This is a genomic window from Amycolatopsis sp. NPDC031561 (assembly GCF_055580625.1).
On sequence record NZ_JBVILA010000040.1, the window covers coordinates 4,231 to 61,901 of the forward strand.

The 57,671-nt window shown below is 68.8% G+C and carries 45 protein-coding genes, 1 pseudogene and 1 riboswitch (1 of these 47 running past the window's edge); of the genes and pseudogenes, 18 read left to right on the plus strand and 28 right to left on the minus strand.

Annotated elements, in window-relative coordinates; all coding sequences use genetic code 11:
• Positions 1-294: 294 nt before the first annotated feature.
• The 13 genes from ACZ5IK_RS42420 to ACZ5IK_RS42480 form a co-directional block, all read right to left on the minus strand.
• Positions 295-1,830, minus strand: a complete 1,536-nt coding sequence (locus ACZ5IK_RS42420; RefSeq protein ID WP_465492891.1) for a type 1 periplasmic-binding domain-containing protein — start codon at positions 1,828-1,830, stop codon at positions 295-297.
• Between the two features lie 50 nt (positions 1,831-1,880).
• A complete protein-coding gene (locus tag ACZ5IK_RS42425) occupies positions 1,881-3,899 on the minus strand; it encodes a hypothetical protein (protein WP_465492892.1) in 2,019 nt (672 codons plus the stop codon).
• Between the two features lie 178 nt (positions 3,900-4,077).
• Positions 4,078-4,608: a hypothetical protein gene (locus ACZ5IK_RS42430; RefSeq protein ID WP_465492893.1), complete on the minus strand. Its 531-nt coding sequence runs from the start codon at positions 4,606-4,608 to the stop codon at positions 4,078-4,080.
• Positions 4,609-4,731: 123 nt separating this feature from the next.
• A complete protein-coding gene (locus ACZ5IK_RS42435) occupies positions 4,732-5,001 on the minus strand; it encodes a hypothetical protein (protein ID WP_101606846.1) in 270 nt (89 codons plus the stop codon).
• A gap of 86 nt (positions 5,002-5,087) precedes the next feature.
• Entirely contained in the window at positions 5,088-5,729 is a 642-nt protein-coding gene (locus tag ACZ5IK_RS42440) for a TetR/AcrR family transcriptional regulator (RefSeq protein WP_101606845.1), read from the minus strand.
• Complete coding sequence (locus ACZ5IK_RS42445; RefSeq protein ID WP_465492894.1) at positions 5,726-6,562, minus strand: SDR family oxidoreductase; 837 nt, start codon at positions 6,560-6,562, stop codon at positions 5,726-5,728. The genes ACZ5IK_RS42440 and ACZ5IK_RS42445 overlap by 4 nt, the downstream gene beginning before the upstream one ends.
• Positions 6,563-6,679: 117 nt before the next feature.
• Positions 6,680-7,849 carry an acyl-CoA dehydrogenase family protein gene (locus tag ACZ5IK_RS42450; RefSeq protein WP_465492895.1) on the minus strand — a complete coding sequence of 390 codons (1,170 nt, stop codon included), beginning with the start codon at positions 7,847-7,849 and terminating at the stop codon, positions 6,680-6,682.
• Positions 7,846-9,798, minus strand: a complete 1,953-nt coding sequence (locus ACZ5IK_RS42455) for an acetyl/propionyl/methylcrotonyl-CoA carboxylase subunit alpha (protein ID WP_465492896.1) — start codon at positions 9,796-9,798, stop codon at positions 7,846-7,848. Before ACZ5IK_RS42455 ends, ACZ5IK_RS42450 begins: the two co-directional genes overlap by 4 nt.
• A 5-nt stretch (positions 9,799-9,803) precedes the next feature.
• Positions 9,804-11,402: an acyl-CoA carboxylase subunit beta gene (locus tag ACZ5IK_RS42460; protein ID WP_465492897.1), complete on the minus strand. Its 1,599-nt coding sequence runs from the start codon at positions 11,400-11,402 to the stop codon at positions 9,804-9,806.
• Positions 11,399-12,547, minus strand: coding sequence for an acyl-CoA dehydrogenase family protein (locus ACZ5IK_RS42465; RefSeq protein ID WP_465492898.1), 1,149 nt, complete (start codon positions 12,545-12,547; stop codon positions 11,399-11,401). Before ACZ5IK_RS42465 ends, ACZ5IK_RS42460 begins: the two co-directional genes overlap by 4 nt.
• Positions 12,544-14,238 (minus strand): acyclic terpene utilization AtuA family protein, encoded by a 1,695-nt coding sequence (locus ACZ5IK_RS42470; RefSeq protein WP_465492899.1) that lies wholly within the window; start codon positions 14,236-14,238, stop codon positions 12,544-12,546. The genes ACZ5IK_RS42465 and ACZ5IK_RS42470 overlap by 4 nt, the downstream gene beginning before the upstream one ends.
• A complete protein-coding gene (locus ACZ5IK_RS42475; RefSeq protein ID WP_465492900.1) occupies positions 14,235-15,029 on the minus strand; it encodes a TIGR03084 family metal-binding protein in 795 nt (264 codons plus the stop codon). Before ACZ5IK_RS42475 ends, ACZ5IK_RS42470 begins: the two co-directional genes overlap by 4 nt.
• Before the next feature lie 150 nt (positions 15,030-15,179).
• Entirely contained in the window at positions 15,180-16,595 is a 1,416-nt protein-coding gene (locus ACZ5IK_RS42480) for a hypothetical protein (protein WP_465492901.1), read from the minus strand.
• Between the two features lie 175 nt (positions 16,596-16,770).
• Here ACZ5IK_RS42480 and ACZ5IK_RS42485 point away from each other — a divergent pair, with 175 nt between their 5' ends.
• Positions 16,771-18,027: an HNH endonuclease signature motif containing protein gene (locus ACZ5IK_RS42485; RefSeq protein ID WP_465492902.1), complete on the plus strand. Its 1,257-nt coding sequence runs from the start codon at positions 16,771-16,773 to the stop codon at positions 18,025-18,027.
• Between the two features lie 123 nt (positions 18,028-18,150).
• The gene (locus ACZ5IK_RS42490; RefSeq protein WP_465492903.1) at positions 18,151-18,276 is read left to right on the plus strand and encodes a hypothetical protein; all 126 of its coding nucleotides are present in this window, start codon (positions 18,151-18,153) and stop codon (positions 18,274-18,276) included.
• On the opposite strand, the gene ACZ5IK_RS42495 is transcribed toward ACZ5IK_RS42490, so the two are convergent.
• Positions 18,270-19,271, minus strand: a complete 1,002-nt coding sequence (locus tag ACZ5IK_RS42495; protein WP_465492904.1) for a zinc-binding dehydrogenase — start codon at positions 19,269-19,271, stop codon at positions 18,270-18,272. The two genes, ACZ5IK_RS42490 and ACZ5IK_RS42495, sit on opposite strands and share 7 nt — an antisense overlap.
• 46 nt (positions 19,272-19,317) lie before the next feature.
• Positions 19,318-20,178, minus strand: a complete 861-nt coding sequence (locus ACZ5IK_RS42500; RefSeq protein ID WP_465492905.1) for an NAD(P)-dependent oxidoreductase — start codon at positions 20,176-20,178, stop codon at positions 19,318-19,320.
• A 49-nt stretch (positions 20,179-20,227) separates the two neighbouring features.
• Between ACZ5IK_RS42500 and ACZ5IK_RS42505 the strand changes: the two genes are divergently transcribed.
• The 10 genes and pseudogenes from ACZ5IK_RS42505 to ACZ5IK_RS42550 all read left to right on the plus strand — a co-directional run bounded on the left by ACZ5IK_RS42505 (position 20,228) and on the right by ACZ5IK_RS42550 (position 33,801).
• Positions 20,228-20,617 (plus strand): MerR family transcriptional regulator, encoded by a 390-nt coding sequence (locus tag ACZ5IK_RS42505; protein WP_465492906.1) that lies wholly within the window; start codon positions 20,228-20,230, stop codon positions 20,615-20,617.
• Positions 20,614-21,093, plus strand: a complete 480-nt coding sequence (locus ACZ5IK_RS42510; protein ID WP_465492907.1) for a tetratricopeptide repeat protein — start codon at positions 20,614-20,616, stop codon at positions 21,091-21,093. The genes ACZ5IK_RS42505 and ACZ5IK_RS42510 overlap by 4 nt, the downstream gene beginning before the upstream one ends.
• Before the next feature lie 43 nt (positions 21,094-21,136).
• Positions 21,137-21,976: an enoyl-CoA hydratase-related protein gene (locus tag ACZ5IK_RS42515; protein ID WP_465492908.1), complete on the plus strand. Its 840-nt coding sequence runs from the start codon at positions 21,137-21,139 to the stop codon at positions 21,974-21,976.
• Positions 21,973-22,581, plus strand: coding sequence for an acetoacetate decarboxylase family protein (locus ACZ5IK_RS42520; protein ID WP_465492909.1), 609 nt, complete (start codon positions 21,973-21,975; stop codon positions 22,579-22,581). The genes ACZ5IK_RS42515 and ACZ5IK_RS42520 overlap by 4 nt, the downstream gene beginning before the upstream one ends.
• 221 nt (positions 22,582-22,802) lie before the next feature.
• Complete coding sequence (locus tag ACZ5IK_RS42525; RefSeq protein WP_101606830.1) at positions 22,803-25,781, plus strand: ribonucleoside-diphosphate reductase subunit alpha; 2,979 nt, start codon at positions 22,803-22,805, stop codon at positions 25,779-25,781.
• 72 nt (positions 25,782-25,853) lie between these two features.
• Entirely contained in the window at positions 25,854-26,930 is a 1,077-nt protein-coding gene (locus tag ACZ5IK_RS42530; protein WP_101606829.1) for a ribonucleotide-diphosphate reductase subunit beta, read from the plus strand.
• Between the two features lie 131 nt (positions 26,931-27,061).
• Positions 27,062-27,284, plus strand: a riboswitch (cobalamin riboswitch).
• 100 nt (positions 27,285-27,384) lie between these two features.
• On the plus strand, positions 27,385-29,658 hold the full coding sequence (gene metE, locus ACZ5IK_RS42535) for a 5-methyltetrahydropteroyltriglutamate--homocysteine S-methyltransferase (protein WP_465492910.1): 2,274 nt from the start codon (positions 27,385-27,387) through the stop codon (positions 29,656-29,658).
• A 165-nt stretch (positions 29,659-29,823) separates the two neighbouring features.
• The gene (locus ACZ5IK_RS42540) at positions 29,824-31,269 is read left to right on the plus strand and encodes a cytochrome P450 (RefSeq protein WP_465492911.1); all 1,446 of its coding nucleotides are present in this window, start codon (positions 29,824-29,826) and stop codon (positions 31,267-31,269) included.
• Positions 31,270-31,508: 239 nt separating this feature from the next.
• Entirely contained in the window at positions 31,509-33,326 is a 1,818-nt protein-coding gene (locus tag ACZ5IK_RS42545) for a putative bifunctional diguanylate cyclase/phosphodiesterase (RefSeq protein WP_465492926.1), read from the plus strand.
• A 17-nt stretch (positions 33,327-33,343) separates the two neighbouring features.
• Positions 33,344-33,801 (plus strand): annotated as a pseudogene (locus tag ACZ5IK_RS42550) (peroxiredoxin).
• Here ACZ5IK_RS42550 and ACZ5IK_RS42555 read toward each other — a convergent pair.
• The 4 genes from ACZ5IK_RS42555 to ACZ5IK_RS42570 form a co-directional block, all read right to left on the minus strand.
• Entirely contained in the window at positions 33,798-34,328 is a 531-nt protein-coding gene (locus tag ACZ5IK_RS42555) for a GNAT family N-acetyltransferase (RefSeq protein WP_465492912.1), read from the minus strand. The pseudogene ACZ5IK_RS42550 and the gene ACZ5IK_RS42555 overlap by 4 nt on opposite strands.
• 277 nt (positions 34,329-34,605) lie before the next feature.
• Positions 34,606-35,772 (minus strand): LCP family protein, encoded by a 1,167-nt coding sequence (locus ACZ5IK_RS42560; protein ID WP_236781097.1) that lies wholly within the window; start codon positions 35,770-35,772, stop codon positions 34,606-34,608.
• Between the two features lie 127 nt (positions 35,773-35,899).
• Positions 35,900-37,162, minus strand: coding sequence for a class I SAM-dependent methyltransferase (locus ACZ5IK_RS42565; protein WP_465492913.1), 1,263 nt, complete (start codon positions 37,160-37,162; stop codon positions 35,900-35,902).
• Positions 37,163-37,186: 24 nt separating this feature from the next.
• Positions 37,187-37,882 carry an alpha/beta hydrolase gene (locus tag ACZ5IK_RS42570; protein WP_465492914.1) on the minus strand — a complete coding sequence of 232 codons (696 nt, stop codon included), beginning with the start codon at positions 37,880-37,882 and terminating at the stop codon, positions 37,187-37,189.
• A 130-nt stretch (positions 37,883-38,012) separates the two neighbouring features.
• Between ACZ5IK_RS42570 and ACZ5IK_RS42575 the strand changes: the two genes are divergently transcribed.
• Both ACZ5IK_RS42575 and ACZ5IK_RS42580 read left to right on the plus strand, forming a co-directional pair.
• Entirely contained in the window at positions 38,013-38,741 is a 729-nt protein-coding gene (locus tag ACZ5IK_RS42575) for a sugar isomerase domain-containing protein (protein ID WP_020637136.1), read from the plus strand.
• Positions 38,742-38,835: 94 nt separating this feature from the next.
• The gene (locus tag ACZ5IK_RS42580; RefSeq protein ID WP_465492915.1) at positions 38,836-39,984 is read left to right on the plus strand and encodes a serine hydrolase domain-containing protein; all 1,149 of its coding nucleotides are present in this window, start codon (positions 38,836-38,838) and stop codon (positions 39,982-39,984) included.
• A gap of 100 nt (positions 39,985-40,084) precedes the next feature.
• Here ACZ5IK_RS42580 and ACZ5IK_RS42585 read toward each other — a convergent pair whose 3' ends face one another.
• Positions 40,085-41,950 carry an ABC transporter ATP-binding protein gene (locus ACZ5IK_RS42585; protein WP_465492916.1) on the minus strand — a complete coding sequence of 622 codons (1,866 nt, stop codon included), beginning with the start codon at positions 41,948-41,950 and terminating at the stop codon, positions 40,085-40,087.
• A 145-nt stretch (positions 41,951-42,095) separates the two neighbouring features.
• Here ACZ5IK_RS42585 and ACZ5IK_RS42590 point away from each other — a divergent pair, with 145 nt between their 5' ends.
• Positions 42,096-43,391 (plus strand): glycosyltransferase family 87 protein, encoded by a 1,296-nt coding sequence (locus ACZ5IK_RS42590; protein WP_465492917.1) that lies wholly within the window; start codon positions 42,096-42,098, stop codon positions 43,389-43,391.
• Here ACZ5IK_RS42590 and ACZ5IK_RS42595 read toward each other — a convergent pair whose 3' ends face one another.
• The 5 genes from ACZ5IK_RS42595 to ACZ5IK_RS42615 all read right to left on the minus strand — a co-directional run bounded on the left by ACZ5IK_RS42595 (position 43,392) and on the right by ACZ5IK_RS42615 (position 51,000).
• The gene (locus ACZ5IK_RS42595; protein ID WP_003071237.1) at positions 43,392-43,601 is read right to left on the minus strand and encodes a helix-turn-helix domain-containing protein; all 210 of its coding nucleotides are present in this window, start codon (positions 43,599-43,601) and stop codon (positions 43,392-43,394) included.
• Between the two features lie 178 nt (positions 43,602-43,779).
• Entirely contained in the window at positions 43,780-45,408 is a 1,629-nt protein-coding gene (locus ACZ5IK_RS42600; RefSeq protein WP_410605766.1) for an ABC-F family ATP-binding cassette domain-containing protein, read from the minus strand.
• 143 nt (positions 45,409-45,551) lie between these two features.
• Complete coding sequence (locus tag ACZ5IK_RS42605; RefSeq protein WP_465492918.1) at positions 45,552-46,220, minus strand: acVLRF1 family peptidyl-tRNA hydrolase; 669 nt, start codon at positions 46,218-46,220, stop codon at positions 45,552-45,554.
• Positions 46,221-46,310: 90 nt separating this feature from the next.
• Positions 46,311-49,199: a S8 family serine peptidase gene (locus ACZ5IK_RS42610; protein ID WP_465492927.1), complete on the minus strand. Its 2,889-nt coding sequence runs from the start codon at positions 49,197-49,199 to the stop codon at positions 46,311-46,313.
• A 238-nt stretch (positions 49,200-49,437) separates the two neighbouring features.
• A complete protein-coding gene (locus tag ACZ5IK_RS42615; protein WP_465492919.1) occupies positions 49,438-51,000 on the minus strand; it encodes a deoxyguanosinetriphosphate triphosphohydrolase family protein in 1,563 nt (520 codons plus the stop codon).
• A gap of 43 nt (positions 51,001-51,043) precedes the next feature.
• Between ACZ5IK_RS42615 and ACZ5IK_RS42620 the strand changes: the two genes are divergently transcribed.
• A complete protein-coding gene (locus ACZ5IK_RS42620) occupies positions 51,044-52,171 on the plus strand; it encodes a lycopene cyclase family protein (protein ID WP_465492920.1) in 1,128 nt (375 codons plus the stop codon).
• 71 nt (positions 52,172-52,242) lie between these two features.
• Positions 52,243-53,928, plus strand: coding sequence for an EAL domain-containing protein (locus tag ACZ5IK_RS42625; RefSeq protein WP_465492921.1), 1,686 nt, complete (start codon positions 52,243-52,245; stop codon positions 53,926-53,928).
• Positions 53,929-54,000: 72 nt separating this feature from the next.
• On the opposite strand, the gene ACZ5IK_RS42630 is transcribed toward ACZ5IK_RS42625, so the two are convergent.
• The 3 genes from ACZ5IK_RS42630 to ACZ5IK_RS42640 are packed head-to-tail and all read right to left on the minus strand — an operon-like array spanning position 54,001 to position 57,122.
• Complete coding sequence (locus ACZ5IK_RS42630; RefSeq protein WP_465492922.1) at positions 54,001-55,161, minus strand: sulfotransferase family protein; 1,161 nt, start codon at positions 55,159-55,161, stop codon at positions 54,001-54,003.
• A 10-nt stretch (positions 55,162-55,171) separates the two neighbouring features.
• Positions 55,172-55,951 carry an SDR family oxidoreductase gene (locus ACZ5IK_RS42635; protein ID WP_465492923.1) on the minus strand — a complete coding sequence of 260 codons (780 nt, stop codon included), beginning with the start codon at positions 55,949-55,951 and terminating at the stop codon, positions 55,172-55,174.
• Between the two features lies 1 nt (position 55,952).
• Complete coding sequence (locus tag ACZ5IK_RS42640) at positions 55,953-57,122, minus strand: hypothetical protein (protein ID WP_465492924.1); 1,170 nt, start codon at positions 57,120-57,122, stop codon at positions 55,953-55,955.
• Positions 57,123-57,209: 87 nt separating this feature from the next.
• Between ACZ5IK_RS42640 and ACZ5IK_RS42645 the strand changes: the two genes are divergently transcribed.
• Positions 57,210-57,671, plus strand: the 5' portion of a protein-coding gene (locus ACZ5IK_RS42645; protein ID WP_465492925.1) for a helix-turn-helix domain-containing protein. The gene runs 414 nt beyond the window's last position; only the first 462 of its 876 coding nucleotides appear in the window; the start codon lies at positions 57,210-57,212; its stop codon lies beyond the right edge, outside the window.

A 57,671-nucleotide genomic window follows, 5' to 3' on the forward strand; every position in this document is an offset into this window, starting at 1 on the left:
CCTCTCCCCTCCCTCCCCTCCCCCCCCCCCCCCCCCCCTCCTCTTCCCCCCCCCCCCCCCCCCCCCCCCCCCCCCCCCCCCCCCCACCCCCGGAAGGCTGGTGTGGCCGTCACGGTGGCTTCTTGGTCGTGAGTGGCGTTTCGGGTGAGAGCGGCACGGTCGAGCGTGGAGGATCCGGGGCGTTGAACGTCCTGAATCCTCCACGCTCGGATCACACGACCACCTGGCCCGCACGAGCACGCCACGTTTGCCCTTCTCCTCACTAACCGTCCTTACCACTCACGAGTCCCGGCCTCAGTTTCCGCAGTCCGGCTTGGTGTTCAGCGGGCGCCCCCTCGACCACACGAGGTCGACCGGATGCACCGAACCGTCCGGGTCGATGGACAGGATCGGCAGCGCCTTGTCGAGCTGGTTCCCCGTCGCCTGGTCGAACGCGACGAACCCGGTGGCGCCGGGCACCGGCGAGTTGCAGTCGATGCTGCGCAACACGTTCGGCACCGACACCGGATCCGCCGACACGTTCTGCACCGCCGCTTCCACCGCCGCGGCGACGGCGTCGTGTTCGATCATCGCGGCGCCGTCCCACAGTTCCGCCTTGGGAAAACCGTGGGTTCCGGTGAATTCGGCGATGAAGTTGTCGTAGTTCTTCTTGTACGTCGGATGCGCCGGATCGGCGGTGAACATATCCCACTGGTCGGGATAAGCGAGCGCCGTGTAGCGGAGCCGGACACTGATGTCCTTGTCCAGCTCCAAAGGTTTCCCGGCGAGAGTGCTCGCGTCGTCCCCGGTCATCACGGTCACCGAATCGAGCCCTTCACAGGCGCCGTCCCCGGCCAAGGCCGCCACGAGGGCACCGAGATCGAGCCCACGGCCGGCGAAGTAGATCAGGTCGGGTTTCGCACCGCAGATGTCGTTGTGCCACCGGCTGAACAGACCTCGCAGGTAGCCCTCGCGCGAGGTGTCGGTGAGCGGCTTGACGTCGTAGGTCTTCGTGAAGATGACCGGGACCTTCGACGTGTTCTGGAAGGCCTCCGCGAGGGTGGTTGCGTAGGTGTCCTCCTTGCTGACGCCCTGGATCATCATCACGCGGCGGAAACCGTGCGCGGCGATGTACCCGGCCGCCGCACGGGCCTCGTCGGTGTTGGTCGGGCCCACCCGGAAGAAGTTCTCGATCCGCGCGCCTTGCGGATCGGTGTTCATGTTGTCCGCGGTGACGGTCGCGCCGATCGTGGCGATACCGTGCCGGGACAGCTCGGCCACCAGTGCCCGGCTGTTCTCCGAACTGGTGCCGACATCGGTCACCGCCACGATGCGCTGGGCGGGCGCCGCGGCGATGATCTCCTCGGCGACGACGCGCCAGTGGTCGGCGTTGCTCCCGTAGTTGGCCAGCAGGAGCTTGATCCCTGGCGGCCCGTTCTTCGGCCAGGCGGCGGTGATCGCGCCCTGGACCTCACGCCGGACGAACGGGAACGGCTGGCTGTCCACCTTCGGGTCCGGGGCGAGGTTCTCCAGCACCACGATGGTCTTGAAGTTCTCGCCCGCCGCCTCGTTGCGGCCCTTGATGAGCTTCTCCAGCGGGTCGAGCGGGTCGTCGTCCCGCAGCGGACCGGAGTCGAGGTTCAACCCGACGCAGACGTACGACGAGCCGGTCGACTTCTTGTCCGCGTCCACCGCGTGCAGCCCGGCACCACAGGACTCCCACGGTCTCGTCACCGCCACCGTGACGCCCACCAGCACGATCACGACCGCGATCAGCAACAGCCGATGACGGCGCGCCCACCCGTGGGGCCGCACCGGCGGGTCCGTCGCCGTGCGTTCACGGGCGGACATACGGGTTCTCAACGAATCGAGCCAGGACATGACGGGGTTCCGTTCGGGGTTCAGGGAAATTCGCCGCGACGGGCGAGCTCTTTGGCCGACACGAGCGCGCCGACGTCGGGGCGATGCGAAGTGGTGGCCAGCGCGGCGAAAGCGTTCGCGATCACCTCGTGCTGAGCCTGCCCGCGGACCGCGAAGGGGTTGGCGGTCAGCCAACCCGCCGCGATGAGCCGGGCCACGTTGTTGCGGATCTTCGACCTGTCGTCGGGACTCCGCGCGCTGTCGAGGTTGACCAGTTCGTCGTACAGCTCCGCGTGATCCCGTCCGGGCGGCAGATCGTCCGGCGCGTTCAGGACCAGCTCGAGCTTCGCGACCCACTCCGCGTGCGGGATCCGGTTGAACTCGTTCTCGAAGAAGGTGACCACCTCGCCGATGGCGCCGAGCGCGAGGTTGCAGTAGGCCAGGCGCACCGGATCCTGCGCGGTGTCCGGGTCGTCGCGCAGTGCCGTGAACTGCTCGGCGTAGGTCGGCCCGTCCCCGCGCCGGGCCAGCGCGGACACCAGGTTCGCGGCGATCCACGGATGCAGGGCCGCCTGGTCCTCGGTCATGCTCGCCGAGTTCTTCGCCGTCACCCACAACGCGGTGCGCAGCTCGGTCAGGATCCGCCCGACGTGCGGCTGGTCGATGCGGCTCTGCGCGGCGTCCGGGATCAGCCAGGGCGCGGTCGCGAACGGGGCCGCGGTCACGAAGTCGTCGAGATTCACGTCGTCGAGATGCTCGGTCAAGCCGAGCTCGGCCAGCCTGCGGTAGCAGGGATCCCGCTCACCACGGGGATCGGTGGTGAGCAGGTCGCGGTCGCCTTCCCGCACGTCGATCACCCGCAACCGCTCCGCGAGCTGCTCGACCGCGGACGGGAGCCCGCCGGTCGCCCGGTGCGCGAGCGTCACCTTCGGGGTCAGCGCGCCGGAATCGAGGACACGCGCGATCCGCCCGATCGGCTGGGCCGAGAGCCGGACCGGATAGTAGGGCGATTCGAGCGCGCCTTTGGCCGCGTCCGCCCAGTCGTCGTACGAGGCCTCTTCGCAGTCCACCATCGGCCGGACGGCGGACGGGGCGCCGGAGGCGGGTTTCCACGGAGCCAGCCACGCGGTCCCCCAGTCTTCGTGCCACCGCCCGCTGGTGGCGATGACCAGCAGCGCGTCGTGGGCCTCGCGGTCGTTCGGATGCTGGACGGCGTACCGTTCCCGCGCCGAGATCAGGTCGGCGAGGAACTCGGTCCCTCCGGCGTGATCGACGTCGTCGAGGGCCACCACCCAGTTGTGCCAGTGCCTGCGCTGCTGCGAAAGGTCACAGCTGCAGGGGCTCTTTTCCTCCGGTCTGGCCAGCCGCGGATGGTTCGCCCGGACGTCGCCGAGGAACGCCGCCATCAGCCACTCGGTGACAGCCTTCGCGTCACGGGCGTTGCCGTGCGCGAGCCGGTTGAGTTCGAGCAGCGCGTCGAACGGGGACCTGCCCTCGGCGTTCGGGAAGTCGGCCAGTGAATGCAGGGCCTTGCGGAGCCTCGGCCGGATGTTCCGGACCAGATGCGGGAACGTCTGGCGGAACAGATCCGCGTACTGCGGTTCGACGAGACCGGTCACCTTCGCCGTTTCGGACAGCGTGTCGAGCGCTTTGTCCAGTGCCGGTGTCCAGATGACTCCCTGGAAACTGGCGATCAGCGCCTTCAGTTGTGCCAGATCTTCGTCACGATTCCGTCCGGGAAGCTCCGCCTGAACTGCGATCAGCGCAAGAGTGAAACGCAGGAACTTCGGTTTCGGCCGATTCCGCCATTTGCCGGACAATCCGTAGGCCAGTTTTGTGAGCACGTCGATCGTGCCCGCGCGGCCACCCTGCCCGAAATCGAATCCGGCGTGCACGACGCCCCAGCCCAGGTCACGTCGGATCGCTTCCAGTGCCGTGGTCTTTCCCGAACCGACCGGTCCGAGCAGCAGCGTCACCGGCTGCCGGCGCGACGGATTCCCCGTCTCGCGATTGATCAGCATTCTCCGGGCGAGCTGCACCGCGGGAGAATGTCGGTCCACACTCATTTTTCCTGTTCAGCCCCTAGCTGTGATCCGGAATGGAGAATGCGGACCATCGTAGGTACTCGATCAGAATCGGGGCACAGGAAATTCCACACCAGACACGAACGGACGAAATCCGGGGAGAATCGTAATTCTTGCTCGACGGTGAGCGATACCGCCGCTCACTCGAACGGCGCTACCCGCCCCAAGCCGGCTGGCGCCCGCCGCCGGGATAGCCACCGTAGTACCAGTCGTAGTACCAGTCGTTGTCGTGGTGGCCGGCGCGCGGATCCCGTCGTTCCTCGGGTGCCGGGACAGGTGTCGGCGTGGGAGACGGGGTCTCCGAGCCGTTCATCGACGCCGTCAGTGGCGGCGGGGGTGCGACGCTGCCGCCCGACGGTCCGGACGGGGCGGGCGAAGGCACCGCGTCGTCCGGGATCTCGACCGCCTGCGGCGCGATGGTCAGCGACGGCGGCGGGAGTGGCATCCCCGGGATGACCTCGGCCGAGTCGGCCGGGGTGAGCAGCACGGCCAGCAGGCCGCCGAGGACGACACCACCCGCCGAAAGCGCGAAGATCCGCCGGAGCTTCCCGCTTCCGGGACCGGTGGTCTCCGGCGCCCGGTGCTTCGGCCCGCGCGGTCCCCGGCGACGGGGTGCCGCACCGGCTGCCCGCATCAATTCGCTCAGGGCGTCCCCATCGTTGTCGCGGCGAGCCGTGCGTGCCATCGGCACCTCCAAACCCCGGTCCGTCGCTCAGCGCGACGGCCTCATCCCGGGGTGGATCCTAGGAACGCGGGAGCCGGTTGTAAACGGTTGCCCGTCCACAGCGGACAGACGTGCGGTGAAGGGTCAGGCAGCTGCGGTGACCGCGATCGCGGCCTCGCCGGCTTCGGTCAGCTCGGCGGGCACGCGACCGGTGACGGCGGAGAGGCCGGTGGACTCGGCGGGGCGGATGTAACCACCGTGGGCGAGGGCGTGCGCGGTCATCTGGTCGCAACAGGCGAACCCGTCGATGAAGAGGTCCGGCTCGCAGCTGCACGACATCTGGGCGCGGCGGGCCGCGACCGCTCGCAGCATCGCCATGGCTCGATGGGACAACTCGACCTCTGAACCGGACACCGGAACGCACCTCTTTCGATCGGCTGCCTGATCAGCAGCACTTACACCGTGTTATCGGTCGCTGCTCCATCAGTGTTAACAAGATCTCAGACGTTCCCGGGAATCTCTACGTTCCGTTCGATCTTCTTGCTTTTCGCCAGTGCCAAAGTGGGCTCCAGGACACTGGCCCACTGCGCGACGATCTGCTTGCGGCGCCTCGTGTCATCGGTCAGCAGATTCGCCAGCCCCAGACCGCGGGCAAGATCGAGAGTGGCCTGGACCAGCTCACGAACGCCCTGGTGGGACTCGTCGACGCCGAAGAGTTCGACCGTCACCCGATGTGCTTCCCTGCCGACCCGCGCCTCCAGCGGCACCAGGGTCGCGCGCAGCCCTTCGTCGGTCGACGCCGCGACCCACAGGTGGAGCGCGGCACGGAACATCGGCCCGCTGTAGAGGTTGAGCACCATGTCGACGGCCCGTTCGATCCGCGACCGCCCCGACGGCAGTTCCGCGGCGCGGGCGCGCAGTTCCACGATCTGGATCTCGCCGACGTGCTCGACCGCGGCCGCGACCAGGTCTTCCCTGGTCGGGAAGTGGTGCTGCGCGGCACCGCGCGAGACCCCGGCGCGTTCGGCGATGACCGCCACCGTGGTCCCGTTCCAGCCCAGCTCCCCGATCGTCTCGACGGCGGCCTCGACCAGCCGCCGACGGGTCGTGCGGCTGCGCTCCTGCTGCGGTTCGCGGATCATCGCCGGTCTTCGACCCAGAAATCGAGCTGCAGGTCGTCCTCGGACCCGCCGACGCGGTACTTCGAGAAGTCCGTGACGCCTTCGGCGGCCAGTACCTCGTCGTCGAGGTAGAAATTCCCCGTCGCCTCGGCGCTCGGTTTGGTGAGGATCGCGTGCGCGGCGTCCGCCATGATCTCCGGCGTCCGCGACTTCGCCGCAAGTTCGGCGCCGACGACGTTGCGGATCGCCGCGGTGTCGATGGTCGTCCGCGGCCACAGCGAGTTCGCCGCGATCCCGAACTGCCGCAGTTCCGCCGCGAGCCCGACGGTCACCAGGCTCATCGAGTACTTCGCGATGCTGTACGCGAGATGCCCGGCCTGGAACCACTTCTCGTCGAGGCTGATCGGCGGCGAGAGCGTCAGGATGTGGGCGTTCTCCGCCAGCTTCAGATACGGGATGGCGAGCTTCGACAGCAGGAACGAACCGCGCGCGTTGATGTCCTGCATCAGGTCGTAGCGCTTCATGCTGACCGACTCGGTCGGCGTCAGATCGATCGCGCTCGCGTTGTTGAGCACGATGTCGATGCCGCCGAACTGCTCCGCGGTCCGCGCGATCGCGGCCTCGACCGAGGTGTCGTCGCGGACGTCGCCGACGATCGGCAGCGCCTGCCCGCCCGCGTCCTCGATCGCCTTGGCCGCGGTGTAGACCGTGCCCGGCAGTTTCGGGTGCGGCTCGGCGGTTTTGGCCAGCAGGGCGATGTTCGCCCCGTCGCGGGCGGCGCGGATCGCGATGGCCTCGCCGATCCCGCGACTGCCGCCGGAGATGATGATCGTCTTGCCGTGCAGCGTGCTCATGGGTCGCCTCTCAGTCTCCAATGGTGAACCCGCGACCGCGATAGCGGAGCCTTCGGCTGAGGCGGGTTCACGTCGTGGTCGGCTGGGTTCCGCCGTCCGCGTCTACTCCGTTGCCTCTCAGTAGGACCTGGGGAGACCCAGGCTGTGCTGGCCGACGAAGTTGAGCACCATCTCGCGGCTCACCGGCGCGATCCGGCCCAGCCGGACCGCGGTGACCAGTGTGCCCAGCCCGTATTCGCTGGCGAGACCGTTGCCTCCGTGGGTCTGCACGGCCTGGTCGACGGCGCGGATCGCGACCTCGGCGGCCGCGTACTTCGCCATGTTCGCCGACTCGCCCGCGCCGAAGTCGTCGCCGGAGTCGTAGAGCGAAGCCGCCTTCTGCGTCATCAGCTTGGCCAGTTCCAGCTCGATCTTGATCTCCGCCAGCGGATGCGCGAGTCCCTGGTGGCTGCCGATCGGCGCGCCGCCCCACACCTTGCGCTCGTTGGCGTAGGCGACGGCCTTGGACAGCGCGTACCGCGCGATGCCGAGCGAGAACGACGCGCCCATGATGCGTTCGGGATTGAGCCCGGCGAACAGCTGCGCGATCGCCGCGTCCTCCTCGCCGACCAGCGCGTCGGCGGGCAGGTGGACGTCGTCGAGGAACAGGCCGAACTGCTTCTCCGGCGAGACGATGTCCATCTCGATCTGCTTGTACTCGAAGCCGGGCGCGTCGGTCGGGACGGTGAACAGCGCGGGCTTGAGCTTGCCGGTCTTCGCGTCCTCGGTGCGGCCGACGACCAGGACGGCGTCCGCCTCGTCGACGCCGGAGATGTAGACCTTCCGTCCACTGAGGACCCAACCGTCGGCGTCGCGTTTCGCGGTGGTGGTGATCTTGTGCGAGTTCGACCCGGCGTCCGGTTCGGTGATCGCGAAGACCATCCGCCTGCTGCCGTCGGCGATGCCGGGCAGCCAGCGCTTCTTCTGCTCGTCGGTGCCGAAGCGGGAGATGACCGTGCCGCAGATCGCCGGCGAGACGACCATGAGCAGCAGCGGACTGCCCGCCGCGGCGAGTTCTTCCAGTACCGCGGCGAGATCGGCGATGCCCGCTCCCCCGCCGCCGTACTCCTCGGGCAGGTTCACGCCGAGGTAGCCGAGCCGTCCGGCCTCGGCCCACAGTTCCTCGGTCTTGAGCCCGGCGCGGGCCTGCTTGGCGTAGTACTCGTACCCGTACTTCTTGCCGAGTTCGGCGACCGCCGCCCGCAGCGCGACGCGCTCCTCGGGCTCGGTGAAGTTCATCGCGTTCATTCGTTCTCTCCTACCACCGCGAGGATCGTGCCCACTTCGACCTGCTGCCCGACGACGACCGGGAGTTCCGTCACGACGCCGTCGGCGGGCGCCGCGATCCGGTGTTCCATCTTCATCGCTTCCAGCCACAGCAACGGATCGCCGGTCTTGACCGCGTCACCGGCCTCGACCGCGAGCCGGACGACGGTGCCCGGCATCGGCGCCACCAGCGAACCGGCGGCGAGCGCCGCGTCCGGATCCGTGTACCTCGGCACCACGGTCAGTTCCACGGTGCCTTCCGGCGAATCGACGTACACGGCGCCGTCGTACCTCGCGACGGCGAACTTCCGCCGCACCCCGGCGACCTCCAGGACGACACCGCCACCTTCGGCCGAAACGAGTTCGACGCCTTCGAAGCCCTCGGCACGCAGGCCGTCACGGGTGAGCGTGTAGACGACCTCGATCTCGTCTTCGCCATGACGAAAACGTTTGCGCTGCCCCTGGGAGCGGACATTGCGCCAGCCGCTCGGCAAGCGTCCTTGCACCTGGGCGCCCGAGCGGTTCACCGCGGCGCCCGCCAATGCGGCCGCCAGCGCGGAAATCCGTACGGTGTCCACAGTGGCCAGTGGCTTCGCCAGCGTGTCCAGCCCGTGCCGGTCGAAGAACGCCGTGTCGGTTTCACCGGCCAGGAACGCCTCGTGCCGCAGGACGTTCACCAGCAGGTCGCGGTTCGTCACCACGCCGTGGATCTCGGCGCCCGCCAGCGCACCGGCCAACGCCCGCGCCGCGCTCCGGCGGTCCGGGGCGAACGCGATGACCTTGGCGAGCATCGGGTCGTAGTGCACGCCGACGGTCTGGCCGCTGACGAAGCCGGAGTCCAGCCGCACGCCAGGGCCGATCTCGAATTCCCGCTGCGCGGCGGGAACTTCGAAGCGGTGCAGTGTGCCGCTCTGCGGCTGCCAGCCCGCGGCCGGGTCTTCGGCGTAGAGCCGGACCTCGATCGCGTGGCCCCGCGTCTCCGGCTCGTCGATCGGGAGGTGCTCGCCTTCCGCGATCCGCAGCTGCAGCGCGACGAGGTCGAGTCCTGTCGTGGCTTCGGTGACCGGGTGCTCGACCTGGAGCCGGGTGTTCATCTCCAGGAAGTAGAACCGCCCGTCCCGTCCGGCCAGGAACTCGACAGTGCCGGCGCCAACGTAATCGATCGCCTGCGCGGCCTTGCGCGCGGCGTCGAACAGGGCCTCCCGCATGGCTTCGTCGACGAACGGCGATGGCGCCTCCTCGACCACCTTCTGGTGACGGCGCTGGATCGAGCATTCCCGCTCCCCCACCGCCCACACCGTGCCGTGGGTGTCGGCGAGCACCTGGACCTCGATGTGACGTCCGGTCTCCAGGTACCGCTCACAGAACACGGTCGCGTCGCCGAAGGCCGAAGCGGCCTCCGCGCTCGCCCCTTCGACGGCTTCGGCGAGTTCGCCGAGTGAGCGCACGACGCGCATCCCGCGTCCGCCACCCCCGGCGGAAGCCTTGACCAGCAGAGGAAGGTCGGCTTCGGTGACCTCGGCCGGGTCCAGTTCGGACAGGATCGGGACACCGGCGTCGGCCATCATCCGCTTGGACTCGACCTTGGAGCCCATGCTCTCGATGGCTTCCGGCGGCGGACCGACCCAGGTGAGCCCGGCGTCGAGGACGGCGCGGGCGAACGCGGCGTTCTCCGACAGGAAGCCGTAGCCGGGGTGGATCGCGTCGGCGCCGGTTTCGACGGCCGCCTTGATCAGCAGTTCGGCCCGCAGGTAGGTGTCGGACGGCGCGTTGCCCGGCAATCGGACCGCGATGTCGGCCTCGGCGGTGTGCGGCGCGTCGGCGTCCGCGTCGGAGAACACCGCGACCGTGCCGATCCCGGCGTCGCGGCAGGTGCGGAACACGCGGCGGGCGATCTCCCCGCGGTTGGCGACCAGGAGTTTCTCGATCATGCCGCTCACATCCTGAAGACGCCGAAGCCCTCGGCGCCCTTCACTGGTCCATTGTGGATCACGGACAGGCTGAGCCCGAGCACCGTGCGGGTGTCGCGGGGATCGATGATCCCGTCGTCGTAGAGCATTCCGGAGAGGAACATCGGCATCGACTCCAGCTCGATCTGCCCCTCCACCATCGCGCGCATGGCGGCGTCGTGCTCCTCGTTGTAGTCCTGACCGCGCGACGCGGCGGCGGCGCGGGCCACGATGGACAGCACGCCGGCCAGCTGCTGCGGCCCCATGACCGCGGATTTCGCGCTGGGCCAGGCGAACAGGAAGCGGGGGTCGTAGGCGCGGCCGCACATGCCGTAATGCCCGGCGCCGTACGAAGCGCCCATGAGCACCGAAAGATGTGGCACCTTCGAGTTCGACACGGCGTTGATCATCATCGCGCCGTGCTTGATGATGCCGCTCTGCTCGTACTCCTTGCCGACCATGTAGCCGGTGGTGTTGTGCAGGAAGACCAGCGGAGTGTCGATCTGGTTGGCCAGCTGGATGAACTGCGCGGCCTTCTGCGACTCCTCGCCGAAGAGCACGCCTTGGGCGTTGGCGAGGATGCCGACCGGATAGCCGTGGATGCTCGCCCAGCCGGTGGCGAGGCTGCTGCCGTACAAGGGTTTGAACTCGTCGAAGTCCGAACCGTCGGCGACCCTGGCGATCACCTCGCGCGGGTCGAACGGCACCTTGAGATCGGTGGGCACGATGCCGAGCAGGTCTTCGGCGGAGTACAGCGGCTCGGCGTAGTCCGGTTTCGGCGTCGGGCCCTGCTTGCTCCAGTTGAGCCGTTTGACGATGCTGCGGCCGAGCCGGATCGCGTCCTCTTCGTCGGCCGCGAGGTAGTCGGCGAGGCCCGACGTGCGGGCGTGCATTTCGGCACCGCCGAGCGATTCGTCGTCGGACTCCTCACCGGTGGCCATCTTGACCAGCGGCGGCCCGCCCAGGAACACCTTCGCGCGTTCCTTGACCATCACGACGTAGTCCGACATGCCGGGCAGGTACGCGCCGCCGGCGGTCGAGTTGCCGAACACCAGCGCGATCGTGGGCACCTTGGCCGCCGAAGACCGCGTGATGTCGCGGAAGATCCGGCCGCCGGGGATGAAGATCTCCTTCTGCGTGGGCAGATCCGCGCCGCCGGACTCGACGAGATTGATCACCGGCAGGCGGTTCTGCGCGGCGATGTCCGCGGCGCGGTAGCTCTTCTTGGCCGTCCACGGGTTGCTGGCCCCGCCTTTGACCGTGGGGTCGCTCGCCGAGATCATGCACTCGACGCCTTCGACCACGCCGATTCCGGTGATCACGCTGGCGCCGACCTGGTAGTCCGAACCCCAGGCCGCCAGCGGCGAAAGCTCCAGGAACGGCGAGTCCTCGTCGAGGAGGAGCTCGATCCGCTCGCGGGCGAGCAGCTTGCCGCGTTTGCGGTGCCGGGCGACGTACTTCTCGCCGCCGCCCGCGATCGCCTTGGCGTGCTCGCCGTCGATCTCGGCGAGTTTGCCGAGCATGGACTCGCGATTGGCGGCGAACTCCTCGCTTCGTTCGTCCACTGTGGACCTGATGGTGCTCATGCGGTGTATCCCAATCGCTTCGCGGCCAGGCCGGTGAGGATCTCGTTGGTCCCGCCACCGATGCCGAGGATGCGCACGTCACGGTAGTGACGCTCCACTTCGGACTCCCGCATGTAGCCGAGTCCGCCGTGCAGCTGCACGGCCTCGTTGACCACCCATTCGGCGGTCTCGACGGCGGTGTTCTTCGCGAAACAGGCTTCGGCGATGACCTCTTCGCCCGCGACGTGGCGCTGGGCGACCTGCCGGGTGTACGTCCGGGCGACGTCGATCTTGCGGGCCATCTCGGTGAGCTTGTGCTGCACCAGCTGCCGGGAGATCAGCGGACGGCCGAAGGTCTCGCGCAGTCGGCACCAGTCCAGCGTCAGGTCGAGCGCTCGCTGAGCGTGCGCGTATCCCTGCACCGCCAGCGAAACCCGCTCGGTGACGAACTGCGTGGCGACCTGCGCGAACCCGCTGTTCTCGGCGCCGATCAGGTTCTCCGCGGGCACCCGGACGTCCACATAGGACAACTCGGCGGTGTCCGAGCAGAGCCAGCCCATCTTCTCCAGCTTGCGGGACACGGTGAAGCCCGGCGTGCCGCGCTCGACGACGATGAGCGAGATCCCGTGCGCGCCGGATTCCCCGGTGCGGACCACCGTGGTCACGAAGTCCGCGCGGCAGCCCGAGGTGATGAACGTCTTGGCACCGTTGATGACGTACTCGTCACCCTCGCGCACCGCAGTCGTGCGGATCCCCGCGACGTCGGAGCCGCCGTCGGGTTCGGTGACCGCCAGCGAACCGATCTTGGCGCCTTCCAGCGCCGGCCGGACCCAGCGTTCGATCTGCACCGGATCGCCTGCCGCCGCGATGTGCGGGACGGCGATGCCGCAGGTGAACAGCGAGGCGAAGAGCCCGCCGGAACCACCCGCGTAGTGCAGTTCCTCGGCGATGACCACGGCGTCGAGATAGTCGCCGCCCCCGCCGCCGACCTCCTCGGGGAAGCCGACGCCGAGCAGCCCGAGGTCCCCGGCCTTGCGATGCAGGTCGCGAGGCAGTTCGCCCTCGCGCTCCCAGCCTTCGAGGTGGGGCAGGATCTCGGTCTCGGCGAACCGCCGGACGGTCTTGCGCAGCTCGGCGCGTTCCGGAGTCGAGAAGGGGTCGGTCACAGGAAAGCCTCCGGGATGTCGATCTCGCGGGAGCGCAGCCATTCCCCGAGCGCCTTCGCCTGCGGGTCGAACCGCGCCTGCGACGCGACGCCCTCGCCGAGGATTCCTTCGACGACGAAGTTGATCGCCCGCAGGTTCGGCAGGAGATGCCGCCGGACCTCCAGGTCGGCGGTCTCCGGGAGCAGCAGTTTGAACTCGGTGACGGTGAGCCGATGGGCGAGCCAGCGCCACGCCTCGTCGGACCGCGCCCAGACGCCGACGTTCGCGTTGCCGCCCTTGTCGCCGCTGCGGGCGCCGATCACCTTGCCCAGCGCCGCCCGGCGGACCTGCGCCTGGGTGAACGGGGCAGGCAGCCCGTATTCGTCCACTTCGGACAGAGGCAGGGTGTCGCTCACCTGTGCGATGTCGCGCCGCGTCCCGTCCGGCAAAACCGCGACGTGCGGAACCTCTTGGGCGTCGACGTAAGCGGCCCGGTACACGCCATAGGGCGAGGCGGCCGCGGGTGGCGCGGTGACGTGGAAGCCGGGGTAGCTCGCCAGCGCGAGCTCGATCGCCGCACCGCTGAACGCGCGCCCGGCGACCTCCGGATCGGCGTCCTTCACCGCGACGTGCAGCAACGCGCTCGCCTGCTGCTCGGTTTCGGCGTCGGGCCGGTCCGTGCGGGCCAGCGTCCAGCGGACCTCGGCGGGCGGTCGTGCCTTGAGCGCGCCTTCGAGTTGTTCCTTGACCAGCGCGGCTTTCGCTTCGATATCGAGTCCGGTGAGGACGAACGTCGTCTCGTTACGGAAGCCACCGAGGCCGTTCAGACAGACCTTGAGCGTCGGGGGCGGGGGTTCGCCGGTGACACCGCTGATCCGGACGCGGTCCGGGCCGTCGTCGGTCAGGGTCAGCGTGTCGAACCGCGTCGTGACGTCCGGCCCGGCGTAGCGGGCGCCGGTGATCTCGTAGAGCAGTTGCGCGGTGACGGTTCCGGCGTTCACCACGCCACCGGTTCCGGGATGTTTGGTGATCACGCTGGAGCCGTCGGCGGAGATCTCGGCGATCGGGAAGCCCGGGACACCGATCTCGTGCTCGGTGAAGAACGCGTAGTTGCCGCCGGTGGCCTGGGTGCCGCATTCGATCACGTGCCCGGCCACGACCGCGCCCGCCAGCGCGTCGTAGTCGTCGCGCGCCCAGCCGAAGTGCGCGGCGGCGGGACCGACGATCACCGAAGCGTCGGTGACCCGGCCCGTCACCACGATGTCGGCACCCGCGTTCAGGCACTCCGTGATCCCCCACGCGCCGAGATAGGCGTTGGCGGTCAGCGTCTTGCCGAATCCGAGCTCTTCGGCACGCTGGACGAGGTCGTCACCCTCGACGTGCGCGATGGCGACGTCGACCCCGAGTTTCGCGGCCAGCTCACGGAGCGCCTCCGCGAGCCCGGCGGGGTTGAGCCCACCGGCGTTCGCGACGATCTTGACGTCTTTTTCCTTGGCCAGCGCGAGATTTTCCTCCATCTGGCGAAGGAAGGTCTTGGCGTAGCCGCGGTTCGGGTCCTTCATCCGGTCTCGGCCGAGGATGAGCATGGTCAGCTCGGCCAGGTAGTCACCGGTCAGCACGTCGAGCGGGCCGCCGGTGAGCATCTCGCGGACGGCGGAGAACCGGTCGCCGTAGAACCCGGAGGCGTTGCCGATCCTGATCGGCGCCGTCATGCGAACTGCCCCGGCTGCCGTCCGGCTCCGGGAGGCCCGGCGAAGGCCTGCGCGATCCCGAGCCATTCCTCGACGTCGGCGCCGGTGGCGACCAGGTCGGTGTCGTCAGGATGACGGCGCTGGGTGATGACGAGGCAGAAGTCGACGGCGCTCCCGGTGAGCCGCTGCTCGGCGTCCTCAGGTCCGAACGCCCAGTTCGTGCCGTCGGGCGCGGTGAGCTCGACCCGGAACTCCTCGGCGGGCGGCGCGAGCGCGTTGAGCTTGTAGGCGAAGTCGCGGGTGCGGGTGCCGAAGCGGGCGATGTGCCAGATCCGGCCGGTGTTCTCGCGCACGACGCCGAACGTGTCGAAGATGTCCTGGCCGTGCGCCCAGGTCTCCATGAGCCGCGCTGTCACCATGGACGCCGCGCTCATCGGCGGGCCGTACCAGGGGATCTTCTGCCCGTCGGGCACCGCGGCGAGCGCTGCCGCGAGTTCCGCCCGCCCGGCTCGCCATTCGGCCAGCAGTTCACGGGGCGGCGTCTTCGCGCCCTCGGCGGCACCGTCGTCGACATAGGTCTCCCCCGTCGCGAGGAGCCCTTCGATCTCGGTCTGCCACTCGGCCTCGGACCCGCGCGCCGCGATCAGCGCCTTACGATCCGTCCAGGCCAGATGGGCTATCTGATGGGCGATCGTCCAGCCTTCGGCCGGGGTCTTCCGCGCCCAATCCGACGCGGGCAGTTCCGCCACCACGTCGTCGATGGCCTGCGTTTCCGCCGCGAGATCCCCAAGGATCACGCCAAGGTCAGCCATGCCCGCCTCCTCGCGTCCTCCTCAGGCTGGCACCCTCCGACAGAAAAATCAAGCACGCCTGATTGTTTTGACGGGAGTTGAAGGGGCCCTTCGCCGCATCCGACGCGGCGAAGGGCCCCTTAGTCGCATGTCACGCGGGGAAAGTCCCCTTCAGCTCCCGTAGAGGGCGCCGACCGCGGCATGGACCGAAGTCGAGTACACCGCGTCGTACGTATGACGCCCGGCCAGGACGTCGCCGCCCTTCCGGCTGTAGGTCCAGCCGCCGTCGGCCTCGAAGCCGGGGTTCGCGACGTGGCAGCCGGTCAGGCTGATGTCGTCCATCCGCGCGGTGACCGAGTAGTTGGTGACGGCCTTCTTCTCGTACAGGCGCAGAGTGAGCGTCGCCGATCCGCCGCTGAGACGCGGGGTGAGATCGATCGGCGACGAGGTGTACCAGTCGCTCCCCTCGCTGGCGACGTCACGCTCCCACACCTGCGTCCCGCCGACGATCGCCTGTTTCGCGTGGTACCCGAGCGGGCTCGTGGCAGGCCGGTCGTCGGTGTGCCACACGACCATCCGGCACGACGTCGACCCGGCGTCGAGGCGGACGGTCGTGCTCGCGGCCGCGTAGTCCCCCGCCGCGGTGGCGTTGTCGGGGTGCACGGTGAACACCAGCGCGCTGTTCCCGGCGTGCGCGACGCGTTCGTCGCTGGACTGCGGGCGCCCGGGCGTCAGCGGCAGCGCGTACTGGATGACGCCGTCGAGCTTCCCCGCCGCCGCGTACTCCAGGCCGACCGCGGTCACCGTGCGGACGTACTCGACGTCCGGGGTGATCGTGGTGCGCGACAACGTGGAGGCGTACACCATCAGGATGGCCTTGCGGCCCTTGCTCGCGAGCCGCGCGACGATCTGGTCCAGCTGCGGACGAAGACTCCCGGTCCACAACGTGTTGCGGTACGGGTCGTCACGGAAGGGCAGGATCAGACTGTCGATGCTCGCGGCATAGGCGTCCACAAAGGACTGTGTGACCGCGTTGGCGTACACCACCGGATAGAAGTCCAGCCCCGGCTGGATAGCCCGGGCGGCGGTCCGCATCCTGGCGGTGTAGTCCTTGGTGAAGGTGGCCGTGTTGGCGTTGAAGTCGTCCATCGCCCAGGCCTTCAGCACCGGGAAACGCACCGAGAGCCGGGCGATCGCCTGCCCCCAGGCGACGTAGTCCTTCTTGTAGGGCAGGTACTCCGCGCAACTCGTGCCGCCGGGGCACTCGGTCGGCGGGACCAGGTAGACCCAGACCGCGAGGCCGCTCGCCTGCGCGGCGGGCAGGAACTCCTGCTCCAGATCACCCCAGTCGGTGGACTTGTTGACCAGGAACGCGTACGTGTCCGCGTTCATCGCCCGGAGCCGGTCCACCGTCGCCTGAGCGTCGACGTGCCCATCGGTCTTGCGCACGGGATTGGCGTAACTGGCACGGATCCCTGGTGCGGGCACCGCTTCGGCGGGCAACGCGAGCAGCGAACCCAGGAGCGCCAGCAGCAGCGCGACCACGGACCATCTCCCGGCCTGCCGCGAGGACAAGGGTGTCGTCATGGTTCCTGAGCCTGCCGGGATCGCGCATAAGTTCCGTACATGCCCACAGGCCAATCACAGGACTCTGCGTAGTGCATTCACCATCTTTTGTTCCCCATCGGGTGAAATGACCCCCACCTGCCCGCTACGCAAATCGGGCTAGTACAGGCGTTCGAAATGTCGTAGCGTTGATCCCGTGGCCAGCGAAAACAGTCCCCAGTCAGTGCGCACCGAGTGGTGGCGTGCCGATACTGCATCGCTGCATGCCCGTAAGCAGGAAATCGAAGTCCTGAAGCGTCAATTGGATGCGGAGCAGTACGCGGTCTTGGCGGAGTTGAATTCTCGTGGGATTCGTGGGTGTACGGGGCATTCGACGTTGATGGGGTTGATCTTTCAGGACTTCCACGTGTCGGAGAAGGAAGCGTCGGCTCGCGCTGATCGGGCGCTGGCTCTGCATCCTGGGGTGGTCATCGGCGGGGGCGTCGTGCCACCGCTGGCTCCGTTGACCGCCGAAGCCGCTGCCGAAGGTGCGATCGGGGGCGGTCAGATCGATGCGATCATCGGCGCTCTCGCCCAGATTCCCTCCTTTGTTCCTGCGGAGGAGGTGCGGGCCGGGGAGAAGATCTTGGTTGATCTGGCTCGGCGGGCTGGGCCGAAGGAGATCGTGACGGCTGGGCGTCGGATGCTGAACACGATGGATCCCGACGGTAAAGAACCCCGTGATGAGGGCCCGAAGGATGCTCGTCCGGAGTTGCGGTTCGTCAAGCGTCGTGACGGCACGCTCGGGTTCGCGGGAACCCTGGATCTGGAAACCTATGCGCGGTTGAAGTCCGATCTCGATCCTCTGGCCAAGCCGCACAAGGCTGTCGACGGTGTCCGTGACTCTCGCGGCCAGGGTGAGCGTTATGGGGATGCGTTCGCCGACTATGTGCGGTTGAAGACCGCCAGCCCCGATCTTCCCGGTCAGGCTGGGGAGTCGACCCAGATTCTGGTGACCATGGCCTACGAGGATCTGATGAACGAGGTCGGCGACGGCGTCCTCGACTTGGTCGGCCCGATCAGTGCCACCGACGTCCGGATCCTGGCCTGCGATGCCCGGATCCGGCCTGTTGTTCTGTCGGGGGCGGGGAAGCCGCTGGATGTGGGGCGGTCCAGCCGGTCCGCCACCACCCCGCAGAAGCACGCCCTGAAAATCCGCGACGGTGGGTGTGCGTTCCCGGGCTGTGATATGCCGGTGCAGCGTTGCACCGCACATCACATAGTTTTCTGGCGACACCGTGGCGAAACGAAAATCGACAACCTCGTGCTCCTCTGCGCGAGACACCATCGGCTGATCCATAAAAGCGAGTGGAAAGTCCAGATCGCCCAAGACGGGCTCCCTGAATTCACCGCCCCCGCCTACCTCGACCCCACCGGGACTCCGAGGCGCAACACCATGCACCTACAGGTATAGGCCGATGACAGCGAAAGCCTCCAAGCCCACTATGGACTGACGGAGTTCACCGCGGGTCGCCAACCGAACAAGCTGCCGCGCGACGTCACCCAAACGCCCCCGAGCCCAGGTACCGTAGGCGAGATGCGCAAACGGGACGGCCTGGGCGGCCTCGCGGCGCTGCTCGTCCTGATCGCGATGATCGTGCTGGTGACGGCCCTCCTGGTCTTCGGCGTCCTGGCCGCGACGGACTACCTGCCGCGTCACTGATCCGCAGCCTCCCGCGGGTGCACGGCGATGGCGATCTTGCCGCGCGGGCGGCCTCGGCCCTCGCCGGCCGAGCCGCCTTCCAACAATGTGTGCGCCTGCGCGATGTCGTCCAGCGGCACCACGGCGCCGATCACTGGCCTGAGCTTGCCTTCGTCGACCAGACGCCCGATGGCTTCGAGCTTCGCCCGGCCAGGGCTGACGAAGAGGAAGTGGTAGGTCGCGTTCACGGCCCACGCGGCGAGCAGGTTCTGCGGTTCGGGAATGTCCACGATGGACACCACGCGGCCACGGTCGGCGAGGACCTCCGGGCTGCGGGCGAGGGTGTCCCCGCCCACCGTGTCCAGCACGACGTCCACCCCGCCCAGCTCGCGGACCCGCGGCACGTAGTCACCGGCCGAGAAGTCGATCGCGACGCCGGCTCCCAGTCCGGTGACGAACTCGTGATCCCTCGCCCGCGCGGTGGTCACCACCTCGGCTCCCAGCGCGGCGGCGACCTGGACGGCGATCGAGCCGACCCCGCCCGCCCCGCCGTGCACCAGGACCCGTTCCCCTGGCCGCACGGCGGCGCGTTCGACCAGCGCCTCCCACACCGTCACGCCCACGAGCACGAGACCGGCGGCCTCGACGTGCGACAACCGTGCGGGCTTGCGGGCGACCACGTCCTGGTCGACCACGTGGAACTCGGCGTAGGTTCCCTGCCCGGCGAAGATCGGCGCCAGGTACCAGACCTCGTCGCCCGACTGGAAGTCGCCCGCCCCGGGGCCGGTCTCGACCACCACGCCGGACACGTCGTTGCCGATCACCGCGGGCAGCGCGAGCTCGTCGCGGTAGTCGCCGCGCCGGGTTTGCAGGTCGAGCGGGTTCACGGACGTGGCCAGCACGCGCACCAGCACCTGACCGGGTCCGGGAACGGGCCTCGGCAGCTCCCGGACGGCGAACGCGGTGTCCGCGTCACCGAAGCGAACGAGTTCCACCGCACGCATCGAGGTCGACATGCTCCGATCTTATATCGCAATACCTCGAATTGTAAATATGTAGGGCCTACTCCCCCGCCCGCTCGAACTCCCGGATCAGCACGGGGTACTGCTCCCCGCCGTGCCCGGCGGCGATCGCGCGGTCGGCCATCGCCTTGATGAGCCTCGGCAGTTCAGCGTTCACGCCCAGCGCCTCGCTCTCCTCGACCATGTGCGCCATCGCCCGCGCGTCGGTCTCCAAGGCCGACACCTCCGCCGGGAACGAGCCCTGGTCGACCTGCTCGGCATAGCCGGGCAGCCAGCCCGCGACGCCGACGGCGATCTGCTGCGCGAAGGTCGCGTACGTCGCGGCGTCGACACCGGCGGTCCGGAGCATCGCGGTGCCCTGGAGCCACGCGTTCAGGACGCTCCACATCATCGCCAGACCGGCGACGTCGTACAGCGACGCCAGCCCGGGGTCCGCGCCGAGATGACTGACCGTGCCGAGCGCGCCGAGGTCGAAGTCCGGCTCCGGGCCGCTGAGCAGGATCACCGCCTCGTCAGTCCCGATAGACGAGGGGATGGCCATGATCGCGCCGTCCAGGTAGCGGGCGCCGTGCTTTTCCGCCCAGGCGGCGGTTTCCCGCGCCTGTGTGGAGTCGCCCGAGGTCAGGTTGACCAGGGTCGTGCCCTCGAGCCCGGCTTCGCCGAGCAGGTCACGCACGGCCGAGTAGTCGGTGAGGCACACGATCGTCACGCCGCCCGCTTCGAGCGCGTCACCGACGGTGGGCGCGAGCCGCGCCCCCTCGGTCACCAGAGACTCCGCCTTGGCGGCCGTCCGGTTCCATACGGTCGTGGAATGCCCGGCCTTCAGGAACGCGCGGGCGAGCGCGGTACCCATCAGGCCGAGGCCGAGAACTGTCACGGGTGCGGTGGTTTCACTGTTCATGGCAGCATCGTCAACGTTGAGATCGGTATGAAGGTCAAGTGGGGAAGCGATGAAAATCGGGGAACTGAGTCATCGGACGGGCGTCAACGCCCATCAGCTGCGCTATTACGAGGCCCAAGGGCTCCTGGAGGCGGACCGCGCCGCGAACGGCTATCGCGAGTACGACGAGACGGCCTTGCTGCGGGTGAAGCAGATCCGGCATCTGCTCGCCGCGGGCCTGTCATCCGAGGACATCGCGTACCTGCTGCCCTGCGCGATCGGCGAGGAGCCGGAGCTGATCGGCTGCCCCGAACTGCTGGCCGCGATGCGCGAACGGCTCGGGCGGCTCGACGAGCAGATGGCCAAGATCGCGCGGTCCCGCGACGCGCTGGCCGGGTACATCGACGCGGCGGAGCGGACAGGCGCGAAGACCTATCCCCCGTTCGAAGGTGCCGCGTGAGCGAGACACAGGAAGCCGTCCGGTTGCGCGAGCAGGGCACCGACGAGGCCCGCCTGCGGCTGATCGAGCTGGCCGAACGGCACCCGGGGGACGCCGTCATCGCCTACCAGACGGCGTGGGCCCACGATTCTCTCGGCTTCGAGGCCGAAGCCGCTCCCTACTACGAGCGGGCGCTCGCGACCGAAGGTCTGTCCACACAGGACAGGCACGGCGTGTTCGTCGGCCTCGGCAGCACGTATCGCGTCCTCGGCCGGTACGAAGAATCGCTCAAGACCTTGCGCCGCGGCCTCGACGAGTTCCCGGACGACGCGGCGCTCAGGACGTTCCTCGCGATGGCTCTCTACAACGTCGGCGAAGCACGCGAAGCGGCGGGAACGCTGCTGAAGGTGCTCGCCGCGACCAGTGCCGACACCGGGGTCCAGCGATACCGGCGGGCGGTCGAGTACTACGCGGATCACCTGGACGACGTCGAATGATCTCTTATTGACACCTTGTCAACATAGCCCTAACTTTCACCTCATGAGCGCGTACGCCGAAATCACCTACGAGGTCGCCGACCGCATCGCGACGGTCACGCTCAACCGGCCCGAGGCTCGCAACGGCTACACCATCCGCATGGCCGACGAACTCGGCGACGCGATGGACCGGGCCGACCACGACGAGGACGTCCGCGTGGTGATCCTGACCGGCAACGGCAAGGACTTCTCGGTGGGCGCCGACCTCTCGCAGGGCGGATTCGAGTTCGATCCGGAGACCGGGCCGGACGCGGCTTGGCAGGAGCCGGCGGGGCGCTGCTCGAAACGGATCTTCACGATGAACAAACCGGTGATCGCGGCCTTGCGGGGCGCGGCCGTCGGCGGCGGCGTCACGATCACGCTGTCGTGTGATTACCGGCTGGCGTCCACGGATTCGCGCTTCGGTTTCGTGTTCGTCCGCCGCGGGATCTACCCCGAAGGCGCGTCCGCGTGGTTCCTCCCCCGGCTGGTCGGCATGGGCACGGCACTCGACTGGATGATCAGCGGCCGCGTCTTCGGCGTCGAGGAGGCGAAGAACGCCGGGCTGGTCCACAGTGTTCACGAGCCCGAGGAAGTGCTCGGCAAGGCCCGCGAACTGGCGCTCGAGATCGCCACGACCACGTCACCGGTCTCGGTCGCGGTCACCCGGCAGCTGCTGTACCGGATGGCGAGCGCCGCCTCGCCGTTCCCCGTGCACGAACTGGACTCCCGGCTGATCGGCGGCCTGGGCTCCAGCCCGGACGCGATCGAAGGGGTCATGTCCTTCCTGCAGAAACGACCACCGGAGTTCTCCATGCGCGTCGACACCGACCTGCCTGCCTATCTGCCTTGGCGGAACGCGTGACCGCCTATCCCCCGGAACCGTGGAACCTGGCGGGCCAGGCGTACCTGTCGGTGTGGCGTGTCCCGGTGAGCGAACTGCCCGCGCTCCCCGAAGGTGTGGAGCCGGTCGTGGCGGGCGGACGCGCGCAGGTGTTCACCGCCTGGATCGACTACCAGGAGCCCGGGCAGCTGCAATACCACGAGCTGCTGGCGACGGTCGCCGTCCGCGGCAAGCGCCTCTCCAGCTCGATCACCGACATCTGGGTCGACAGCGAGGTTTCGCTGGCCGGAGGACGGGCGCTGTGGGGCATCCCCAAGGACCTCGCCGCGCTCGACTTCACCCACGGCCGGACCTTCACCGCCTCGGCGGCCACCCAGGACGACTGGATCGCGACGGCCGCTTTCACCCCCCGCCCGAGCCTCCCGGTGAAGATGCCCGCCGCCTTCGACGTCGTCCAAATGTTGGACGGACGTCTCACAAGGAGCCCCGTCCGGGCGAAGGCCCGCCCCCATCCGGCGGCGGCCGATTGGCGGATCAACGAGTCCGGACCGTTCGGCTTCCTGGCCGGTCAGCGGCCTGTTCTGAGCGCCCACCTGCGCGACTTCAAGATCGTTTTCGGCGGCTGACCAGCCGCTCAGCGTGATCGGCTAACCCGCCAGGGTGAGACCACGACACGCCACCCATTGGGGCACGTGCAGGCTCCGACCCCTACATGTAGTCTCTGGGAACCGACATCGCCCAGCGACGGGGAGACCGCTCGGGAGCGGTAGTCGGACAGCTTGTGAACCTGCAGCGCACGGCCTTGTCAGGCTTTGTGGTGCTTCAACGCGCCCAATTGGAGACACGCATGTCAGTGGAAACCGGTCAGCGGCCACCTTCGTCTTCGGACACCACGCCCGCGACCGTGCGAGTCATCCGGCGGGACGGCAGCGTGTCCCCCTTCGACGCGAACAAGATCTCGGTCGCCGTGACCAAGGCCTTCCTCGCCGTCGAGGGCGGTGACGCGGCCGCTTCGTCGCGGATCCACCACCTGGTCAACGAATTGACCGAGCAGATCGAAGCCACCCTGCTCCGCCACGCCGGTCCCGAGACCGCGCTGCACATCGAGCAGATCCAGGACATCGTCGAGCTCGCGCTGATGCGCGGCGAGCACCACAAGGTCGCCCGCGCGTACGTCCTTTACCGCGACGAGCGCGCGAAGGCCCGCGAGTCCGAAAAGCCGGCCTCGTCCGACGTCGCCATCAGCGTCAAGGCCGCCGACGGCACGATCCGCCCGCTCGACTGGGCCCGTGTCTCGCACGTGGTCGGCGAGGCCGTCGCCGGGCTCGACGACGTCTCGGCCGAGCCGGTGCTGGCCGAGGCCAAGCGCAACCTCTACGACGGCATCAGCGCCGACGAACTCGCCCTCGCCCAGATCATGGCCGCGCGCGTGCTCGTCGAGCAGGAGCCGAACTACTCCTACGTCAGCGCCCGGCTGCTGGCGGACAAGCTCCGCGGCGAGGCGCTCAGCTACCTCGCGGGCTCGCCCCAGCTGGCCAGCCAGGACGAGATGACCGCCCGGTACCCGCAGTACTTCCGGGACTACCTCAAGCGCGCCATCGAGCTGGAGCTGGTCAACCCCGAGCTGCAGACGTTCGATCTGGACAAGATCACCGCGGCCATCCACGCCGAGCGCGACCTCGACTTCGGCTTCCTCGGCCTGCAGACGCTGTACGACCGGTACTTCCAGCACCACAACGGCGTCCGGTTCGAGCTGCCGCAGGCGTTCTTCATGCGTGTCGCCATGGGTCTCGCGATCCGCGAGGACAACCGTGAAGCCCGCGCCATCGAGTTCTACGAGCTGCTCTCGTCGTTCCACTTCATGGCGTCCACCCCGACGCTGTTCAACTCGGGCACCACGCGCCCGCAGCTGTCGTCCTGCTTCCTGACCACGGTGGACGACGACCTGGACTCGATCTTCCAGGCGTACAAGAACAACGCGCTGCTGGCGAAGTACTCGGGCGGCCTCGGCAACGACTGGACCCCGGTCCGCGGCCTCGGCGCGCACATCAAGGGCACCAACGGCCAGTCGCAGGGTGTCGTGCCGTTCCTCAAGATCGCCAACGACACCGCGGTCGCGGTGAACCAGGGCGGCAAGCGCAAGGGCGCGGCCTGCGCGTACCTCGAGACCTGGCACGTCGACATCGAGGAATTCCTCGACCTGCGCAAGAACACCGGTGACGACCGTCGTCGTACGCACGACATGAACACCGCGAACTGGGTGCCGGACGAGTTCCTCCGCCGGGTCGAGGCCGACGCGCAGTGGACGCTGTTCTCGCCGAACGAGACCCCGGACCTGCACGACCTCTACGGCACCGCGTTCGCCGAGCGCTACCGCGAGTACGAGGCCGCCGCCGAACGCGGTGAGCTGAAGGTCTTCCGCAAGGTCCGCGCGATCGACCTGTGGCGCCGCATGCTGACCATGCTGTTCGAGACCGGCCACCCGTGGATCACCTTCAAGGACCCGTGCAACCTGCGCTCGCCGCAGCAGCACGTGGGTGTCGTGCACTCGTCCAACCTGTGCACCGAGATCACCCTGAACACCACCACGGACGAGGTCGCGGTCTGCAACCTCGGCTCGGTGAACCTGCTCAAGCACGTCACCCCCGAGGGCATCGACGCGAAGCGTCTCGAGAAGACCGTGCGCACCGCCGTCCGCATGCTCGACAACGTGATCGACATCAACTTCTACACCATCCCGGAAGCACGCCGGTCCAACCTGCGGCACCGCCCGATCGGGCTGGGCCTGATGGGCTTCCAGGACGCGCTGTTCGAGATCGGTGTCCCGCTGTCCTCGGAAGAGGCCGTCCAGTTCGCGGACACCAGCATGGAGCACATCAGCTACTACGCGATCTCGGCGTCGACCGACCTCGCCGAGGAGCGCGGCCAGTACCAGACGTTCGAGGGTTCCTTGTGGAGCAAGGGAATCCTGCCGATCGACTCGCTGCAGCTGCTGATCGACGCCCGCCAGGGCGACGCGCTCGACGTCGACACCTCGTCCACTTTGGACTGGGCGCCGCTGCGCGAGCGGGTCAAGACCGTCGGCATGCGCAACTCCAACGTGATGGCGATCGCGCCGACCGCGACGATCTCCAACATCGTGGGCGTCGGGCAGTCGATCGAGCCGCTGTTCCAGAACCTGTTCGTCAAGTCGAACATGTCCGGTGACTTCACCGTGGTGAACCCGCACCTGGTCCGCTCGCTCAAGGAGCGCGGGCTGTGGGACGAGGTCATGGTGTCGGACCTGAAGTACTTCGACGGCAGCCTCGGCCAGATCGACCGCGTGCCGGACGACCTCAAGGCGCTGTACGCGACCGCGTTCGAGATCGAGTCGCGGTGGCTGGTGGACGCCGGTTCGCGTCGTCAGAAGTGGATCGACCAGGCGCAGTCGCTGAACCTGTACATCGCGGCGCCCAGCGGCCGCAAGCTCGACGAGCTGTACCGCTACGCCTGGCACAAGGGCCTCAAGACCACGTACTACCTGCGGGCGCGGTCCGCGACGCACGTGGAGAAGAGCACCCTGCGCGGCACCGACGGCAAGCTGAACGCGGTCTCGGCCACCCCGGCCCCGGCCACACCTTCGGCACCCAAGCCCGCCGCCCCCGCCGCTTCGCCCGCCCCGTCGGCTTCCGCCGCGGTTTCGCCGTCGCCCGCCGCCGCCGTGCCCGCGGTGCCGGTGACCGCCCCGGAACCGAAGGAGATCCCGCAGGTCTCCGACGTCGACTTCGTCGCCACCGACGGCGCCGCCTGCCGCATCGACGACCCCGACTGCGAAGCCTGCCAGTAAACATCCTCGTGAGTGGTAAGGGCGGTTCTAACCGTCCTTACCGCTCACGACACCTCGTGAAGTGAGTTCTCTATGACCACCTTTGACGCTTCCACCGACGCCACCGGCCTCGGTGAGATCGAAGTCGGCGCCGCCCGGATCAACGTCGACGACAAGCGGATGATCAACGCCCGCGCCGACGTCAACCAGCTGCTGCCGATGAAGTACACCTGGGCGTGGGAGAAGTACCTCGCCGGCTGCAACAACCACTGGATGCCGACCGAGGTCGCCATGCAGGCCGACATCGCGCTGTGGAAGTCGGCCGACGGCCTGACCGAGGACGAGCGCACCATGCTCAAGCGCAACCTCGGCTTCTTCGCCACCGCGGAATCGCTGGTGGCCAACAACATCGTGCTCGCGGTGTACCGGCAGATCACCAACCCCGAATGCCGCCAGTACCTGCTGCGCCAGGCGTTCGAGGAGGCCGTGCACACGCACACCTTCCAGTACATCTGCGAAAGCCTCGGCCTGGTCGAGGGCGAGCTGTTCAACATGTACCGCGAGGTCCCCTCCATCTCGGAGAAGGACGCGTGGGCGCTGAAGTACACGCAGAACCTGGAGAACCCGGACTTCGAGACCGGTACCCCCGAGGCCGACCAGAACTTCCTGCGTGACCTGGTCGCGTTCTACGTGATCTTCGAGGGCATGTGGTTCTACACCGGCTTCGCGCAGATCCTCTCGCTCGGCCGCCGGAACAAGATGATCGGCATCGCCGAGCAGTACCAGTACATCCTGCGCGACGAGTCGATCCACCTGAACTTCGGCATCGACTGCATCAACCAGATCAAGATCGAGAACCCGCACCTGTGGACCGAGGAGTTCCAGGCGGAGATCCGCGGCATGCTGACCGAGGCCTGTGAACTCGAGGTCTCCTACGCCCGCGACACCATGCCCCGCGGCATGCTCGGGCTGTCGGCCGAGCTGATCGAGCAGTACATGCACTTCATCACCGACCGGCGCGCGCAGCAGATCGGCCTCCAGCCGATCTTCGGCGAGACGGAGAACCCGTTCCCGTGGATGTCGGAGGCGATGGACCTCAAGAAGGAGAAGAACTTCTTCGAGACCCGCGTCATCGAGTACCAGTCCGGTGGCGCCCTCGACTGGGACTGATCCCCCGGTCGGCGTAACCGCTTGCGCGTGAAGGCCCCCTTCCCTCGGCTGAGCCGAGGGAAGGGGGCCTTCACGCGCTTCAGCCGACTGAGGTTCATCACATGTCCAGCGGGGCCGCGGCGGGCGTGGGTACGCTGCAGGGTGCTACTGGTTCGCCCGGCCTCCCAGGCCGGTCGAGGTAACAGGGAACCCGGTGAGAATCCGGGACTGCCCCGCAGCGGTATGTGGGAACGAAAGCCGTCACCGTGCGAGACACGGTAAAGCACTGGGGCATGGCGCCCCGGGAAGCGACGGCCGGTAGGAGCGAGCGAGTCGCCCACGAGTCCGAAGACCTGCCCGTGGTGCGCGCGCCGACGGCGTGCGTGAGTCCGGGCCTCGTGGGATGGGCGCGACCGAAACCGCGGTCATTCCTGCGCGCTCCGGGCTCTGACGACAAGCTCGCGAGGAGAGAGCTGTGACCGAAATCGGCACCACTGTGCTGGGCTACCCCCGGATCGGACCGGACCGGGAACTCAAGCGTTCACTCGAACGCTACTGGGCGGGCAAGATCGACGAAGCCGCGTTGCTGGAGACCGGCCGCGCGCTGCGTACGCAAACCTGGCGGGAACTCAAGGACGCGGGACTGGACTCCGTCCCCTCCAACACGTTCTCCCACTACGACCAGGTGCTCGACACCGCCGAGCTGTTCGGAGCGCTGCCGGAGCGCGTCACGAAGCTCGGTCTCTCACCGCTCGACACCTACTTCGCCGCCGCTCGCGGGGTGCAGGACGCGCCCGCGATGGAGATGACGAAGTGGTTCGACACGAACTACCACTACATCGTCCCCGAACTCGGGCCGGACACCCGATTCTCGGTCGCCGGCTCCAAGCCGCTCGACGAGTACCGCGAGGCCCGCGCGGTCGGCGTCGAGACACGGCCGGTGCTGGTGGGCCCGGTGACGTTCTTGCTGCTCGCGAAGGCCGCCGAGGGTGCTCCGGAGGGCTTCCGCCCGCTGGACCTTCTCGACAACCTTCTCGACGGCTACGTCGAACTGCTGCGGCGCCTGCATGACGAAGGCGTCGAGTGGGTCCAGCTCGACGAGCCCGCCTTCGCCGGCGACCGCACCGAGCCGGAGCTCAACGCGCTCATCCGCGCCTACCACCGGCTCGCGAAGGAGACCGCGCGCCCGAAGATCCTGGTCGCCGGATACTTCGGCGGTCTCGGCCGGGGACTGGGTGTGCTCGCCCGTTCCCCGATCGACGCCCTCGCCGTCGACCTCGTCACCGATGAGTCCTTTGTGGACGCCGTCGCGGCCGAACCCGCCTTGCGCGACAAGGAGGTCCTGGCCGGTGTCGTGGACGGGCGCAACGTCTGGCGCACCGACCCGACCCGTGCGCTCAGCCGGGCGGCGACGCTGCTCGGCACCGCGAAGTCGGTCAGCGTCTCGACGTCGTGCTCGCTGCTGCACGTGCCTTACGACGTCGAGCGGGAGGCCGAGCTCCACCCGCGGCTCAAGGGCTGGCTCGCGTTCGCCAAGCAGAAGGTCGACGAGGTCGTCCTGCTCGGCCGCGCACTGAAGGAGGAGGGCGTCGACCTCTCCGCCGCCCGTGCGGCGGCCACGGACCGCGCCACGGCGGCCGACCTGGCCGACGCCGGGGTCCGTGCCCGGCTGGAGGCGCTGCGGCCGGAGGACACCGTCCGCTCCCCCTACGCGCGGCGCGCGGCGGCCCAGCAGGCCGCGCTGGCCCTGCCGCCGTTGCCGAGCACGACGATCGGCTCGTTCCCCCAGACCACCGACGTCCGCAAGGCCCGCGCCGCGCACAAGGCGGGCTCGCTGGACGACGCCGGGTACGAGGCCGCGATGAAGGCGGAGATCGAGCGCGTCATCCGGCTGCAGGAGGATCTGGGCCTTGACGTGCTGGTGCACGGCGAGCCCGAGCGCAACGACATGGTGCAGTACTTCGCCGAGCGGCTGGCCGGGTTCGCGGCCACCGACTTCGGCTGGGTGCAGTCCTACGGCTCGCGGTGTGTCCGGCCGCCGATCCTGTACGGCGACGTCTCCCGTCCCGAGCCGATGACCGTCGAGTGGGCGCGCTACGCGCAAAGCCTGACCGGCAAACCCGTCAAGGGCATGCTGACCGGACCGGTGACGATCCTGGCGTGGTCGTTCGTCCGCGACGACCAGCCGCTGGGCGAGACCGCCCGCCAGGTGGCACTGGCCATCCGCGACGAGGTGCACGACCTGCAGGCGGCCGGCATCCGCGTCATCCAGGTGGACGAGCCGGCACTACGGGAACTGCTCCCGCTGCGCGCGGCGGCGCACGAGGCGTACTTCTCCTGGGCGGTTTCGTCGTTCCGGCTGGCGACGTCCGGGATCGACGACGCGACACAGATCCACACGCACATGTGCTATTCGGAGTTCGGTGAGGTGGTGAAGGCGATCGACGCACTCGACGCCGACGTCACCAGCATCGAGGCCGCGCGGTCGAAGATGGAGGTCGTCACCGACCTCGGCGCGGCGGGCTTCGGCCGCGGCGTCGGGCCGGGCGTGTACGACATCCACTCGCCGCGCGTCCCCGGCGTCGACGAGGTCAGCGGGCTGCTGCGGACCGCCGTCGGCGCCGTGCCCGCCGAGCGGATCTGGGTCAACCCGGACTGCGGGCTGAAGACCCGCGGTTACGCCGAGGTGGAGCCGGCCCTGCGGAACCTGGTCGCGGCCGCGAACGCGGTCCGGTCCGAGCTGGGCTGATCTGATCTAATCTGATCTGTCAGGAAAGGGGCTTTCAGGACGAAAAACGTCTTGAAAGCCCCTTTCCTGACACTCCCGGGGTTGACATCCGCCAGGGTATTGTCAACCTGCCAACAAGAGTGCGATGGTGGGTCGGTAGCCGGTCTCAACGGGGAGATGGTCACCATGGCGAACGCCGTCGAAAAGGTCACCGGGGCACTGCGTGAGCGGGTCCCTCCGCTCACCTCGATCCCCCTGCCGCGTTCGGTCGACCAGCGCTGGCTCGGCGCGACCTGGCCGGTCCGCGAACTCGCGCCCGCCCCGCCGGGTCTCAAACCCGTCCTCGGCGACGAAGGCCCGCCCGTCATCGGGCACGCGCTGGACTTCATGCGCTTCGGCATCGAGTTCGGCCTCAAGCGCCACGAGACCTATGGCCCGGTGTCGTGGATGGGCGCGTTCGGCCGCCGCATCGTCGCCCTCTCCGGTCCCGAGGCCACCCAGATCGCGCTGGTGAACAAGGACAAGGCCTTCTCCCAGGAGGGCTGGAAGTTCTTCATCGAGCAGTTCTTCGACCGCGGCCTGATGCTGCTCGATTTCGGCGAGCACCATCTGCACCGCCGGATCATGCAGGCGGCGTTCACGAGGCAGCGGCTCACCGGGTACGTCGACCAGATGGGACCGGCCCTGCGCGAGGGCATCGCCACGTGGGCGGACCGGCCGAACCCGCGGATCTACTGGTCTCTCAAGCAACTCACGCTCGACGTCGCGACACGCGTGTTCATGGGCATGCGGTCCGGCGACGACGCGGCCGCGATCAACCGCGCGTTCGTGAATTCCGTGCGCGCGGGCACGGCCATCGTGCGCTTCCCCGTTCCCGGTGGCCGCTGGGCGGCGGGATTGCACGGCCGCAAGGTCCTCGAACGCTACTTCGCGGCGAATCTGCCTGCGAAGCGGCGAAGCGACGGAGAAGACCTCTTCACCGCCTTGTGCCACGCCACCACCGAAGACGGTGACCGCTTCACCGACTCCGACGTCGTCAACCACATGATCTTCCTGATGATGGCCGCGCACGACACGTCGACCATCACCAGCGCCGCCGCCGTCTACCACCTCGCCAAGAACCCCGAGTGGCAGGAACGCGCGCGCCAGGAGTCCCTCGCGCTCGGCGACGACGTACCGGACATCGAGGCACTGGAGACCCTGACCACGCTGGACCTGGTGATCAAGGAATCCTTGCGGCTGGTGGCCCCGGTTCCTTCGCTGGCAAGGAAAACCGTGAAGGACACCGAGGTTCTCGGGCACTTCATTCCCGAAGGGACACTGGTCGGGGTTTCCCCCACCGTCAACCATTTCGCGCCGGAGTACTGGACCGACCCGATGCGGTTCGACCCGGACCGCTTCGGCGAGGAACGCCGCGAGGACAAGTCGCATCGCTACGCGTGGATGCCGTTCGGCGGCGGCGCGCACAAGTGCATCGGTCTGCATTTCGGGACGTTCGAAGTGAAGGCGCTGCTGCACGAGATGCTCCGGGCGTACCGGTGGTCGGTCCCGGAGGACTACACCGCACGCTGGGATTACGTCTCGCTGCCCGTCCCCGCGGACGGCCTGCCGATCAGACTTGAGACACGCTGAATCCCGACTAAAGGGACATCCACGATCGAGTACTCTTGGTAACCTCTGGTCACCACTCGTGTAGCAGTGATCACCCTTTCAGCCGGTAGACACCCCGTATCGAGCATGATGCCGTGGCACTACTCCCGGTCGGCTCATACCTAGTGTGGGCCCGTGGGCTCGGACACCCGGTCTGAGCTGGCCATAAACCGCGCATGAAGAGGTGAAGTGTGCCTGAGCCTGGTTCCGCGCCAGGGTTGGTGGACGTCGCTCGGAGATGGGCCGCGACGCTCGCTGACACTAAAGGAGTATCGCTTCCCCAGGAGCAACTCGAACGACTCTTGCTCGGCGTCGCCCAGGACGCCGTCCGGACCGAGCCCGACCACAAGCCCGCTCTGCTGCGGTTCTCCAAGCTCTATTCCGCCTCTCCCATCGGGATCGCGCTCGCCGACTCCGACGGCAGGATCGTCGAGGCGAACGTCGCGCTCGGCAAACTCCTCGGCTGCCGCCCGTCGGCGCTGCGCGGACGGAACATCGCCGACCTCGGCTCGGCCGACCACGACGTCTCCCGGCTGCGGAACGGGCTCTCCCAGCTCATGAAGCTCAGCCAGCCGACCCAGCAGGAACGCCTGCTGCTGGACCACACCGAGGAAGGCGCGCTCTGGGTCGACGTGACCCTGACCGACCTCCCCGGCGACCGGCCCGGCTCGGCGTACCCGGTGCTGATGGTCTCCGACGCCAACGAGATCCACCTGCTGCAGGAACGACTGCTGCACCAGAACGTGCACGACGCGCTGACCGGCCTGCCGAACGCCACCGCGTTCGGCAACGCCCTCGAAACCGCGTTGGCCGGATCCGGCGGCGAGCAGATCGCGCTCGTCTATCTCGACGTCGACGGCTTCAAGGTGATCAACGACGGTCTCGGCGCCGGCGTCGGCGACCAGGTGCTGCGCGGGGTCGCGACCAAACTCAAGGCCGTGTTCTCCGGCAGGCACAACGCTTCCGTCGCCCGGCTGTCCGGCGACGGGTTCGCCGTCCTGCTGCGCGGGGAGTTCACCTCGCCTCAGGTGATCGATCTCGTCGAGCAGGCCCTGGAGGAACTGGTCGAGCCGATCTACCTCGGCGGGCACGGCATCGGGGTCAGCGCGAGCGCCGGCATCGTCGTCCGCCCGGTCGCCGACGGCGGACCGGAGGACCTGCTCAGGGCCGCGGAGATCGCGCTGCACCGCGCCAAGGAGGCGGGCAAGGCGCAGTGGATGCTGTTCGACCCGGAGCTCGACGCGCGTGACCGCGGGCGCTATCAGCTCGGCGCGGTCATCGCGGGCGCGCTGGAGAACGGCGAGTTCTCGCTGATCTACCAGCCGACGGTGAAGCTCGCGAACCCGGACCAGCTGGCCGCGGTGAACGCGGGGCTGCGCTGGACCCACCCGGAGAAGGGCGAACTGGACTCCGACGAGTTCTATCCGCTGGCTCAGACCACCGGGATGACCATCCCGCTCGGCCGGTGGCTGCTGGCGGAATCGCTCGCCGCCACCGCGCGCTGGCGGCAGCGGTTCGGCGACGCGGCACCGGATGTCTGCGTGCGGCTGCCGAACCGGCTGGCCATCGACCCCGATCTGGTGATGCTGGTCAAGGAGCAGCTCGATCGGCACAGCCTGCCCGCGCAGGCGTTGCGGCTGTGCACCGACCGAGAGTCCGTGCTCGACCCGCGCGGCGAGGTGCTGGACTCCTTCGCCGTGCTGTCCGATCTGGGCGCCCAGCTGGTGCTGACCATCTCCGGCTCGGCAGATCTGGAACTGATCCCGCAGCACCGGCTCCCGGTCCGTCACGTGATCCTGTCCGGCGCGGTGATCGACGCGCTGGCCGACGGCGAGGACGAGGCAGACGTCCGTCACCTGTGCCAGCTGGTCACCAGGGCCAAGGAGCTGAAACTGCGGATCGGCGCGGAGGGCGTCCGCAGCCACGAACAGGCCGAGCGGCTGCGGCGGCACGGCGTGCTCGCGGCACGCGGTTCGTTCGTCGCCGATTCCGCGACCGGGGACGAGGTCGACGAGCTGATCGAACGGCACGCCCACTGACGTGACAGGATCCCGTCATGGACCAAGGTGACATCGCCCCGGACTTCACCCTGCCCGACGACAAGGGCGAGGAGCGCACGCTGTCGGACTTCCTCTCGTCCGGCCCCGTCGTGCTGTTCTTCTACCCTGCCGCGATGATGGCTTGTCACTGACCGCCGAGAGCTGCCACTTCCGCGACCTCGCCGCGGAATTCGCCGAACTGGGCGCGCACCGCGTCGGCATCAGCCCGGACGCCGTCGCCAAACAGCAGGAGTTCTCGGCCAAACACGGCTTCGACTATCCCCTGCTGTCCGATGTGGACGGTGTGGTGGCGAAACAGTTCGGTGTGTGGCGCAAGTTCAGTCCGCTGCACGCCAAACGGCACACGTTCGTCATCGACACCGACCGCAAGGTCCTCGAAGTGATCAAGAGCGAACTGAAGTTCACCGTGCACGCCGACAAGGCACTCGCGGCCCTGCGCGAACGGCAAGCCTAAGGACGCTTGAGCCGCCAGATCCGGTTGACGCCCGCGCAGGCGGGGGCGAACGGCGGCTCGGCGGTTTCCTCACCGGTCATCGTGAACCCCAGCCTCGCGGGCACGGCGCCACTCGCGACGTTCTCCTCGTCGTGCCGGATCTCGACCTCGGGCGCACCGAGCCGGAATGCCTCGGCGGTCAGCAGCCGCGCGGCCCTCGTCACCAGGCCGCGGCCGGTGTGGTGACGGCTGAGCCAGTAGCCGATCTCGATCCGGTCCGGATGCGTGATCATGCCCGAGGCACCGACGACGTCACCGTCGGCGAAGATCGCGAAGTCGTAGGTCTTGCCTTCGGCCCAGTTGCGCGCGGTGGTTTCGAGGAAGTTGGCGGCTTCTCGGCGGCCGTAGCCGTTGGTGGCCCAGATCTGCCAAGCACCGAGATGCTCGGCGGAGTCCCCCGCGACAGCGGCCAAGGTGTCGAGTTGCTCCGGCTTCCAGCGGCGCAGGACGACGACGTCGTCGGCGAGGGTTTCGGCGGGCGCTTCCATCGCCCCATGGTGCCTCGCCGTCGCTCCGGACGCCTCCGGTTTTCGCGCGCCGGGCGAGCCGTACGGATGTCATGAAAGGGGCTTTCAAGACGTTTTTCGTCTTGAAAGCCCCTTTCATGACACTTGGCGAGGCGGCTTCGTGGTCACCGAGGCCCACCAGTCACAGCAACCACCGCCGGAGAGCAGGGGTCACACCCGCTCCCCAACGCTATGAAAGGCCCGTTACTTGCAAATTTTGCAAGTAACGGGCCTTTCATAGCGTCCGGAACACCACGGATCAGGTGAGAATCGCGCTGTCCGGGATCTCCGTGTCGTTCTTCAAAGCGTCGAAAAGCAGCTTCGACTTGGTCTTGTCCCAGTTCTCCGCCGAGCCGTTGGTCACCGGGACCGTCGTGGTGACGACGCCGCCCGACGAGATCCCGCGCATCGCCAGCGCCAGCCCGACCAGGTTGTGCACGTGGTCGCCCGAATCCATCGTCAGCGCGTCGGGCGCCGTGGACAGCAGCGGGAACAGCGAGAACGGGTTCAGCAGCGTGCCGGGGCTGCCGATCTCGCTGACCAGCGCACCGATGAACTTCCGCTGGTTGGCGACACGGTCGAGGTCCGACCGCGGGGTGGCCTCGCTGTGCCGCATGCGGACGAAGCCGAGCGCCTGCGGGCCCTGGAGGTCCTGACAGCCCGCCGGGATCTTGATGCCGGTGAGGGTGTCCTCCATCGGCTTCTCGACGCACATGTTGACCCCGCCGATCGCGTCGACGATCTTGGCGAACCCGCCGAACCCGATCTCGGCGTAGTGGTCGATCCGCAGGCCGGTGGCGCCTTCGACGGTCTGCGCGAGCAGCACGGGGCCGCCGATCGAGAACGCGGCGTTGATCTTGTTCTTGCCGTGCCCCGGGATGGCCACCTGCGAGTCGCGCGGGAGGCTCAGCAGCGTCGGCTTGGTGCTGTTGTCCGGGACGTGCGCGATCATGATGGTGTCGGTCCGCTTGCCGCCGCCGGCGGCCTTGACGTCACCGGTGACGAGCTTCTCCTGCTCCTCCGGGGTCAGCCCGTCCCGGCTGTCGGAGCCCACGATCAGCCAGTTGGTGCCCTCGGCCGCGACGGGGCGGCCGGAGTAGTCGGCCAGCGCGTCGACGCGGTTGATGGAGAACTCCAGGTACACCCACACTCCGGCGAGGAACACCACGAACACGGTCAGCAACGTGACCAGCACCTTGCCGAAGCCGAAGCGCTTGCGTCGCCGCGGCGGGCGCGCGCCGTCCATCGGGCGGCCCGGCGGGGGCCCCGGACGGCGCGGTGGCGGACCGGCGGGACGCTCGGCGCCTCCGTGCCCCATGGGCGCCGTCCGCTCGTCGTACGGGCTGCTCCCCCGGCCCGGCAGGGGCATCATCTGCGCGGGCTGGTGCCGCCGGGGGCGGCCGGACGGCGGCCGCTGTGGCGGCATCCGTCGCCCTCGGTCGTCGCCTCCATACGTCATGCCGAATCACCCGTCCCGATTTCGCGTGTGGGGCCCAGTCAACCGCAGACCCTAGGTGAAGGACGTGCGGCACCCCGCATCGGTTGGGTGGCGTTCACCGCCCGTCGTCGGCGAAGCCGAACTGGTGGACCTTGAGATACCCCGAACGGAAGCCCGCTTCGGAATACGCCAGGTAGAACTCCCACATCCGCTTGAAGACGTCGTCGAAGCCCAGTTCGGTGATTTCGTCCCACCGATGAGTGAACCTCTCCCGCCACAGCCGCAACGTGTGCGCGTAGTCCTGGCCGAACTCGCGCACTCCCTGCAGTTTCAGCCGGGTGTGGTCCAGCATGCCCTGTTCGACCGAGGTGGTCGACGGGATGAGCCCGCCGGGGAAGATGTACTTGTGCACCCACGTGTACGAACGGGCCGCGGCGAGCATGCGTTCGTGGTCCATGGTGATGGCCTGGAGGCCGAACCGGCCGCCCGGCTTCAGCCGCTTCCCGATGGTCTCGAAGAACGTCGGCCAGTAAGACTCGCCGACCGCCTCGATCATCTCGACGCTCACCACCGCGTCGTATTCGCCACTGGAGTCGCGGTAGTCGCACAGCCGGACGTCGACCCGGTCGGAGTAGCCCGCCGCGGCGATGCGTTCCGTCGCCAGCGCAGCCTGTTCCTCGGAAATGGTCAGTGACGTCACCCTGGCCCCGCGCGCGGCCGCCCGGATCGACAGTTCGCCCCATCCGGTGCCGATCTCGAGCACCGTGCTGCCTTCGCGGACCCCGGCGTAGTCGAGGACGCTGTCGATCTTGCGGTGCTGGGCGGTGGTGAGATCGTCGTCGGGACCGAACAACGCCGACGAATACATCATCGACGGGTCGAGGAACGCGCCGAAAAGGTCGTTGGAGAGGTCGTAGTGGCGATGGATGTTCGCCCGCGATCCCTCGATGGTGTTCTCCTCTTCCACGGGGTGGCCGCGGTCGACGAACCGGCGGAACCGTTGCAGCAGCGGCGGGATGAGCGTCGCCATCCGCTCCGCGAACGGGGTCAGCACCTCGGCGAGCGCGTCGCTCGTCCAGTCGCCGACCATGTAGGCCTCGCCGAACCCGATCTTCGCGTCGACACCGAGGCGGTGAAAAAGGGCTGCAGGACGGTTGATGCGCATCTCGGGCGCGTCCGGACCGCCGGAGCCGAGCTGGGAACCGTCGGGCATCCGCACCCGGACGTTCAGCGGATGCACCGCGCGGCAGAACAGCTGTTCGGCGATCCGCGCGCGGAACGGCGAATGCGGCGGGGTGGCCAATCCCGGCCACCGCGACTCGTCGGGGGTGGGCAGACCGGACGGGCCTGCGGTCCGATCGATGCTTGACGTGGACATAAAAGGTGCTCCCTCCCGCCCGGTCTAGACCGGGATCCGCAGCCGCTCGGAGCTCGGCCGGTCCCAGGCCGCGCTCAGTGTTTCGTCTTTTCCCCCGGCTTCGATCAGCTCAAGGGTGAAAGCCCGTACGAGACGGTTCCAGACGCGAGACCTTCGTAGCATCGCGTGCCCTTCACCGCCGATCTCAAACCGCGCGGACCGCGATGTCACCTTTTCGGCGCGTTCCGCGAAAGCGTGTGAGGCCACCGGATCGGTCATCCGGTCCTTGGTCCCGTGCGCGATGAGCACGGCACGACCGCGGACGGCGCCAATGGGTTCACCCGGTGGTGTCCACGGTGCCAGCGCGCAGACCCCGGCGACAGCCGGATCGTCGGCGACGCGCAGGGCGACCCGCCCGCCCATCGAATGGCCGACGAGGACCACGGGCGAGCCCGGATGGTCTTCGCGGATCCGCTCCAAGGCCCAGCGCGCGTCGGCGAGCGCATCGGTGCCGTGGTCGTTCCACCCGTAGACCCGGTTGCGCAGGAGCCGGACCTCGACCCCGTGCTCCTTGCCCGCCCGGTGGACGTCTTTCGCCAGCGGCACCATCCGCTGGTATGCCAGCCGCCACGGCGCCACGCGGGCATGACTGTGCTCCGCGCCGCCGTGCAGGACCAGCACCACGGCTTTCGCCTGGCCGCGTGCTCGCCAAGTCCGCACCGCGGGATCAGCCTCGCTCACCCTGGACCCTCCAGTCTCCGAAACCCGGCCGCAGCGATCGGGTCAACCTCGATCATGACCCGATGTATTCCACTTCGGCCATTGGTCCACGCGATACATTCGTCGCTGATCTCCAGACGGAAGGGCGGATGTGGTGAGCACCACCGAACGTTATGCAGACGTCGCCGAACGGCTCGCGGAGGCCGAACGGGGTAACGCGGAGCAGATCCGGAAATCGGCCGAACTGATCCTCGGGGTCATCCGGGCCGACGCCCTGGTGTTCACCGCCGGAGCGGGTCATTCGCTGGCCGCGGTCGCCGAGACCTTCTACCGCGCGGGCGGCCTCGCCTGCGTGTACCCGGTCTACCACCCCGAGCTGCTGCCGCTGCACGGCGCGCAGCACAGCACCAAGACCGAACGCCGCTCCGGGCTCGCCGAGGAGGTGCTGGCCGAACGCGCGCCGGGGCCGGACGACCTGCTGGTGGTGTTCTCGACCTCGGGGGTGAACCCGTACCCGGTCGAACTGGCCGCCGGTGCCCGCGCCCGCGGCGCGTCGGTCATCGCGGTGAGTTCGGCCGCGTCCGTGGCCGCGGCGCCGAAGCGCGCGGCGACGACGCTGATCGAAGAAGCCAGCATCGTGCTCGACTCCCACGTGCGTCCCGGCGACTCGAGCTACCCGCCGGAGGCACCCCGGACCGCGCCACTGTCCACAGTGATCAACGCGTTCCTGTGGAACCTGGTGCTCGCCGAGGTCGTGGACCTCGGCGCGGCGCAGGGTGTCGACATCCCGCTGTGGCGCAGTTCCAACGTGGACGGTGGCGACGAGGCCAACGCCGCGTTGCTCGCCAAGTACGGCGCGCGGGTTCCCGCCCTCCGGTAGCCGAGGCCCGCGCGGACGAGCCCCTTGACTCGTCCGCGCGGCCCTTCTACGGTCACATACCGACCGGTCGGTGTCCGCAGGAGGTCCCGTGTCCATGACCGAGATCCACGGTGAATGCGCGGCGGGCTTCGAACCCGTCCGAGCCGCCTTCGAAGAGAACTTCGCCCTGCGCGACGAGCTCGGCGCGGCGTTCTCGGTGACCCATCGCGGCGAGACCGTCGTCGACCTCTGGGCGGGCTGGGCGGATCCGGACCGGACGACCCCGTGGCGGGCGGACACGCTCACCAACGTCTGGTCGACCACCAAGGGCATGACCGCGCTCTGCGCGCATCACCTCGCCGACGCCGGCCTTCTCGACCTCGACGCGCCGGTGGCCGGGTACTGGCCGGAGTTCGCGGCGGCGGGCAAGCGGGACATCCCGGTGCGCTGGCTGCTCTCGCACCGCTCCGGCGTGACCGGGGTCGGCCTCGATCGGCAGGTGACCGTCGAGGAACTGTACGACTGGGACCACATCACCGGCCTGCTCGCCGCGCAGGCGCCGCTCTTCGAACCCGGCACGGCCAGCGGCTACCACGCGCTCTCGTTCGGCTTCCTCGTCGGCGAGGTGATCCGCCGGGTCGGCGGGCAGGACGTCCGCGCGTACTTCGCCGAGCACGTCGCCGGTCCGCTGGACGCGGACTTCCAGATCGGCCTGACCTCCGACGACGACCTCGCCCGATGCTCCACCCTCGTCGAGCCCGTGCTCAGCGCCGAGATGAAGACGGCGCTGACGCAGGCGTTCGCCAACGCCGGCCCGGCCGCCCTCGCCGCGCTGGCGAACCCGCGCGTCCAGGGCCGCGACGCCAACGACCCCGAGTGGCGGCGCGCGATCCTGCCCGCGCTGAACGGGCACGGCACCGCCCGGGCCATCGCGACGATCTACGGCGCTCTCGCCTCGGGGCGGCTGCTCTCGGACCAGGCCCTCGCCAAAGCCCGAGAAGGGCAGGGCCGCGAGGCCGACCTCGTCGGCGGACTCGGCAACGAATGGGCGCTGGGGTTCTACCTCGGCAGCGAGGAACGCGGCTTCGGGCCGAACCCGAAGGCTTTCGGGCACGACGGGCTCGGCGGCTCGTCCGGCGGCGCGGATCCCGAGAGCGGGATCGCGTTCGGCTACACGATGAACCGGATGGGCCCGCTCCTGCGCGACGATCCGCGCAAGATGGCGCTGGTGAACGCGACCTTCGCTTCACCCGCGCTCGCCTGATCTCCCCTCAAGTGTCATGAAAGGGGCTTTCAGGACGTTTTTCGTCCTGAAAGCCCCTTTCATGACACTCCTGAGCGGGCGGGCCTTTCCTAGCATCCGGTCACGCCACCGCAGGCTCCTCCGAGAACTGCGTCAGGTACAGCGTCGCGTAGCGCCCTTCGCGCGCGAGAAGCTCTTCGTGCGTCCCCCGCTCGACGATCTCCCCGTGCTCGATCACCAGGATCTGGTCCGCCGCCCGCACCGTCGACAACCGGTGCGCGATGACCAGCGCGGTCCGCCCGTCCAGCGCGTCGGTCAGCGCCTCGCCGACGGCCGCCTCGGACTGCGAATCCAGATGCGCCGTCGCCTCATCGAGGATGACGACCCGCGGCTGCGCCAGCAGGAGCCGCGCGATGGTCAGCCGTTGCCGTTCCCCGCCGGAGAGCCGGTAGCCCCGCTCCCCCACGACGGTCTCCAGCCCGTCCGGCAGCTCCCGGATCAGCTCGGCAAGCCGGGCACGGTCCAGCGCCGACCAGATCTCCTCGTCGGTGACACCGGGCCGCGCGTACTCGAGGTTCGCCCGGATCGTCTCGTGGAAGAGGTGCCCGTCCTGGGTCACCACACCGACGGTTTCCCGCAGCGAGGCGAAACTCAGCTCACGAACGTCCACATCGGACAGGCGGACCGACCCGGCGTCGGCGTCGTAGAGCCGCGGGAGCAGCGACGCGATCGTCGACTTGCCCGCACCGGAAGAACCGACCAACGCCACCATCTGCCCGGGTTCGGCGCGGAAGGTGATGCCGTGCAGCACCTCGTCACCGCCCCGGTGATCCAAAGTGGACACGTCCTCCAGCGACGCCAGCGAGTACCGGTCCGCCGCGGGGTAGCCGAATCGGACATCGGAGAACTCCACCGACACCGGACCGTCGGGCACGCGACGCGGCTCGGGCTTCTCCTCGATCATCGGCTTGAGGTCGAGCACCTCGAAGACCCGCTCGAACGACACCAGCGCGGTCATCACGTCCACCCGGACGTTCGCCAGCGCGGTCAACGGTGAATACAGCCTGGTCAGCAGCAACGCCAGCGCCACGACGGTGCCCGGCGCGAGCGCCCCGGTCAGCGCGAGGTAGCCGCCCAGCCCGTAGACCAGGGCCTGCGCCAGCGCGGAGACCGTGGTCAGGCTGGTCAGGAACCAGCGCGTCAGCATCGCCGTCCGCACCCCGATGTCGCGCACCCGCCCGGCCCGCGCGCCGAAGTCGCCGACTTCCCGTCCGGGGTCGCCGAAGAGCTTCACCAGCGTCGCGCCCGGCGCGGAGAACCGCTCGGTCATCTGCGTGGTCATCGACGCGTTGAGCTGCCCGGCCTCGCGCTGCAGTCCGGCCATCTTCCGGCCGAGCCGCCGCGTGGGCAGGATGAACACCGGCAGCAGCACCAGCGCGAGCAGGGTGACCTGCCAGGACAGCGTCATCATGACCACCAGCGACAGCACGAGCTGGATCACGTTGGTGACCAAACCGGACAGTGTCGCGGTGAACGTGCGCTGCGCGCCGATGACGTCATTGTTGAGCCTGCTCACCAGCGCGCCGGTGCGGGTGCGCGTGAAGAACGCGACCGGCATCCGCTGCACGTGCCCGTACACCGCGACCCGCAGGTCGAGGATGATCCCTTCACCGATCCTCGACGACTGCGCCCGCTCCGCCAGCCCGAGTCCGGCGTCGATCAGCGCCAGCGCGGCGATCACCACGGCCAGCCACACCACCAGCGAGACGTCGTGCCCGCCGATGATCGCGTCGACCACCTTCCCGGCCAGCACCGGCGTGCTCACCGCCAGCACCGCCGAGATGACGGTGAGCACCAGGAATATCAGCAACCTCCGCCAGTGCGGCCTGGCGAACCTCGCGACGCGGCGGAGCGTCCCCTTGTGCAGCCCTTTCGGAACGTCGGCCGACTTCATCGCCGAGTTCATCAGCGTCCAGGTGTTGTCCATGACTCTCTCCTCGCCCCCACCAAACCTCGACATTAGTCGAGATTTTTCCCGGATATAACCAGCACCAACACCGAAGGACACGGGATCCTTCCCGGTTTCCGCGTCCTCTTTCCGGCGGGCATCACCGCGTCGGTAGCCTGAGCCGGTGACCAAGGACTCGCGACAGCTGACCATCGACCTGGTCTTCTACGTCGGCTGCCTGATCTTCGCGGGCGTGAACACTGCCGTCGCGGAGTTCTACGGATACCGCGTGTGGGCCAATTTCGCTGTCGCAGGTTACGGCCTCGCGGTGGTCCACACCAGCTGGCTGATGATCGCCGCCCGCCGCGGCGAGCGGCCGCGTGGCCCGCTCGGCTCGCGGTGGGTAGGTATCGGAGCCATCGGGCTGTTCGCCATGATCCTTCCCTTGGGAATGCTCGTCATTCGCCGTCTGACCGGAGTGGACTGGCTCATCACGCCGGTCTCGTGGGCCGCCCAGCCCGAGGTCTGGGTGATCGAGCGGTCGGCGAAACTCCTTCTGGAGAACGGGACCCCGTACGTCGACGTGACCGCTCTCGGTCGCGCGGCGGTAGTAAACGATTACACGCCATACGGTCCGGTGATGACGGTCTTCGGCCTGCCGCGCGCGCTGTTCGGCGGCGGGCCGGTCGCCAATGCCCTGACCGACGCACGCTGGATGTTCGCGCTGGCGGCCGTCGCATGTGTACTGCTGACCCTGCGGCTGCTGAAGTGGCCGAAAGTCCCGGTGAGCGCCGCACAACTCGCCCTGGCCTGCCCGCTGACCGCGCTGACCTGGGCCGTGGCGGGCCCGGATCTGGCCATCGTGGGCCTGCTGGTGCTGTCCTTCGCGCTGGCCACGAGCGGACGCGCGGTCCTGTCGGGTCTCGTGCTGGCGCTGGTGATCAGCGCGAAACTCATCGTCGCGCCCGCGGTGGTCGTGCTGGGTGTCCTGCTGCTCACGCGGCGTGGTCCTCGCGCACTGGGTGGATTCACCGCGGCACTCGTGGTGACGACCCTGGTCCTGCACATACCGGTCTATCTCGTGGACCCGAAGGCGTTCGTCGAGCACGTCTTCCGGTTCCCACTGGGAATGGGCGTGGTCGAGTCACCCGCGGCGAGCCCGTTGCCCGGGCGCCTCATCGCCTCACTCGGCCCTGTCGGCACGGCGATTTCCTTCGCCCTGCTCGGGATCGCGGCCGTCGCGATCCTGATCTGGCTGATCCGCCGACCTCCCACGACCGGCTCGGACGCGCTGCTGCGCATGGCCGTCGGACTCGGCGCGCTGATCCTGCTCACCCCGGCGACGAGGTACGGCTACCTGGTGTATCCGCTGGTCCTGCTCGGTGCCAGGCTGGCCTTCGCCGCCAGTGAATCCTCTGAAACAGCGGTTCCCGATAAGGGAACTGCGCCCCCCGCGCAGCAGTCCGCTACTTCTTCGTGACTACTTCTTCTTGACCCTGGTGGCACCACCGCGACCACGCAGCTGGACGCCGGATTCCGAGAGAACCCGGTGCACGAACCCGTACGAGCGACCCGTGGACTCCGCGAGGGCGCGGATGCTCGAGCCCTTCTCGTATTTCTTCTTCAGGTCAGCGGCCAGCTTGTCACGCGTGTTGCCGGTGATCCGCGCGCCTTTCTTGAGATCAGCCACGTCGATCGCCTTCCCGCCGAGAGTGTTCTGGGCCACATAGCGGCCCCTGTCGCCGCAATGATCGAACACTGAGCGCCGGAATGCCAGACGACGAGCGCAAAACTGCTGAAACCGCGATCACATTGGGCCATTTCAGTGGCCGGATGGCATCGATCAAGCACCCGAACGGACGCAGAGCTCACGCAAGCTGGACAAGTTCCAGATAATCGGCGGACCAATGGTCCTCGGTTCCGTCCGGCAGCAGGATCACGCGTTCCGGCTCCAGCGCCTCGACCGCGCCCGGGTCGTGCGTCACCAGGACGACGGCCCCGGCGAAGCTGCGCAAAGCGTCCAGGACCTGGGCGCGGCTGGCCGGATCGAGGTTGTTCGTCGGCTCGTCCAGCAGCAAAACGTTGGCAGCGCTGGACACCAGACCGGCGAGCGCGAGCCGCGTCTTCTCGCCGCCGGAGAGCGTGCCGGCGGTCTGATCGAGCTGCTCGCCGGTGAAGAGGAACGACCCGAGAAGGTTCCGCAGCTCTTGCGCTCCGGTGTCCGGCGCGAGGTGACGGATATTTTCCCACACGGAAGCGTCGTGGTCGAGCGTTTCATGTTCCTGTGCGTAATAGCCCAAACGCAATCCGTGACCCGGAATGGTCTCGCCGGTATCCGGAGTTTCCATTCCGCCGAGCAGCCGGAGCAAAGTCGTCTTTCCGGCACCGTTCAATCCGAGTACGACGACCTTCGAACCGCGGTCGATCGCGAGGTCGACTCCGGTGAAGATCTCGAGCGAACCGTAGGACTTCGAAAGCCCCTCCGCGGTGAGCGGGGTCCGGCCGCACGGCGCGGGCTCGGGGAACTTGATCCGGGCGACCTTGTCGGCCTGGCGGGTCTCGTCGAGCGCGGACAGCATCTGCTCGGCGCGGCGGGCCATGTTCTTGGCGGCCACCGCTTTCGTCGCCTTCGCACCGAGTTTCGCGGCCTGCTGCTGCAGCGTGGCCGCCTTCTTCTCGGCGTTCGCACGCTCGCGGCGGCGGCGCTTCTCGTCGGTGGCCCGCGCGTCGAGGTAGCGCTGCCAGCCCATGTTGTACAGGTCCAGCTCGCCGCGGGTCGCGTCGAGGAACCACACCTTGTTGACCACGTCGCCGAGCAGTTCGACGTCGTGGCTGATCACCACGAGACCACCGTCGTGCTGCTTCAGGAACCCGCGCAGCCAGTTGATGGAGTCGGCGTCGAGGTGGTTGGTGGGCTCGTCGAGCAGCAGGATCGTCTCGGACTTGCCGCCGGCGCCGGCCTCGGCCGCGGCGAACAGGATCCGGGCCAGCTCCACGCGGCGGCGCTGTCCACCCGAGAGGGTCTGCAGCGTCTGCGCGAGCACGCGGTCGGCGAGGCCGAGGTTCGAGCAGATCCGCGCGGCCTCGCTCTCGGCGGCGTACCCGCCGAGTGAGGCGAAGCGCTCTTCGAGACGGCTGTAGCGGTTGATCGCCTTGTCTCGCTCCTTGTCGTCCACCAGCTCCGACATCGCGGTCTGCGCCTTTTCCATGTTGCGCATCAACGAGTCGAGGCCGCGGGCGGAGAGCACGCGGTCCTTCGCGGTGACGGACAGGTCGCCCTCACGCGGATCCTGCGGCAGGTAGCCGAGCTCGCTGCTGCGGCGGACCTCGCCGGCGTGCGGCTCGCCCTCCCCCGCCAGCACCTTGAGCGAGGTGGTCTTGCCGGCGCCGTTGCGGCCGACCAGGCCGATGCGGTCGCCCTGCTGGATGCGGACGTTGGTTTCGTCGAGCAGAATGCGCGAGCCGGCGCGCAGCTGCAGGCCAGAGGCCGTGATCACGGGAACTCCCGGTAAAAGGGTGGATTGGGTGGACAGCTTCGACTCGCCTGCCGTCGGGCAGGCGAGGAGCTCACTCCAAGAGGATGTCCACGCGATCAGTGTACGGGCCGGTGTCGAGCGGATTTATCCGACCGTGCCCGACGTCACGGCCCGTGCAGCGTGATCTCCACCGCGACGGCCCGCTCGGCCGCGTCGTCGAGCACCGTCCGGCGCGGTTCGGCGATGTCGAGAACGCGGGGTTCGGCACGCTGGAACAACGGCGCCAGCCGCCGGTCCTCACGCAGTGTTTCCAGTGCTCGCCGGTCACCGCCGAGAATGACGGCGTCCACTTCGGACAGTTGAGGCACGAGCACTTCGTAGGCGTCCTCGGCGGCGGACCGGAGCGCGACGCGCGCCTGCCCTTCCCGGCGTCGGGCGAAGCGTTGTTGCGACCAGCCGCCCGCCGCGGATCGACCTTGGACGAGATGGCGGTCCGTCCTGGATTGGACGACCACTCCCCCGCGCGTGATCCCGACACTGTGACCGCCGCGCCGCACCAGCAGGAGCGCGATCCTCCGCGAGATCAGGGCGTGGCCGACGAGCGGCCCGATGGCCAGTCCGGTCACGGTCCCCTCGGCCTCCAACGGTCCGAAAGGGACGGTCGCGACGGCGACGACGCCGTTGTGCGCGGTGACTTTGACGGTGTCGGGGCTCAGTTCCGTCTCGCGGACGCCTTCGTTGCGGACGGCGAAGCGGGCGTACCAGCCTTCGAGGCGGTCTGGGGCGACTTCGACCGCCCTGCCGCCTCCGGCTACCTGCCGCTCCTTCGCCATACGCTCAACCTACGCTGCATGCGCGTGAAGGCCCCCTTCCCTCGGCTCAGTCGAGGGAAGGGGGCCTTCACGCGCTTCCGAAAGAACGGGCTAGACCGGCTTCACCGGCCCCTTCCCGACCGACTTCCCGACGCCCGCGGGCCGCTCGGCCACCCCGGGCTGAACGTAACCGTTGAGGTGCAAGGAGATCGAGCGGATCGACCCGGTGTCGCCACCGGCGACGTCCACCGCGGTGAACTTCCAGACACCGTCGGCCGCCGTACCGGTGGTCAGGCCGCCGAGCGCCTGAACCGGCTTGTAGGTCCCGGTGAACGGCGCGTTCGCCGCGGACACGGAGCTGAACAGCGCGGCCGCGGTGTCGGCGAAGACGACCTGGCAGAGGTTGTTGCCCCCGGCGCCGCCTCGCTGGAACACGGTCGCCTTGGCGCCCGAGGGCGCGATCAGCGTGCCGACCAGGTCACCGACGTACGAGTGGTTGATGCCCACCGTGGTCGAGGTCTGGTCGGTGTTGCACGTGGCCCCGTCGATCGAGAACGTCAGCTTCGACGCGCGCCCGACACCGCTCACCGTGATCGGCACGGTCGCGCCGGTCGGATCGCTGTCCGGGATCGCCACCGCGTCACCGGCGTAGGCGAAGTCCCGCGTCACCGGCGACGGCGTGCCGACGGGCAGCGAGAACGTCGACGTGGTCGGCGAGAACGAACCCGCGAACGTCACTCGCGCGTTCAGCACCACCGGCACACCCAGTTCCTGCGTGGCGGGAACGGTGATGGTGAAGTCGTTCACGCCGGTCTGCCCGGGGCTGATCGTGCCGTACGACTTCGACCGCGGCGCCACCGTGACACCGGGGGTCGGGCTGCTGAGCACGACGCTGGTCGACGACGCGACACCGTCACCGCGGTTGGTCACCGGCAGGGTCACCTTGGCGGTGTCGCCCGGGTCGAGCGCGGAACCGCCGTCGGCCGGGGTGACCGTCGGCTGGCCCGCGGTCGCGAGCGGCTGCGGGCTGGCACCGGTGTACGCGAGCACCTTGTCGGCGAGGATGACGCCCGCGCCGCTGGAGGGGTCACGGCCCGGGGCCAGGATGTCGACGGCGGTGTTGATCAGCGCCTCGCGCACGTCGGCCGGGGGCAGCCCCGGGTTGCCCGAGAGCACCAGGCCCGCGATCGCGGCGGCGTGCGGCGCGGCGGCCGACGTGCCGTAGAAGGTGGTGAAGCCGGTGACGCTGGTGGAGACGCCGTCGGCCGCGGTGATGTCCGGCTTGGCGCGGACCTCACCACCGGTCCCGGACACGTTGCCGGGGGTGATCGGCGTGCCGTCGGCCTGGTAGAACATCCGCCGCGGACCGTCCGAAGTGAACCTTTCGACCTTGGTGGTCGCGCCGAAGGCACCGGGGAACGGGCCCGCCGGGTTGGCCGGGTCGCCCGGTTCGAGGGCACGCGGGAACGCCTTGGCCGCCGGGGCCGCCGCGACGCTGAACGCGTCCCGCGCCGCCGAGTGGCCCACGGTCACACCGGGCTTGGTGTAGGCCTTCAGGCCGTCGGCCGAGTCGGAGAAGCGACCGCGCAGCGCGGACAGCGACAGGTAGCGGCCCTCACCGGAGAACTTGACGATGGCCAGCCGCAACCCGGCACCGCCGCCCGCGGGGGTGTCCACCCGCTCGTAGGCGTCCTGGGTCCCGGTTTGGACGTCCTGGCTGAAGTCGACGACGTTGCCCGCCGCGTTCAGCAGATACAGGTCGTAGTCGTTGTTCGAGCGGCCCAGCGGGTCCGACCAGAACAGCGTGACCGGCACCGCCGGCGACGCGCTCGAAATCGGCTGGAAGATCTGGTTGCCCGCGGCACCGGCGAAGTTGTGCGCGGTACCGGCGAACTTGCCGACGCCCTTGCCGGAATCGACGAAGTCGCCTTCCCAGTGGCCCGAGGTGCCGTCGGCGACGTTGCCCTCGTTACCGGCCGAGGAGAAGTACAGCGCGCCGTTGGCGGTCACGTCGTTCACGGCCTGGGCGATGATCCAGTCCTGGAACGGCGATTCCTTGAAGTACAGGACGTCGTCGACGATCACGTCGCAGTGCGCGTCGAAACGCAGTTTGCGGATGTTGTCGGCGAAACTGGCGTCGGAGTTGAACGCGCTGGCGAAACCGAGCGACGCGTTCGGCGCGAGATCGTGGATGATCTCGAGCATCGCGGTGCCCTCGTCGCCGTCACCCTCCTGGCCGGGGATCACGTCGACGCCTGCGGGGAGTTCGCCGCGCGCCTGCGAGGTCGCGAGCGAGTCGACGCCGTCGGACAGGGCACAGATCTTGGTGCCCACCCCGGTGACGCCGAACTGCTGACGCGCGGTGTCGGCGTTGTGCGCGCGGTCGCCTTCACTGTTGACCGGCCCGGCGGCGATGCCGACCTGGCCCTTGGCCTCGACGGCCTTCTTCAGCTCGTCCGCGATCCGGGCGGCCTTCTCTTCCTTGCTTTCCCGCTTCGCCTGGTTGCCCGCGGCGGCGGGCTCGGCGAGCTGGCGGGCGGTGAACGCCTCGTTGGCGGTTTCGACCTTCTTGACGTCCTCGCGGCCCGCGATCGCCGAGACCGCGTTCAGCGGCACTTCGGCACGGATGCTGCCGTAGTGCTCGGAAACCGCGCGAATCCCCGCACCGGATTCACGCAAGCTCTTCAGGAGCCCTTCGGAGACCTGGCCCCGGATGTCCACGAGCACGGTGCCGGCCGCGGAGACATTCGCCCCAGACCCCAGTGCGGGAACCGCGGAGGCCGACATGCGCTGAGCGCGGAGTTTCTGTTCGACGAGCAGTCGGCTGTCCACTTTGGACTCACCGGTCTGCTGTCCCTTCTTGATCGATTGCAGGGCCTCGATCTGCCGGACGGTGTTCTCCGAGAAAGCGTCCGGGGATTGGGCGGATTCCGCCGCCGAGACGGGCGGGCCGACCAGGCCGAGCGCGGTGACGAGCGCCGCGGTGCCCGCGGTCAGGATCGTTCTTCTTCTCCTACTAGAACGGGTTGGACGCACGTGCGCCTCCGATTCCTAGGCGCGTGCCCCGACTCACGCTGACCAAATACCGGCGATCACCGGCTGGATCAAGCTAAGTACCGCGCGTGCACCGTCGGCAGAGGCCGTTCGAGTGACGTCAGATGGGGATTTTCCGTTTTTGGCCGCAGAAGGTAGGCCGATCAGCGTAATCGTATGGTCACGGTGTGCTGGAGCACCGGCCTCAAAGGACGAACGAGTCCGACCATGGCTGCGAAGCGCGACCGGACAAGCCGTCCAAAAGGGTCACCGCCTGTTTGTCCGTCAGCGACGCCACGAAGTCGACCACCGCCCGGCCGCGCGCGAGCCCGCGCACGGCGTCGGCGCCGGTGACCGGTTCCCCGGTCGCTCCGATGAGCAGCTCCGGCGACCTCCGCGCGAGGTCGTTGAACTCCGACCGCGCCAGTTCCACCAGATCGTGCAGGCGTCGCGGGAGCCGGTAGAACTCGTCGCGGTCGAGCAGCCACGCGTCGAGCGCGTCGACCAGCGTGGTCACCAGGCTCGCCTGTCCACGCTGGTGCAGGGCCAGTTCCGGGCGCAGCAGCACGAACCGCCGGTGCACGAATTTCAGTACCTGCACCTCGTGCCACTGCGCGGGCCGCAGCGTGAGGTGCCCTGTCCGGGTCGAGGGCGACGGCACGACCTGCACACCGTCGACGAGCCGCGCCGTCCACTTCGAGGAGAAGGCCGCGGTGACCTGTTCGGCCTCGATGGAACCGTCGAATCCGGTCGCGAGCAGGCCGTCGACGAGTTCGGCGCGAACACGGGCGACGGCACTGGTGAAGGCGTCGTCATCGACGATCCAGCCGTCCTTGGCGTGCATCCGGCGGCGCAGCCGTTCCAGCGAACGGCCGGGAAGCCGCCGTTCGGCGGTCAAGGTCGCGTCGTCGAGCCCGGCCAGGTCCAGCGCGTGGTTCATCCAGCCGGTGAATTCGGCCGCGACCGGCGCGTGCTGCAGGACGCCGATCCGGTGGAAGTCCTGGAGATCGTGGATGGCGTAGGCGATGTCGTCGGCGGTGTCCATCACGGACGCCTCGACGGTCTGCTGCCAGGGTTCGATCCGGCCGTCGAACGGCGCCCGCGCCTGGGCGAAGTCGTCGAGTTCGGTGCTGTAGGCGGAGAACTTGCTCGCGCCGGTGCCGGGGGCGTCGGCGGGCTCGGCCGCGCCGCGCGGCTGGACGTCCATCGACGTCGGATGCGGATCGGGCACGTGCAGCCGCGCCCACGGGTACTTCAGTACCGCGGCGCGCACCGCCGTGGTGAGGTCGAGCCCGGAAGCGGACGGGCCGCGCACGTCGGTCGTGGTGATGATCCGGAACGACTGCGCGTTGCCTTCGAATCCGTCGGCGAGGCCGAAGCGGTGCCGGGCGATCCGGTCGAGGGTCTGCTCCCCCAGATGCCCGAACGGCGGATGCCCCAGATCGTGCGCGAGCGCGGCCGCCTCGGCGACGTCCGGATCGCAGCCGCCCAGTTTCGCGGCGAGTTCGGCGGAATCGCTGCTCGCGTTGATCCGCTCGGCGATCGCGCGCGCGACCTGCGCGACCTTGAGGCTGTGCGTGAGCCGGTTGTGCAGCAGCCCGGAACCGCCGGCGCTGACCACCTGGGTCACCCCGCCGAGGCGGGCGAAGAACGGCGACGCGGCGATCCGGTCCCGGTCGATCCGGAACGGGCTCGTGGCCAGATCGCTGAACCCGGCGCTCGCGCTCTCCGGGTCTCGCCGCCACGCCCTCGGGTCCGTCTGTTCCATGCGTCACACCGTATCCGTCGGGACGCCCTGAGACACTGCCCAGGTGGCGGACGTGGTGATCGCGGGCGGCGGCCCGGCAGGGCGGGCGCTGGCGCGTGCCTGCGCGCGGCGGGGCCTGTCGACGATCCTGATCGACCCGGTGCCGGGCAGGCGCTGGCGGGCGACCTACGGGCTGTGGGCCGACGAACTGCCGTCGCTGCCCGAGAGCGCCGTCGCCTGTGCTCCATCGAGGACACTCGCTTTCGGAACCGGACCGCACGTCCTCGACAGGCAGTACCTCGTCGTGGACAACGCCGGTCTGCGCGCGTGGCTGGTCGGCGGCTACGACGTCTTCACCGGGACGGTGGCCGGCGTCGACCACGGACGGCTGGGTTCGTCGGTGCGGCTCGAGGACGGACGGGTCCTCGCGGCCGGCCTGTACGTCGACGCCTCCGGCGCCCGGCCGCGGGGAAACCGGTACGAACAGACGGCGTTCGGCGCCGTCCTCCCCGCCGAGGACGCGCTGCGGCTGGTCGACAGCCCGGACACCGCCGTGTTCATGGACTGGCGCGGCAGCGAACAGGGCTTCCTGTACGTGCTGCCGCTCGGCGACGGCACGGTCCTGGTCGAGGAAACCTCGCTGGCACGCAAGCCCGGCCTGCCGCTGGAACTCCTCGCGGCGCGGCTGCGTGCCCGCCTGACGGCTGCCGGGCTGACCTCACGGGGGCGCGAGGAACGCGTGCGCATCGTGCTCGACGTGCCGGTGCCCCGGCGCGGCCGGACGGTGCCGTTCGGGGCCGCCGCCGGTCTGGTGCATCCGGCGACCGGGTACAGCGTGGCGACCTCGATGCGGCTCGCGGGACCGGTCGCCGACGCCATCGCCGAGGCATGGGACCGGGGACCCGCCGAGGCCGCGTCGGCCGCTCACCGGGCGCTGTGGCCCGCCTCGGCCCGCGCAGTGCACGGATTGCGGCGGCACGGGCTGCGGGCGCTGTGCGGGATGCCACCCGAACTGGTCCCGGTGTTCTTCGATCACTTCTTCACGCTGCCCATCGGGCTCCAGCGGGCCTTCACCACCGGTCGCGAAGACCTTCCGGGTACCACCGAAGCGATGTCGACACTTTTCCGAACGGCGCCATGGCCGGTGAGAAAACACCTGATCGGGTGGCGTGCGTTACGCCGTTCTAGGTAACCCGGTGCAGCCATGATGAACATCAGTTGACACGTGTTTCGCTTCCCGCCGCGTCCGGCGACCATACGAACGTGACGTTGCAGATCGCGGTCCGCTTCGCTTACCAGCCGTTGTACAGCCTCCACACCGGTGGCGTCGTCGCGTTCGAAGCCCTGGCGCGGCCGGGCCGCGGCACCGCCCACGAACTGCTCGCCGACGCCCGGCGCAGCGGCAAGCTGGCCGAGGTCGACATCGGCCTGGCCGCCGAAGCCGTCCGGCAGCAGAACGAGCCGCAGACCACCCTCCCCCTGCACCTGAACCTGTCCGCGCGGACCCTGGCCGCACCCGTGTCCCGGTTCGACCCGCTGACCGAGGCGCTCAGCCTGTCCGGCCGCCGGACCAGGGACGTCGTGCTGGAGATCGGGCCGCCGTTCTCCCAGGTCCCCGCCGACCAGCTGCTCAGCGGGATGCGGCGGCTGACCGACCTCGGGTTCCGGCTCGCGCTCGACGGCCTCGGCCGCGGCGACCTCCCGCTCACGCTGCTCGCCTCCGCGCCGATCGACCTGGTGAAGCTGGACCGCAGCGTGCTGCGCGGCCTGCCGCACGACCCGGCCGCCGTCGCGGTGGTCGAGGCGGTGCTGCACTTCGCCTCGCGCACCGACAACCGGCTCGTCGCGACCGGGCTCGAGACCACCGAGCAGCTGGAGTCCGCGCGCAGGCTCGGGGTGCGGATCGCGCAGGGCAACCTGCTCGCACCGCCCGACGGCAACCACGCGCCGCTGCCCGCGCCGGACGCGCCCGGCCCGTTCATCCCCGGCACCGCGCGCGCCCGCCGCGTCGGCGACTTCCTCCGGCCCGCGACCACCCTGCCGGAAGCCGCGACCTGTGACGACGTGCGCGAGGTCCTGGCCGCCGCGGACGGGCCGAGCGGCATCGTCGGCATCGACGACCGGCACCGTCCACAGTGGTCGATCGACCGGACGCGGTTCCTGGTCGCGGTCACCGGGTTGTACGGCCACGCCCTGCACGCCAAACGGCCCGCGTCGCGGCTCGCCGATCGGCCGCACACCATCCACGCGGACGCGAGCGCGCTGGAGTTCCTCGAACTGGTCACCGACGCGGACTGGAGCCGGACCGGCGACGACGTCGTGGTGGTCGACGACCGCGGCCGGTGCGTCGGCGTGGTGCTGGTGAACGAGGTCCTCCGCGGGGTGGCGGAGGCGAAGGTCGAGGAGGCCGTCTCGCTGAGCCCGCTGACGCGCCTGCCCGGCAGTGACGCCGTCGCGAGGGACGTCGACCGCCGGATCAACGCGCGGGAGCCGTTCGTCGCGGCCTGGCTGGACGTCGACTCGTTCAAGACGGTCAACGACACCGCCGGGTTCGCCGCGGGCGACGACCTGATCCGCACGCTCGGCCGGACGCTCACCGACCTGGAGTCCCGGCTGCGCCGGATGCGCGTCAGCCACGTCGGCGGGGACGATTTCCTGATCGCCTGCGACGTCGACGAGATCGGCACGATCGCCGCCGCGCTGCTGGACACGGCGTGGTCGGCCGACGAGCTGCCGGTGACGGTTTCCCTCGCGACCCTGGTCTGCGGGAACGGCGCGATCCGGTCCTACAAGGACGCTTCCCGGCTCCTGGCGCCGTTGAAGAAGCGCGCCAAGGAGGTCCCCGGGTCGAGCTGGGTGCTCGGGCGGCCGGGGTCGGAACGCGTCGAGGTGCTGCGCGGGATCACCACCCGCGGTCTCCCCGCCCAACGCGCCGCCGCCGGCTTTTAGCCCGCGTTTCGTCCTCCAGTTGCGGTAGTTGGGAGCACGAACTACCGCAACTAGAGGACGAAACGCGGAACGTCAAAGAGCGCAGGCGGCGCGGTAGGTGGAGAAGCGTTCGTCGACCTCGCCCGCGGTGAGCCCGAAGTCCGCGAGGTCGTACCGGTGCACGGGTTTCCTTTCCCCGGAACGGCTTTCGGCGTGCACGACGGTCATCGCGTCCCGGGCTTCGCCGCTCAGCGGCAGCCCGAAGTGCCGGTAGACGCCCTCGACGGTGCCGATCGGGTCGGCCACGAAATCCTCGTACCGGACATCGCAGAACTGCGCCGGATCGTGCCGTGCCCGGGCTTCGAGTGACCTTTCCGCGCCGCGTGCCCACAGCTCCAGCTGGTCACGGCCGATCACATCGCCGCGGAAGACGTCGGACCAGCCTGCCGAAGCCTGTTCGTTCAAACTGCACACCGACGCGATGATCGTGCTCGGCGCGCGGTGGGTCTGGACGATCAGCGCGTCCGGGTAGACCTCCAGCAGAGCGTCGAGCGCGAAGAGATGACTCGGGTTCTTGAGCACCCAGCGGCGCCCGGCGTCGGGCAGGCCGATCAGCTGCAGATTGCGCCGGTGCCTGCGATACGCGTCGGTCCAGCTCTGGCCGTCCAGCCAGCGCGAGTACGACGGCACGTGCGCGAGGCATTCGTAGGACACCGATTTCAGCGACTGCCGCAGCAGTTGCCAGCATTCCTCGACCTGGCCCGCGGACATATGGTGCAGGCCCATGAACTCGGGATGCTCGACGTGGTGCTTCTCGTAACCCGCCTGGATCCCTTGGAAGACCGGGTTTTCCGCCCAGGTCTCACGCGGCGGCCGCGGTTGCGGCACCTCGGTCAGCCAGACCTCCAGGCCTTGGTGCGCCGGATCCTCGGTGAGCAGCCGGTGCAGTGCCGTGGTCCCGGTGCGCGGCAGGCCGGTGACGAAAATGGGCCGCTCGACGGGAACCCCGGCGTACTCCGGATGCTGTTTCCAGGACGCCTCGCTTAACGACCTCGCCACCAGAGCACCCCGCAGGAACGTGCGATGGATCTTGTTGCCGTACGGGGTCAAACCCGCCTCGCCGACGTAGGAATCCAGCAGTACGCGGAGGCCTTCGAGATGGTCTTCGCCACCGAAATCGTCCAGTCCGGTGAGTTTCGCCGCCGACGCGTGGAGATCCTCCACCGTGCCGACGTTTTCCCGACCTGGCAGCATGCTTTCCCCTTCAGTGGTGGTATTCACCGGCGTTGACGTCGAGGCACTGGCCGGTGACGCACCGGGCGAGCGACGAGGCCAGGAACACGACGGTGTCGGCGATCTCGTCCGGCTCCGGCAGACGGCGCAGGTCGATCGTCTCCGCGGTCTCGGCGTACACCTGCTCCGGCGTCACGCCACGTTCCTTGGCCAGATAGGCGAAATACCACTTCAGCGAGTCCGCCCAGATATAGCCGGGCGCCACGGAATTGACCCGGATCCCGCGCGGCCCGAGCTCCGAGGCGAGGCTCTGCGCGAGCGCGAGCAGGCTCGACTTCGCCATCTTGTACGCGCCGAACGTCCGCCGGGAATGCCGGAGCACGGCCGAATTGATCATCACCACCGAACCGCCGCTCTCTTCGAGCGAGGGCGTGAACAGTCGCGTGAGCCGGAGCGCGGCGAGGACGTTGGTCTCGAAGCCCGCCCGGACGTCGGCCAGGTCGACGTCGGCGAGATCCATGATCGGCGGGATGGCGAAAGCGTTGTTCACCAACGCATCCACTCTGCCGAACGCCTTCAACGCGGCTTCGGCGAGGTTCGCGGCCGAAGCGTCGTCGGTGATGTCGGTGGGCACGGTGACCGCGCGGCGGCCGAGCGCGTCGACCTCCTTGGCGACCTCCGCGAGCCGGGATTCGGTGCGGGCGGCGAGAACCACGTCGGCACCCGCGGCGGCACCGCGCACGGCGATGGACCTGCCGAGCCCCGGCCCGACGCCGGAAACCACGATCACCTTGTCCTTCAGGAGGTCCATGTCAGCCCAGCATCCTCGACGCGACGGCCGTCTGGCGAGCCGAGATCCGGTCTGACCATTCCTCCGGGGTCACGCGCGCCTCGTCGTGGAACGGCAACCTGTCGGCGAGTTCGCCGAACTTCACCACCTCGACCTCGGGACCGTCGGCCACCTCCAGCGCGCGGGAGAGCCGCTGCCACCGGATCTGGACGTACCCGCGATCGTGACCGGTCCGTTCGAGCCAGTTGGCCAGGCCCGGGTCGCGTTCGCTGATCACGAACCGGATCTTGCCGTCCGGGTCGACGCGCGCCTGGTCGGCGGTGAGGCTCGTCTGGTGGTTGATGTAGTCCAGCGAGAGATACCAGATGCTGCCGAGCTGGATGCCTTGATAGGGCGCGTCCGAGCGCGGCACTGTGACGATCATGACCTCTTCGTCGCCGAGTTCGTAATGCCCGGCCGAGGAATACTGCGTGGTCAGGCCGCCCGGCGTAGGACGCGGTTCGGTCATCGTGTTGACCGGCAGGTTCAGGTAGAACCACTTCGGGAAGGCGAGGAAGGTCCGTAGCCTGCTCAGCAGGATCTTGCCGGTGACGCCGTAGCGTTTGGCCAGCACGTCGCGGGTGAGCGGCGCGGGTGAGCCACCCGCGGTGTCAGCACATTGGATCTGGATCGTGCCGCGACGTTCGGTGGCCCAGTCGCTGTGAACCTCGCGTACCACGAGCATCGACGAACCCGGGCCGAGGATGAAGTAGTTGGTGCCGGGGTCGGGTTTCGCCGGTCCGAAGCGGAGTTCGAACGAGCCGTCCTCGGCGATCTCGATCTCGCGATCGTCGAACGCGGCGAGACTGTCCGGCACCTCCACGGGCGAGTAGTCGCCGTTGAGGACCTGGAAACTGAGGTCCGCCGTGCTCCCCCGCGTCCCGGTGACGACGTACTCGTGGTCCTCGCGGATGTTCGCGTTGAAGTACAGCGTGTCCGGGTTGTCCAGGCCCATCTTCGTGTACGGCCCGGTGGACTGGGTGAAGTACGGATAGTCCCGTTCGTAGGCCCACGCCATCTGCAGGGACGCGCGGATGCTTCCGGCGAGGTAGTCGTAGCCCTCGACCAGGTCCTGTTCGGTCCGGATGTGCGGCGCCTCCGCGATGACCTTCTCGGCTTCGACGATCGCGTCCGCGAACGGTTGAGTGAGCACCGGCGACTCCTCATGCTGGTACAAATACGTACCGACTTGGTACGTTCTTCGCGACAACAGACTAGAACGCGTTCTAAGGATGGGTCAATGACTCGGCGCTCTCCGCCCACCGAGCGGGTCGTGCGGCTGCTCGACTTCTTCGCCGCGCGCCCCGGACGGCGCTTCGGCCTCTCGGAACTCGCGCGCGAACTGGACCTGACAAAACCGACCTGCCTCGGCATCGTGACCGAACTGGCCGCGGGCGGTTACCTGGTCCGGGATCCGCGTCCGGTCACCTACCGGCTCGGGCCGGCGATGATCGCCGCGGGGCGCGTCGCGGGCGAGGGTTTCGGCGCGAGCGAGGTCGCGCGGCGGCATCTGGAGGACCTGAGCAGGCGATACGGCGCCACGTGCACGGCGTCGGCCGTGGTCGGCGACCGGATCCTGATGCTGCAGAGCGCCGGCCCCGGCCGGGTCAAACTCGGTGAGACCTATCCGTTCGCGCCGCCGGTCGGGCTGATGTACGTGCTGTGGGATTCCGACGCGGCGTTCGACGCGTGGCTCGCGAAG

Coding starts and splice junctions, on each gene's coding strand:
- ACZ5IK_RS42635 (WP_465492923.1), bottom strand. CDS start 55,951: ATGGACCTCCTGAAGGACAAGGTGATCGTGGTTTCCGGCGTCGGGCCG.
- ACZ5IK_RS42580 (WP_465492915.1), top strand. CDS start 38,836: ATGACCGAGATCCACGGTGAATGCGCGGCGGGCTTCGAACCCGTCCGA.
- ACZ5IK_RS42450 (WP_465492895.1), bottom strand. CDS start 7,849: ATGAACGCGATGAACTTCACCGAGCCCGAGGAGCGCGTCGCGCTGCGG.
- ACZ5IK_RS42615 (WP_465492919.1), bottom strand. CDS start 51,000: ATGGAACAGACGGACCCGAGGGCGTGGCGGCGAGACCCGGAGAGCGCG.
- ACZ5IK_RS42560 (WP_236781097.1), bottom strand. CDS start 35,772: ATGCCGCCACAGCGGCCGCCGTCCGGCCGCCCCCGGCGGCACCAGCCC.
- ACZ5IK_RS42505 (WP_465492906.1), top strand. CDS start 20,228: ATGAAAATCGGGGAACTGAGTCATCGGACGGGCGTCAACGCCCATCAG.
- ACZ5IK_RS42605 (WP_465492918.1), bottom strand. CDS start 46,220: ATGGCGAAGGAGCGGCAGGTAGCCGGAGGCGGCAGGGCGGTCGAAGTC.
- ACZ5IK_RS42555 (WP_465492912.1), bottom strand. CDS start 34,328: ATGGAAGCGCCCGCCGAAACCCTCGCCGACGACGTCGTCGTCCTGCGC.
- ACZ5IK_RS42430 (WP_465492893.1), bottom strand. CDS start 4,608: ATGGCACGCACGGCTCGCCGCGACAACGATGGGGACGCCCTGAGCGAA.
- ACZ5IK_RS42495 (WP_465492904.1), bottom strand. CDS start 19,271: ATGTCGACCTCGATGCGTGCGGTGGAACTCGTTCGCTTCGGTGACGCG.
- ACZ5IK_RS42565 (WP_465492913.1), bottom strand. CDS start 37,162: ATGTCCACGTCAAGCATCGATCGGACCGCAGGCCCGTCCGGTCTGCCC.
- ACZ5IK_RS42420 (WP_465492891.1), bottom strand. CDS start 1,830: ATGTCCGCCCGTGAACGCACGGCGACGGACCCGCCGGTGCGGCCCCAC.
- ACZ5IK_RS42500 (WP_465492905.1), bottom strand. CDS start 20,178: ATGAACAGTGAAACCACCGCACCCGTGACAGTTCTCGGCCTCGGCCTG.
- ACZ5IK_RS42455 (WP_465492896.1), bottom strand. CDS start 9,798: ATGATCGAGAAACTCCTGGTCGCCAACCGCGGGGAGATCGCCCGCCGC.
- ACZ5IK_RS42445 (WP_465492894.1), bottom strand. CDS start 6,562: ATGAGCACGCTGCACGGCAAGACGATCATCATCTCCGGCGGCAGTCGC.
- ACZ5IK_RS42440 (WP_101606845.1), bottom strand. CDS start 5,729: ATGATCCGCGAACCGCAGCAGGAGCGCAGCCGCACGACCCGTCGGCGG.
- ACZ5IK_RS42540 (WP_465492911.1), top strand. CDS start 29,824: ATGGCGAACGCCGTCGAAAAGGTCACCGGGGCACTGCGTGAGCGGGTC.
- ACZ5IK_RS42460 (WP_465492897.1), bottom strand. CDS start 11,402: ATGAGCACCATCAGGTCCACAGTGGACGAACGAAGCGAGGAGTTCGCC.
- ACZ5IK_RS42585 (WP_465492916.1), bottom strand. CDS start 41,950: ATGGACAACACCTGGACGCTGATGAACTCGGCGATGAAGTCGGCCGAC.
- ACZ5IK_RS42515 (WP_465492908.1), top strand. CDS start 21,137: ATGAGCGCGTACGCCGAAATCACCTACGAGGTCGCCGACCGCATCGCG.
- ACZ5IK_RS42475 (WP_465492900.1), bottom strand. CDS start 15,029: ATGGCTGACCTTGGCGTGATCCTTGGGGATCTCGCGGCGGAAACGCAG.
- ACZ5IK_RS42470 (WP_465492899.1), bottom strand. CDS start 14,238: ATGACGGCGCCGATCAGGATCGGCAACGCCTCCGGGTTCTACGGCGAC.
- ACZ5IK_RS42530 (WP_101606829.1), top strand. CDS start 25,854: ATGACCACCTTTGACGCTTCCACCGACGCCACCGGCCTCGGTGAGATC.
- ACZ5IK_RS42480 (WP_465492901.1), bottom strand. CDS start 16,595: ATGACGACACCCTTGTCCTCGCGGCAGGCCGGGAGATGGTCCGTGGTC.
- ACZ5IK_RS42630 (WP_465492922.1), bottom strand. CDS start 55,161: ATGCTGCCAGGTCGGGAAAACGTCGGCACGGTGGAGGATCTCCACGCG.
- ACZ5IK_RS42490 (WP_465492903.1), top strand. CDS start 18,151: ATGCGCAAACGGGACGGCCTGGGCGGCCTCGCGGCGCTGCTCGTCCTG.
- ACZ5IK_RS42525 (WP_101606830.1), top strand. CDS start 22,803: ATGTCAGTGGAAACCGGTCAGCGGCCACCTTCGTCTTCGGACACCACG.